Below are 57,671 nucleotides of genomic sequence, written 5' to 3' on the forward strand. Positions count from 1 at the left end.
TTAGAATTTGAGAGATCAAAAATCGTCTATAGACCATGGTGGTCAAGAGGTTAGCTAAAATCCCGTGAAACTTTAGAGCCTTTTGTTGATTAGCACCCATCATTACACGAATACCTTGGAAGATGGTGTTAAATTGTGCTGTATAAGCGCACTTAGCATAGTATTGGCAATCTTTGGCACATTGATCAGCAGGGATGGGGATTGCTGTTTTCTTATCAGCTACATTGTATTTTTGTTTTACGACGGGATTTTCGCAGAGTTCACTTCGTTCTTTAACATGAATCATTTTGCTTTTACTAAGGGCTGCTTCTTTGAATGTCGGTTGGTTTAATCGATCTGCTCGCACTGAATCAAAGGTTTTAGTGATTTCTGCTGCCAATTCGTGGGTTTTAACCAAATATAAAATTTTTGCGGTTGGATTCAGCACCTCTAATGATTTGATTAACGTATATGTTTTTCCTGCACCTGCTGAAAAATTGATAAAGCGCGAAACTTTGTCAGTGAAAAACTGTTGGACAATTTCTTTAAGTTTTGCTTCCGCTTCTACTGCTGAAAGTAAAGGCTCAAGCTGATGATCACTAGTTTGTGGCTTAAGTGATGAACGCTTTTTGCCTGTAACGTGTTTATAGCCATGCCTTTTAGCTTCATTGATTAGCGTACCGATATTGTTGTTAAAATTACCCTGTCCGACTCTTTTTAGTAAATCCCTTAAGTCCTTGCTTAATTTAACTCTATCTCCAGTTGCCCAATGCCCTTCTAACAAGGCTATGCCAGAATGATTCAATTCAGCTAACACAGCACCATTTATAGGTAAACGTTCATTATAATTTAGATGTTTAGGTATGTAAGCCAATAATTCAACGATATTAGCTTGATCCAATGTATTAGGTGTATAAGAGTTTTGCTTAACAGGTAAAGACACACATCGGGAATCAACAGCGAATTTCTTGCAGTTTGGGTTGAAATAAACGCGGGGATCACTGGACTGGAGACAACTGTACTTTAGATGCCCTACGCTGTTATCGAGTTTAAAGTCCATAGCAACAGAATCGACTACATAATTCGAGGTCAGTTGATAGGCTTGCTTGTAGCGGTCTTTTAGTGTTTGATTTTCCTCGTCTACCGCCCGCTTAAAATCAGTTAATAAGCCAAACTTCAAGCCTTCCGAAGGTGACGTGAAGGCATAAATCACTTCAGGTAGCTTTTCTATTTCCTGACGAAGCAGGGCAAAGTCCAAATCAAGGTTGTCTTTTTTGTCAATGTCAAATTGAACGATACCTGTTGGTTGGCTGTTGTTGTCAAGTGTATTTTTTTTAGTACCCAGTAATAGTGTTGGGAAAAATGCGGGAAAAAATTTTCTTTTATACTTTCTAATTTTTTCATCATCCTTAATTCCTCTAAGCTCTTGAACATTAGCAGATAATTTTTCCAGACGAATCATGTCAATAACCTTTTCAAGTGTTACTTGCTGCACCTCTTTACTGTAGACCTTTTTTAAAGAACTGAGATTAATGGGCGTTGGATTCATTTTAGTACACAGAGTGTTTGATGGCAGAGGATAGAGTTAATAATATTTCGTTTGATGCCTAAAGGGTTTTACGTCTCATCCTTATCTTTTATTGAAACAAGCATAGGATAATACTGATGATTTGACAGGATTTATTCTACCTATTCGAGTATTATCCATTTTGGCAGATGGCTAAAATCAAACACCAATAAAATGTAATCAAGGTGTAAATAAAAGCCAATGTTTAAGATTTAGCCCGTTTTAAAGTGGGGTCTCTCAGTATCTGTATAAGCTTGTGTTTGTTCCAAGGCCTTATTTTATTAAAATCAATGGCATAATTGAGCTTTTCAATCGCTTCTTTTTTTTGGGGAACAAGCTGGGTATGGGTATAAACTCTCTTGCCAATGGATGCACCTTGGGTTTTATGGCCTATAATGTCGTCAATTAAGCTTTCTTGAACAGAAGCATCCGTTAATGCAGTCCTTACCGTATGGCGAAATGAGTGAAAATCAAGTAGTTGATTTTCTGCTTTTATTACACCTAATTGCTCTTTCCATCTATTGAATCGCGTTGAATAGGCGTGAAACTTTCCATGGGCGTTTCTATCTTCTTCTGGAAATAAACGATTGCTATTTTTGCCTCGTTCATTGACATAATTTAAAAACTCCAATTTGATAAGCCACGAATGGATAGGGATTAACCGATGGCTAGACTCAGTTTTTACTTGTTTTTCATCATCTGTGTTTATGTCTATAACCCATATATTTTCATGTTGCCTGATGTCAGTGATGTGAAGCTGTAAAAGTTCACTCATTCTCGCGCCTGTAAACAAGGCTAAAAGTGGTGTCCAAAACTCAGCCCCCGTTTTAAATAAACCTTTTTGATAGGTTTCTGATTCAAACAACGTTTTTAATTGTCCCTCTGAGAATGGCTGCCTACAGTCTGTCTGCTCTTTGCGAGGTTTTTTAACTTGATTGAGGATCGTCTTAAGGCTTTTTGTTATTGGATAACCATCCGCTTCAATCCATGTTAAAAACTCACCGATCAAAGCAGCACTATCTTTAGCTGTCTTAGCACTAATAGGGGGCTTATTTGCGCGAATCCAATCGTTTATCGTAGCGTTATGAGGAAAGCTTTGTCGATACGCAGGTATCTTTAACAGAGTGTCCCGATAATGACGAATGCTGTCTGGATTAAGCTGTGATAGAGTTGGAACGTTTTCATGATTGTGCTCGGTTAGGATTTTTACAAACAAACCAATCTTTGATTTAGTTGATACTACCGTTCCAGGCTTATAAGATGCTTTTTTAGAATCAATAAATCGCTTTGCAAGCTCATCAAGGGTTAAATCTTCATTAGGATTAAGTTTGCTTGTTTGAGAACTAATGACAGTTCCGCCAGATGATTGTGCTTCAAGTAATTTTTGAAGCATTGCTAATGCGATTGCTAGTGGGTCATTGCTGTTTTGTTGGGTAATCGCCAGATTAGTATTCTGTTTAGGCGCGGGTAAGTTAAGGTTGCCAAGATCGTGTTGCTTTATAGCTTGCTCTAACAGCGCAGATTCATCTTCACCCAGTTCCATGAGGAACTGCTCAACTACATTCCAACTGAAATCTTCCATCTGTTGATAGCGTTTGAGCAAGCCCATCGTCCGACCATAACAACTAGGGTCATTCAAAAGCTTATAGGTGAGTTCATCCATAATTATCATCCAATGGCGTGATCGTTTTATAGCTTCCCGCTTACATCTAGTTTTAAGTGATCGCCTAAATAATAGCTGAATTTTTGGGTGATGATGCCTTACTTTTTTACAAAAGCGGTATTGAAAAACATAGATACCAAAATTATTTTTGGTTAAGTAAGAGGGGGTTCTGGAAGACACAATGTACGCCTAAAAGTAACGTAGCTGTGTTCCTTTCTGAATTTATGAAAATATAACCTATTGATTAATAGGCTATATTTAAAAATTTTGGTACCGAGAAGAGGACTTGAACCTCCACGAGCTTGCGCTCACTAGCACCTGAAGCTAGCGTGTCTACCAATTCCACCATCCCGGCATAGAAACTGTTGTTTAAGCGGCGCATTATAGCGTAAAACTTTCCTAAGTATCAATTAAACTGCTTTAAAAGTCATGCTGACATTGTTTTTGGTGCATTTATTTTCGAAAGCGTGTGTCCAAATCATGTAAATGCCTGAGCTTTTCGCTGATTTTTATTTCTAACCCCCGCTCTACCGGTTGATAATAATGGCTTCCGGTTAATTCTTCAGGAAAATAATTGACTCCAGCGGCATAAGCTTCGGGTTCATTATGCGCGTAACGGTATTCCGAACCATAATCCAGCGATTTCATAAGCTTGGTTGGTGCATTTCTTAAATGCAATGGCACACCCAAGCTACCAGTTTGTTTAACATGACTCATAGCAGCATTGTATGCCGTATAAACTGCATTACTTTTGGGCGCACAGGCTAAATAAAGTACTGCTTGCGCCAAGCTCAACTCGCCTTCAGGGCTACCTAAGCGTTCTTGAGATTCCCAGGCATTGATGGCAATTTGCAAAGCTCTCGGATCGGCATTGCCAATGTCTTCTGAAGCCATACGCACGATGCGCCGCGCTAAATAAGCCAAGTCACAACCGGCATCCATCATCCGGCATAGCCAGTACAATGCAGCATCAGGTGAACTGCCACGCACCGATTTATGCAGCGCTGAAATCTGGTTATAAAACTCTTCACCTTGATTATCAAAGCGCCGCATGCCGCCAGTAAGGACTTCTTTGGCACAAGCTTCATCTACATCCGTGCTGCCTTTAGCTGCCGCAAGTTCGACGGCAATCTCCAGTAAATTGAGCAACCTTCTGGCATCGCCATCGGCAGCTTGGGCAAATTTCTGTTTGACTGTTTCAGTCATGGCTATGTTTAACGTGCCTAAGCCACACTCATCATCACTTAAGGCTTTGTTTAACACGCTCAATAAATCATCTGTTGTTAAGGCATTAAGCACATACACTCTGGCCCGCGACAATAACGCATTGTTCAAGCTAAACGAGGGATTTTCGGTAGTTGCACCAATAAAATAAACAGTGCCATCTTCCACATGGGGTAAAAACGCATCTTGTTGCGATTTATTAAAACGATGCACTTCATCAACAAACAAAACGGCGCGTTTATGCTGCTCCTGCTGAAGCTTTTGCGCTTCTGCTACCGCTGCCCTGATTTCTTTAACACCCGATAAAACCGCTGAAATGGCCATAAACTCAGCATCGGAGTGCTGGGCAATCAGCCGTGCCAGTGTGGTTTTCCCTGTGCCTGGCGGCCCCCAAAAAATCATCGAGTGCAAGCGACCGGAATTAATCGCCTCATACAAGGGTTTACCGGGTTTTAAGATATGCGCCTGTCCTACGTAGCCACTTAATGATCTTGGCCGCATTCTATCTGCCAGCGGCTTGGCTAGCTCATCAAATAGCGGCACGTAAATTACCTTTAATCGCCAAAAACATCCACGCCTTTAGGTGCGACAAAATCAAATAATGTCGGTTTTAAAGGGGGATTGAGTAACACATTGGAAAAATAAATCCGTGTCAATTGGCCAAAGTTGTCGCTTAACTCCATGCCCGCCAGTGTCTGCTTATTAAAGCCAATCAATACATACTTAAAGCTGCTGTCCTGGCTTTTAGGGGTTAACCTTACCCATTCCATATCGCCATCAACACCTTGATCTTCCATAGTGTAGTTATCTTCCAGTGCTACATTGCCACTCAGTAATAAAGCAGGGGTTGAACCCAGCGATTCATCGACTTTTTTAACAGTCACCTGTTCCAGATCGGTATCGTAAAACCATACTTTTCCGGCATTAGAAACAATTTCCTGCTTAAAAGGTTTTAGATAATTCCAGCGAAACTTACCGGGCCGCTGTAAATAAAACACCCCAAAGCTGGTTTGCGTGGGGTGACCGGCTTCATTGATGGCAACTTGCTTGAAATCAGCCGTTAATGATTTTGAAGCCAACAAAAAGGCTTTCAGTTGTACCACCGGTTTAACGCCTGTGTTTGCGCGTGCAAACACAGCACCGGTAATGAATACCATTAAAGTCACTAACAATAAACGAGCTACATTGGTTTTTTTCATTAACATTCTCTAGTACTTAGTCAATTTTATTTTGACGTCTGTAAATTTTAAAAAACCGTTCGTGGTGAGCCTTGTCGAACCATGAACCACAAGTCCTTCGACAAACTCAGGACGAACGGAGTATTTTATAGTACTCAGCAACGTAAAAAATGACTAAGTACTAGTGTAAAAATTATTCTGTAAACAAGTCATCAAACCACTTTTTATCTTCCTTAATAACCGCAGCGCCACACACAGAATAAGCGCTAGGCGCTGAGCCGGTGATATAAGGGTATTCTTTAGCACCATGACACGCCTTGTTAGCCAATAAGCCATTGCGGGGGTCAATTAAGGTTAAAGTGACATTATCCGGAGGTGTTAACAATACCGGCTGAGTTGAAATTTGTTTCATTAACGATGTCCAAATCGGCAATGCGCCTGTAGAACCTGTTAAACCTATGGGCTTATCATCATCACGTCCTACCCAAACCACAGACAAATAATCGCCGGTATAGCCTGCAAACCAGCTGTCTTTGGCATCATTGGTCGTGCCGGTTTTACCGATTAGACCGTAATCTTTAGGAAATGCTTCGTAAGCCGAATGCCCGGTGCCTTCGTGCATAACACCTTGCATCATGGTATTAACGATGTAGGTGGCCGCCGGATCAACCACCTGCTTAACCACAAACGGATAACTTTGTAAGGGTTTGTTTTCTGCCGATACTACTGCACGTATACCTTTAATCGGCGTGAAGAAACCGTCACCCGCCAAGGTTTGGTACATTTGGGTGACTTCAATGGGTGTTAGCGAGGATGCGCCTAACAATAAGGAAGGATATAAATCCAGCTCGCGGCTAACGCCCATGTTTTTCATGGTTTTGGCTATTTTGGCAATGCCGACATCCATACCAACCCGCACCGTCGCCAAATTGTAAGACTTTGCTAAAGCCGTATGCAAGGGTACACGGCCATGTTCACGATGATCGTAATTTTGCGGAATCCAATCTTTGCCGGATTCATTTTTAACATGAATTTCAGCATCGCTGACGCGTGTGGTAATAGTGTATTTGTCCGGTTTTTCCAGTGCTGCTAAATAAATCGCCGGTTTTACCAATGAGCCTATAGGCCTGACCGCATCCAATGCGCGGTTAAAGCCTTGGCCAGAATCATCGCGCCCTCCTATTATGGCAACTATCTCGGCACTGTCACGCCGCGTTACCACAACCGCTGCTTCCAGGTTATTGGCATGTGGAAGTTTTTCCAGTTGTGCCAGTTTTTTAGTTACTGTGACTTCCAGGGTATCCTGAATTTGTGTGTCCAGGGTGGTAAAAATCCGCAAGCCTTCGGAGGTAATATCTTGTTCTTTATAATCTTGTTTTAATTGCCGTTTAATAAAATCAAGAAAAACCGGATAACGATTTGAAGCGCGACGGGTGCGCGTAATAACACTTAAAGGCTGTGCTTTAGCCGCTTGTGCTTGTTGAGGGGTTAGATATTTTTGCAGCACCATGGCATCCAATACCAGATTACGCCGCTGCAAAGCCCGCTCAGGGAAGTGTCTAGGATCATATTGCGAAGGCCCGCGCACCAAAGCAACCAAAGTGACCAATTTTTCTAAGGGTAAATCTTTTAATGGGGTTCCAAAATAAAATTCACTGGCAAGACCAAAACCATGCACGCCATTTGAGCCATCTTGCCCCAAATAGATTTCGTTTAAATAAGCCTCCAGAATTTCATCTTTGCTATAACGGAATTCCAAAATCAGCGCCATCAAGATTTCCCTGATCTTACGCCACAAGCGTCGTTCTGGGGTCAGGTAAAAATTCTTGACCAATTGCTGGGTAATGGTACTGCCGCCTTGCACTAAGCCACCTGCACGCACATCCGCCCAAATGGCCCGGATAATACCGCGCACTGAAATACCATGATGGGTGTAAAACTCACGATCTTCTGAAGCCAGTAGAGCCTTAACCAGAGCATCGGGCGCTTCAGCCAGCTTGATTAATACGCGATCTTCTTTAATGGTGGGGTAAAAACTGCCGATTTGCACCGGTTCCAACCTTACCAATGCCATCTCGGTAGACTTTTTTAAATCGGTAATCTTTTCAATACTGGTTTCGGTAAAATTCAGGCTCATGCGTACGCTGTTTTGCGCTTGATCCCAAAAATTGAAATCGCGGGTTTTTACACTGACATGTAGACCATCTCTAACATAGGTTCCCTCGGCACTCAGCAGATCATCCTGTCGATAATGCAGGCGTTTTAATAAGTTTTCAAACTCGCCTGCACTTAGCCGCTGTCCTGCATACAGCTCTATAGGATTGGCATAAACCCGCGCCGGAATCGCCCAGCGTTTGCCTTCAAACTGCGTACTCACGTTGTGATCCAAATAGCCCATATAGGCCACTAAACCCGCTCCACCGCCTAATAAAACAACAAGGGAGAGATTTCTAAGCCAGTGCGAACTTGGTTTAACCGATCTACTGACTCTCTTTTTCGCTTTATAGCGGACGCTGCTTTTTTTTGTGTTTTTTTCTGCCATACCCTTTACATCATTATTTGCGTTGATGCGATGTATTATACATAAACCCAGTGACTGAAATTAATCGCTAGTGTATCTCTAGGATATGAACTGCGGATGAACAATATTGCCGATGGTACATAGTCATGTAGGTTGGGATGACGTTAGCAACCCCAACGCTATGGCTCATCATCTGTTGGGGTTCCTAACGTCACCACCAACCCACAAAATCTAATGTTGGTTCTGGTAGGCAAAAATCATGCTCAAGCTATTTCTAAAACAATCTTGCCTTGGGTATGCCCTGCTTCTATAGACGCATGTGCCAAAGCTGCTTGCTCCAGTGGAAAGCGCTGACTAACATACACCTTTAATAATCCTTGCTCTATATAACTTCTACACGCATTCAATATTTCAACATGCTTGTCTCTGGCTTCATGTAAATCACGTAACATGGGCGTTAACATCAGCTCAAAACCTATCAGTAAGTTACGCATTCTGGCTTCAGTCAAATCCAGCGAGCCGGGATCAAGTATGGTTATTAAACGCCCAAAATGCGCGGTTATAGCAATACTCTCTTTAAAGACAGCCGCCCCTACGGTATCAAACACCACATCCGCCCCTTTGCCATGTGTGAGTTGATTGACCGCATCAGCAAAACCATTGGGCTTATACAACGCCACATCATCTGCCCCTAAAGATTTAACAAACGCGACTTTTTCTTCAGAGCTAACCGTTGTAATAACTCGCGCGCCCTTCAACTTGGCCAATTGTATAGCGACATGGCCCACACCACCGGCACCGGCATGAATGAGTACCGTTTGTCCGGCCTGCAATCCACCGCGATCAAACAAGGCTCCCCAGGCGGTAATTAACACCAACGGCAAAGCAGCGGCTTCGGCAAAAGACAAAGTGTCTGGCATTAAGCTGGCCCAGCGTTGATCCAATACGGTGACTTCGGCATAATTGCCTTGCTCCCGGCCTAAGCCGCCGTTACAAAACCACACCTTATCACCCAGCTTAAAACGGCCAGCAGCAGTGCCGATTTCAATCACCTCCCCTGCACCATCACAACCCAACACCGCAGGTAAGGACTGCGAGTAAAATACGCCATTGTGCCTGACTTTGGTATCAACGGGATTAACACCGGCAGCTTTCAGTTTTACTTTAATCTGGGTTGCGGCAGTAATTGTCGGCTCAGCAATATCGTGTACGGCTAAAACATCGGGGTTTCCGATGGCGGTCATGAGTATAGCTTTCATCGTTAATGTTACTCAGTAAGTTACGGCTACCAATTTAAGTGGGAGCAAAATATTGGACTGCGCGTTTTTCGCAATCTAGCATAGCCAAGTTGTGGTAAATTTGAGGTTAGCCAACATGAAGTTCAAAGAGGGGACTGAATGATGACGGTTATATTAGACGGGTTTTTTAGACCCGTCATAGAAAAAAGTATTTAGAAGGGTAGACAATTAATACTTCACTACACCACAGGCACTTCTGCCACCTGAATCTCCTGTTTTCAAGGTATCCGCATCTGGTGCTGGTGCGTACCTAACTGGAATATTTGCATAATTGTCGGGGTCAGCATGTACGATAACTGCGCTGCCGTCGGCATCAAAAAGATCCTTAACCATAAACCGATCTGTTCTAAATTCCGCCTTTGCTGTGCCATTTTTGTTTACTAGTAAAACAGGTAAATCACCGTTATGATCTTTATGGTTGCTAGCAGGATCAAGCTTAAAGTGTGCTCCAGCTGAAGCAAAAGGAAGCGTAGGGGGCGTGGTGGTTACAATAGTACATTGTCCGGTTGTGTGCACATGAAAGCCATGAAAGCCCGGGGGAAGATCGGTGACATTTACCTTAACCTCCACACCATTTTTGTGCTGAGAAAACACTACTTTTCCTATAACCTTACCCGCTTGATTATAAAGTCTAGCCTTTGCTTCATTGTGTTGTTCATACGCATGCGAGGGAACACACAAAAGACCTATTACCATCCCAAATATATATTTTTTCATGATATTGACCTCCAAGTAATTATGTTGATGGCTTAAGCGCATAAATCATAACCAAAGCATTAGAACATCCACACTTGCTGCACTAAAACCAATCTGTTTATTACATATTTTTGCAGGCTCTACAAGTAAATATTTCACACTTTTTTTAAGAGTTTCGGCTCGGTAGGTTGGGTTGATGCGATTCTAACCCCACAGTGGGTACGACAAATGTTGGGTTACGGAAAGCATGTAACCCAACCTATACGGCTGTTGCAAGGGTTTTGTGATAGTTATAAAAAAGGCCGACAAAGTCGGCCTTTCTGTACAGCTTGATACAGTAATTTTAATGCAACAAGCCTTGCAACAAGCCATTAAGCTTATGTACAAAAGCTGCCGGATCATCCAACTGGCCACCTTCGCTTAAAATAGCCTGATCAAACAAAATATGCGTCAAATCAGCAAAACGATTGTCATCTTGCTCGTTTTTCATACGGGCAACCAAAGGATGATCTGGGTTAATTTCGAAAATAGGTTTTTTGCCCATGCCCATACCGCCCATCATTTGTCCGGCTTCTTTCATGATGCGCTCCATGTTAAGGCTCATGCCGTAAACATCGGCCACCAAACACGCGGGAGATTCCGTCAAACGATGGCTTAACTTGACTTCACTGACCTTATCGCCCAACACGTCTTTAATTTGCTTAAGCACAGATTCAAAATCTTTATTCACTTCTTCCAGATTGGTTTTATCTTCTTCATCACCCAACGAACCTAAATCCAGATTGCCTTTGGCAACAGATTCTAAATGTTTGCCGTCGAACTCATCCAGATGCGACACCAGCCATTCATCAATACGATCCGACAGCAACAATACTTCAATGCTTTTTTTACGGAAAATTTCCAAATGCGGACTGTTTTTGGCAGCGGCAAAGGTTTCGCCGGTGACGTAATAAATTTTTTCCTGGCCTTCTTTCATACGACCAACGTAATCTTCTAAAGCTACGTCCTGCTTATCGGTATTGCTGTGGGTTGATGCAAAACGCAACAGTTTAGCAACTCGGTCTTTATTGCCATGATCTTCAATCGGGCCTTCTTTGATAACCGCACCAAATTGCGACCAGAAAGTAGCATATTTTTCAGAATCATTTTTTGCCAAAGCTTCCAGCATACCCAAGACTTTTTTAACCGCACCGGATTTAATGGTGCTGATTTGTTTGCTTTGCTGCAAAATTTCGCGCGACACATTCAGCGGCAAAGAGTTGGTATCAATAATTCCCTTGATAAAACGCAAATACCGCGGCATTAACTGCTCGGCATCGTCGGTAATAAACACTTTGCGTATGTACAGTTTTACGCCGTGTTTGGCATCTCTGTCCCACAGATCAAAAGGCGCGCGCGTGGGTACATACAGCAATAAGGTGTATTCGTTGGTGCCTTCCACTTTGCTGTGAATATGAGCCAATGGCTCCTGGTAATCGTGAGAAACATGTTTGTAAAACGAGGCATAATCCTCTTCGGAAATATCCTGACGGGCTTTTGTCCAAAGTGCAGAAGCACTGTTGATGGTTTCTTCTTCAATTTTTGGTTGGGGTTTGGCTTCTGCCTTTTCGGCTTTTTCGGTATCAGTGCCGTCTTCTTCCTCTTCGGGTTCGTCATCATAAGACGGCATGACTTCCTTATCCATAACAATGGGCAGGCCGATATGATCAGAGAATTTTCTGACAATAGAACGAATACGATAGCCGTCTAAAAATTCATCTTCACCGTCTTTAAGGTGCAGGACAATTTCAGTGCCGCGCTGGGCTTTGTCGACAGTTTCAATGGTGTAATCGCCCTCACCTGCTGATTCCCAGCGTACGCCTTCGCTTTTATCGCTGCCGGCTTTGCGGGTAGTTAAGGTCACTTTATCAGCAACGATAAATGCTGAATAAAAGCCGACACCAAACTGGCCGATTAACTCGCTGTCTTTGGCTTGTTCGCCGGTTAAGGCTTCAAAAAACTGTTTGGTGCCAGATTTGGCGATAGTACCGATATGTTCTTGCACTTCAGCGCGGGTCATGCCTATGCCGTTATCGGCAATGGTAATGGTGCGTTGGTCTTTATCAAAGGCAACACGAATTTTTAAATCGCTATCGCCATCGTATAAGGTATCGTTGGATAAGGCTTCAAAGCGTAGTTTGTCTACGGCATCGGAGCCGTTGGAAATCAGTTCGCGCAGGAAAATTTCTTTGTTGCTGTACAAAGAATGAATCATTAAGTGCAGCAGGTGTTTTACTTCGGTTTGAAAGCCCAGGGTTTCTTTTTTTACTTCAACAGTCATCTTTATCAATCCTCATTAATCAAAAACAGTAGAGGAAATTTGGGGGCGAATTGATTTTTTTCAAGACTGATTTTATTGATGAGGCTAATTTTTTTAGCTTTGCTGCACATTTTTTTGACAGAATGGATGACATAAGGGGGAGACCTTATGTCATCACATACAACCGCTAACTTATAACGATTTAATTAATTGAATGCCTTCTTTTAAAGCGGCAGTCCCTTTTTCAATTTCGCCAGTTTTATTAGCCACTTGGCCGCGTTGAATAATAGCGTCTGCTTGGTTTAAGGTGTTTGAATCACCCATTGTTTCTATACCTGAACGCGCAGCTCTGATAGATAAATTAGCGTTAGAAAAATCACTGTTGCCCATTAGAACAATCGCTTGTTCAAGATGTGCTATGAGTTCAGCACCTGTAGCTACTGGTTTAGGTGCAGCAGCTACGGCTGGCGCAGCTGCTGCTTCAGCAAAAGCGATAGTTGTGCTAGCCGCTAAAGACAAAGCAATAGATAAAGTCAACGCTGTTTTTTTAATGAAATTCATAAAGCTATAAAATCCTCGGTTATGATTACCAGATAAAGTCTGGAAATAAATCATCGAAAGGCTTGTGCCTTTCAAGCTTCATCATACAGGATAACGGGCATTAAATTTTTTTCATCTTCAGGTTTCTAGACTTCTCATCGTACAAGGGTAACTAAAAGCTAATTTTTAAAAAGCATATTAATGGTTGAATATTTTGCTTTTAATTTACCCGCGACAAACTGCTGGGCGGGTGGCGTCCAATGCGCATCATCAAAGCTAAGCAATGAATTTTTGCCAGGAATAATCACTACGCACTGCTTATGTGGGCACAAAATATCCAGCTTGCTTATAAATGGCACACCTAAAGACTTTGCCATATTCGATAGTATTTTTTCTTTCGTATAAATATCGAAGACCTGCAAGCTATTAACTTTGTTTTCCAAGCCAGCCATTCGACCATGATTCAGTGCAATTTTAGGGATATGTTCTTTGAATTTAATGGTTGGGCCAAATAATGTCACTGGAACATTTAGCTCTTCAATAGCTTTAATTGTCTTTTCAACCTCCACATCTATATCGGTGGCAAAGTGGCTGGAAAGAAGCACTCCTTTAACCTTAATTCTTGTCAAATGCTTTTTAATAAATTGATCCATACCCATAAAACAATTGGATCGCTCATAACGTGAGTACTCAAAAGGCAAGCAATAGGACTGATAAAGCATTTGTATATTTTCATTAGGGTACGCTAAGCGCAGAGCCTGCCAAGTATCACGCCCATGACTATCGCCGATAACAAGGTAACCTTCTTTTGTATTAAATTTCTGAGAAAGACAAGATGCCCACCAATCAATAGGTTTTATACCCTTATCAAGAGAACACGTTAATTGGGTTGCTTTTATTGATGCTTTCTTGGCTTTACGAGAATTATCTAACACATGTCTTAGCACGACAGGAACTCGCCACTCCCAGCCTTTATCGACAAAAGCATAAGCCGCTGGAACTGATAATGAAGTGATCAAAACTGCACACACTAAAGCAATGATTGAAGGTCTATTATTTTTTCCTGACTCTGATGACATTCGAAAGGGCTTTTCAATCAATTGATACAGTAAAACCGCACATACGACAGAAATCACCATAAGCAGAATTTTTTCAAAAAATGAAAGTCCGCCCAAATTATGGTATTTATAAAAAATAATAACTGGCCAGTGAACCAAATACAGCGAATAGGATATCAACCCTATACCCATCATAAATCTATTGTTGACGATATAGGAGAATCTTACTTTATCACCTGTGCAAATCATGAGTGCGGCTCCCATGCAAGGCAGAACTGCATTCAGCCCAGGAAACTTTGTTTCATGACTGAAGCTAACAGCACTAAACATGATGATAAAAAATCCAGTTAAATAAATAGTTGCAGCCAGGAAATGCGCCTTAGCAAAAAACTGCTCAAGGTATAGTCTTCTTGCCCAAATACAAAGAGCGCCCATTGAAAACTCAACTACTCGATAAGGCATCAGGAAAAATGCTGCGGATGCATCCTTGGCTAGGACATATTCAGTGAGAGCTAAAGAAAAGCCAGCAACTCCAATAAAAAAGACTAATTCCCTTACTTTATTTTTTATCAGTAAGACACCCGAAATGATTAAAGGCCAAACCAGATAAAATTGTTCCTCCACGGACAAAGACCACATGTGTAACAAGGGATTAAATTCCGATGAAGAATCGAAATAACCAGAACCCTTCCAGAACAAAATATTTGATGCAGATAATAATGAATAGATTACTGCCTCAGAAAGAGCCATAAGGTGTTCAGGTGAAAACCATAGCACTCCCAGCAGGAAAGTTATAAGAATAGTGAAGAATGCAGCAGGAAACAGCCTTCTGGCTCTGCGGGCATAAAATTTCTTGTAACTGAAGTTACCGCTAGACTTTTGAGCGATTAAGTTTTGCGTAATCAAATAACCTGATATCACAAAGAAAATATCAACGCCAACAAATCCGCCAGACAGCCAGTTTTCATCAACATGAAAAACCACCACAATAATGACGGCAATAGCCCGCATTACCTCGATATCTTGACGGTACTTGAACATTAAAAAATAACCTGAGAAGTATGAATTGGCTTTAGCTTTGCTAGCAGATCAGGAATACTGCCTTCAGTATTCATAAACCGACATGTCGCACCACAGCGCCATCAATCTTCTGCGCCTTAAATGTTGACATAACATTCCATAAATCAGGCGCCAAGGATTTAGCCATTTCCAAAGAAAGATGATCGTCATCACGATAAAGCACTTTTCCTTCATAAATATTCGCACAAAATTCATGGCCGCAAATTTTATCGAAGGGATCCCATACTTTAAATCCCACAAACTGTCTTTCCAGGCGATTCAGCTTAGCCATGAATTTTTGACGATACTGCAAGTTGAGTGCACGGCTTGTTTGACACTCGTTTTTCTGGGGATTAAATGCACAGCGATAGGTGGATACTTGCAGCTCAGGAAGTGGCGCCATATAGATGATCTTTACATGAGTAAAGCTTAAGCTCTTGAGGGTAGCCTCGAGAGAAATAAAGAAAGCATCCAGTGCCCTATCATTCCCTGCCGGAATAAGCTTGCCATTTTTTACCACACCGTCCACAGGATAATCTGACTCAGAAATCAACACAGGTGATAAATAGTACAGTGACCTAGTGGCTATCAAAACTAAACGATTACTATGAGACGTTTCCTTAAGCCACGCTAAAGTTTTCTTTAAAAACTTCTTGCAACGGTATTCAATTTTCCCTTGGCGCATATAAAAAATATCTTCGGAAAAAAAACAAGCCGAACCGGTTTTGTTTATAAATTTAACATTGTGTTCACGATTAATCTCCTCAAATGCAGGAAACAATTGTTGTGCATGGGAATCACCAAGCACAACAACCTCCCCTTTATCTCCTTCCAATACAGGTTTTATTTTAGGGTGAGCCAAACTGGCCGTTAAATGCCTTGTCATGCTGAACGATGGATTTATTTTATATTGCGCCACTAGCACCATCGCTACTGAAACTAAAAATAACGGAAATAGTACATGCTTTGTAGTCAGGGATGAATTAGCTGATAAAGATCGAGAGACAATAAAAGGCCGTTCAATAAAAATAAAATTAATACTGGCTAAAAAAAAAGTAATGGCCAAATATAAAGATAACGCACCGACATCATTAGCCTTGGTATCGAAATAATATTCGACTAATTTCAACACCGGAAAGTGAATGATATACAGTGAAAATGATATTCTACCGATGGTGCGTACAAGCCTATTTTCCAAAATATAAGAGCCAGGTACGCCGCAAGAATCACCCAACAGTAAAAGCAATGCCGCTGCGATGCAAACCCACAAAAAAGGAAAATAATTAGCGCTATTTTTTTCGGCAAAAAACAAAACACAAAGCAAACCGATTAACGCCAAAAAAAATATCGCGCTTCTTATAAAGAGTGATATTTGTTTAGCATACGGAAGCAGTAAAAATGCCAAAACACCGAACATAAACTCCCACATTCTGGCGAACAAATCAAAATAAGCGTAACCCGAAGTGTGTTGATTATAGTGACAAGAAACCAGAATCCAGAAAATAGCGAATACAAATAAGACAGATTTTACAGCGGCTTGATGGGGTAAAAGCTTTCTAAGCACAAAAAACATAAGCCCGTACAACACGTAAAACTGCAACTCTACCCCAATTGACCAAGAGTGTAAAAATGGATTTAAATTGGTATCTTGAGCAAAATAATCAACCTGTGTTTTAGCCAAATACACATTGCTTACGCCAAAAAAAGAGCTTAAAGCCGTCAAGAAAAATGCTTTATGAAGGCCGGGCACAAGAAAAAAAGAAAATACTAGCGAGAAAATAGCAAAAACAACTAAAAGGCCGGGGAATATACGCCGAAAACGTCGATATAAAAAAGCGGCAATATCTGGTAAACCCTGTGATTTATTTTCCAGTAAAATTTTTGTTATTAAAAACCCGGAAATCACGAAGAAAATATCTACGCCTAAAAAGCCGCCATGTAAAAAATGGGGATCAAAATGAAATAGCAAAACCGGTATGACAGCGAAAGCCCTAAGTCCTTCAATATCTTTTCGCCACTTAACACTGCCAATACGCATAAATTAAAATAATTCCAATTAAAACCTATTGAATTAAAATAATTTAATCCATATTCAGATTTAAAACGCCGACCAACACATAACCCAATTAGTCATCATTCAGCCCCCCACTTTGAAGAGAGGGGTAGGAGAGATTTTTTAAATAAATCCCCCTCAATCCCCCTTTTTCAAAGGGGGAGGTGAATACATAACCCAATTATTTCAAATTAGCTAATATCACCGGAGTATTGCATTCAACATTGCCAATGACTTGCTTGCCTATTACCTGGTCTAAATATTTAGGGGCTGCGCCATAGCCTGGCCGAACGCTTCTTACTGCATCTGGGGTAACCCTATCGCCGGCTTTTAAATTCTTTACAAAATACAAAGAACGCCTGAATTTCGCATTGCCTTGCTCACTCGATTTTCTGCCGTAATCAACCTTGCCCAAAGCCTCCCATGCCGTTTTGCTATCTCTACACAAGGCATCCAACTCCACAGGTTCCAGTGAGAAACTGTCATCAGGCCCGCCACCACGGCGATCAAGAGTAAAATGCTTTTCAATAATGGAAACGCCCAGAGCAACACTGGTAACCGCAGTGGTATTATCTAGCGTATGGTCAGATAGCCCGGTGACTAAACCGAACCGCTGAACCATATCGGGAATGATTCTTAAATTGTAGTCTGCCGCTGGTGCAGGATAACCGCTGACACAATGTAAAATGGCCAATTCTTTACAACCGCCTTCGTGCGCGGCATCAATGGCTTCCTGTATTTCTTCCGCATCTGCCATACCCGTAGAAATAATCATAGGCTTACCGGTACTGGCGGCATATTTGATAAGCGGCAAATCAACGGCTTCAAAGGATGCAATCTTGTATGCGGGAGTATTAAGGCTTTCCAGCAAATCGATAGCCGTCGTATCAAAAGGAGAACTGAAAATAGTAATTCCAAGACGACGGGCGTGCTCAAATAACTCAGTATGCCATTCCCAAGGCATATGCGCCTCTTCATAAAGCTTGTACAACGTCTTACCGTCCCACAAGCCGCCATGAATCTGAAAGTCTTCAGAATCACAATCCAGGGTAATGGTATCTGGCCGATAAGTTTGCAATTTAACGGCATCGGCACCGGCTTTTTTTGCCTCCGTGATAATCTTCAGTGCCGTTTCCAGCTTACCGTTATGGTTGGCAGACAGCTCGGCGATGATATAGGGTGGCTCATCAACAGCAATACGGCGGCCTGCAATGCAAATACTTGGATTTTTCGACATATTTCTTTCCCTCAATTTTTGGCTTGCCATTCATGAGCCAGAAGCCCAAAGCACACTATGGCGTGGTAGTTGTTGCCGTCAAAATGCTGATCTCTCAATACACCTTCCTGTTGAAAACCCAAAGCGTGATGAAAGCGTAGCGAGCGTTCGTTAAAGGCTAATGTCTGGCCGCAAACTTTGTGCAGCTTTAATGTCCCAAACGCATAGTCCAAGGTTGTGCGTCCAAGTTGCCTCCCGGTTCCCTTAGCGGCATCAGGCGCAATATAAAAACCCCAGTCCGCAACGTTACCAGCACTTATCTCATGAAGATTAATAAAACCCAGCGGGATAGATTCCAGCTCAAAAATCAATAAGTGGCGGCGGTTATCTTGAGCGGCGCGTTGAAACCAGTGTTGATGCTCTGCCAAGGTAATTTCATGTTGTGTATACATATAACGGCGCACATCTTCATGGTTCCGCCATTGGCGCACTAATGCCAGATCATCGTCTGTCATTGCGCGTACATGGCCTTGACCAGGATGGGAAGTATTCAATTAATTTCCAGATGGGCACTTACGCGTTCAACGCCAGCACCATCAACAATAACGCTAGCGGCATGGCTCATTGCAGCAAGCTGTGCCGAAGACATTGCTTGGTTCATTAACAGGGGTAATTTGTTTACGATGGCTGCCTGATCACCTATCAGGTAAGCCGCATTTGTACGCTCAAGAGCGTTGGCTATAATCTGCTGATTATCTGCCAAAACGACCATCAAGGTAGGCAATCCCAGGCAACAACGTTCCCAAGAGGTTGAACCTGCGGCGCCAATAGCAAGATCACTGTTGGCCATTATTTCAGCCATATTAGTCACATTAACTTTAATTTCGGTTGCATTAGGCATTTGGGCAGCCTGCTGTTTGACCTGTTCCAGCCACGGTGCAGCGCCGCCCATAACAACGGTAATCTTAAGATCGCTGGGTAAGGCGCAATCTTTTAGTACTGTCAATACCCGCCCCGTTACATTATCCGGATCAATACCGCCCATTGTAATCAGCAGATGTTTAAGCACAGGCTTAGCGCGTCGTTTCAAGCTAAAATCACGCCACCGAGTAAACTCCGGGCGTAATAACGCAAAATCCGTCCCTAATAATAACTTTGCATTTGCAGGCACTAACTCACGATAATCGGATATTTTTCGGCTTAAATTCTGATCCAGTAACACGTCGCACTCATGCTGGCGATCGGCCAAATCATCAATCACCATCAACTTTTTGTAATAAGGCTTTAATATACTTTGCCAGTTGCAATCAATCGCGTAATGATCAATCACCAGCCAATCGGGTTGAATCTCTTGCAATAGCGGCAGGCATTGCAAGGCATCTTGCTGTTGTGATGCCCCTAGCCAGTCGGCGTGTGCCAATGGATTTTCTGGTTGCGTCTCCGTTTGTTTTTCCATGCCAATCAACAGTGGCAGACTGTTTACAGCAAACTCTTTTTGCTTAATGAATTCGATCAAATTTCCAGAATGCGCACGCGTGATAAAGCTCACTTCACCACCTTTATCACGTAAGGCTTCTGCCAATGTCATACAGCGCATGACATGGCCTGTACCCATTTGCAGCGATGCGTCAGCTCGGAAAACAATTCTCAATTAATAATACCTTATTACAGAAAATTTCAGGTCAACTTCAAGCTATAGCTTTTCAAGCCTTCTTTTCCAGTAAAAACCAGGTGATATCATCTTGTGGAAAGGCAGCGTCACGATGGTAAGAAAAGCCATAGTCTATTAAAACCAGATCGGAGTATTTATCCAGCAATTCTCCAGCAAAATCGCGCTTGAACAAGCGATCCGTATGGCCTCGATAAGGGATAGCAACCGGCGACGGATTGTAGTATTCGGCCACCAGTAGGTAGCGGTTTGAAGCCTGATGGAGCTTTTCATACACAATATCAAGCTTGTCTGGGTTGATATGTATCAGCACACCCTTAATCAAGGCCAGATCAACTTTAGCAGTGCCCGGATAATCAAATATCGAGCCTTCATAGACATTGCCCTGGTCAACCAGCTCACGCAATTTTGCCGCCGCATCGGGGTTGATCTCTACTGCGTTCAGTTCAATATCAGGATACAGGAGCTGGATCGCCTTTAAGTTCATGCCGATATTAGCACCTAACTCCAGGCATGAAGAAAGCTTGCCAGCCTGCTTAAGTGCCTTGGTAAAGAAGTTTAAATTGGCGGCCAATAGTTGTTGGCTGGCGTTGCGGCCAATGTATTCGGTGCCGAACTGTCCCGCCCAAAATGCTTCCTGGGGCGTGGCATAATTTTCTTTCAGTGTGCTCATAGGTGGGTTTGCTCCAATAGTTTATGAATGACTTCAGCTCTGAGCCAATCGTCCTCGGTATCAATGTCTTGCACACGCCAGCGAGGTAGAATGACCGGTACAGAGTGCTGGTCAAATATCCGCTGGCCTTTAATCCAGGCCGAAGGCCGTCCCCAGTAAAATTGTCCGGCATCGTGTAAAGCCACTGGCAAATCTTGCGAACGCACGGAAAACTGTTCAGGGAAAAACATTTCAATGCTTCCATCAGGCCGTTGCTGGAATGCTCTAAAAATGGGCGAAGCGAAATCAGTGGCTGTGAACGCGTATGCCCAGTCGCCAGATTGCAGGCATTGCAGGCCTCGCTTAAGATCATCTATTTGTATAAATGGCGCTGTCGCGTATATACAGCAGACTGCCGAAACAGGCCAACCTTGATCTAGCGCCCACTGGCTGGCATGTGCAATCACTTCAGTGGTGCCGGAATAGTCATCGGCTATTTCAGCGGGACGCATAAAAGGCACTTCGGCTCCCAAGCTTCTTGCCACTCTAGCAATTTCAGCATCGTCGGTTGAAACCAAAACATAATCAAACAACCCAGACGCTTTCGCCACTTCAATGGACCAGGCGATAATGGGTTTACCGCAAAAATCCTTGATGTTCTTGCCAGGAATTCGCTTGCTGCCACCGCGGGCGGGAATAACACATATTTTCACAACAAGACCTGTGTTAACACTGAAACAACTTCATGTTGCCTGTCCGCTAAACCATAAAACATAGGAATACTAATGGCACGGCTGTAGTAGTTTTCAGCCTCGGGGAAATCTCCCGCCTTAAAGCCTAGTTGTTGATAATACGGCTGGGTATGCACAGGAATATAATGCACATTAACGCCCAAACCACCTTCACGCAACGCCTGAAATACTTCGGCATGGGTTTTGGAGATTTTATCCAGCACCAGCAAGATAGGGTAAAGATGTAATCCAGAGTAATTATCCGGATGTTGATAAGGCCTGACAACAGGCAATCCAGCCAGCAACGTGTCATAGTGCTGCGCTAATTGATGACGCTGGGCAACGAACTCATCCAGACGTTGCATTTGGCTGCTACCCAATGCCGCCTGCAATTCGGTCATGCGATAATTAAACCCCAGGTCAATCTGTTGGTAATACCAGCCGCCTTCGGATGGTTTGGTCATCTGCTGTGGATCGCGGGTAATACCGTGGCTACGTAATAACTGCATTTTTTCGGCAAGTTCTGCCTGGTTGGTCGTCGCCAAGCCGCCTTCAGCGGTGGTGATAATTTTGACTGGATGAAAACTGAATACCGTAATATCAGCATACTGACAACCCCCAATTGGCTGTTCCAGGTATTTTCCACCTATAGCATGGGACGCATCCTCAATAATCTTAAAGCCATATTGCTGACCAAGCTGATGAATGCGGCGCATATCGCAAGACTGCCCGGCAAAATGCACAGGCACCACAATTTTGGGGAGTTTGCCGTGTTTTTCGGCCAAAATCAGCTTTTGTTCAAGCTGGTCGGCACACAGGTTATAAGTTTTGGGATCAATATCGACAAAATCAACTTGCGCACCGCAATAAAGCCCGCAATTTGCTGAGGCTACAAAGGTGTTGGGCGTCGTCCACAACCAATCACCCTGCCCCAAACCCAAGGCAAGACAGGCGATATGCAAAGCACTGGTCGCACTGTTAACCGCCACACCAAACTGGGCACCGCAATAATCAATCACTGCTTTTTCAAAGGCGGGTACGGCCGGGCCTTGAGTCAGAAAGTCAGAATTAAGGACATCCACCACAGCCTGAATATCGGCTGGACTTATATCCTGACGGCCATAAGGAATCATATTACTCCCTGTCCCATTGGACAAAATAAGATTTTCAAATACGCGGACAACATCACCAAGGTTTAAAGCTCGCTTACATGCTCATTAATCAACTGTCGTAACTCATCTACGGTTAAAAAATCGACGTTGCTACCACTTTCATAGCAAAACCCTTGACTTACCGGTGCTGCGCCCATTTTTTCACAATAATCCTGCATGGTGTATTTGGCATTAACCGGCAAAATGGCATAGTAATTACCCATATCGACGGTATTAATGCTGTCGCTGGCGGTTATCATTTCTTCATGGATTTTTTCGCCTGGCCGAATCCCAACAATAGGGTATTCACAATCAGGGCCGATAGCCGCTGCGACATCCATAATTCTATAAGAAGGGATTTTAGGGACTAATATTTCCCCACCCCACGCATTTTCAAGCGACCACAGCACCATATCAACACCTTCTTGCAAGCTGATATTGAAGCGCGTCATGGTTGCATCGGTAATGGGTAGAACACCGCTGGCACGTTTTTCAAGGAAAAAAGGGATTACCGAGCCACGGCTGCCCATCACATTGCCATAACGCACTACGCTAAAGCGGATGTCCCGATGTCCTTTGATATTATTGGCGGCGACAAACAATTTGTCGGAACAAAGCTTGGTCGCACCATATAAGTTGATAGGCGCGGCTGCCTTATCGGTAGACAGCGCGACAACACGCTGCACATTGCTGTCCAAACAGGCTTCTATCAGGTTTTGAGCACCTAATACATTGGTTTTAATGCACTCAAAAGGATTGTACTCAGCGGCAGGCACCTGCTTGAGCGCCGCAGCATGCACGACAACATCAATGCCTTCAAGGGCGCGTTTTAACCGGGGTTCGTCCCTAATATCGCCGATAAAATACCTGAGGCCGGTATATTTTTTATCAGAAAAAGCCTGAGCCATCTCATATTGTTTGAGTTCATCCCTGGAAAAAACCACCAACCGTTTAATGTCAGGGTAGCGATCTAGTACTGTTTTTACGAAAGCCTTACCGAATGAACCTGTACCGCCGGTTATGAGAATAGATTTGTTTGTTAACATTGCTTTAAATATTGATTAAGTTTGGGGTGGCCCATGCCAATTTAAAAATATTTGGCGAGTTTTCGATGACTCAACAACTAGGCTTGTTAAGCTAAGATCCAATCATCTTCATTAAGAAAACAAAGACAATTAAAACTAGCTGATTTTTTAGTGGGCAAATGCCAAAAAGCTATCTGCTAAACTAATAAATCCTATTACAAGATGCAAATATCAATTTTCGGCATAATAACACAGATTAACGGCAGCATTGAAGGCAGTCGCCACATTGCCAGCAATTCTTATTATGAAAAACGTCTATTCAGAACGAAATTTTTTGTCACGGTATATCGTGGATAGGTAAGTCTGCCGTAGTAAAACACCCCAGTAGGTAGTGGTGCGAATCGCAATATGAGCGCTACACCTGATGGTTATGTCAGAAGCTAACCAATTACAGCAGCACAGTTGCAGAGATACATTGAGATTGAAAGCATGACACCCGCCGAAAGTTATCAGGAAGCCAAGGCACAGCTAGACGCGATGTATTAGCTATTGATGCCGTAGTCTCAGACTGTAAAAATATAAAGTTTATTTATTTTGTTCTGTTTGGGGCTGAATTGCTGCCATTCCTTCGCAAACTCCACCGCCTTGGCATGTAAGCGACTGGTCATATCCGGTCATCATCATAGCTAATGCGTATGCCCTGCTATTCTCGTTAAGGTCGCTCCCATTCTTCTCAATGTACTCAGCCGCTGACGATATAAACATGTTTCTACCAGCAACAAGCTGCTTGTCTTTTGCCACAATCTGCGCCTTAAGGCTTTCGACTTCTGTGGACGAATCATTGCTTACGCTAAAATAAACGGCGATTGACATACAGATTATGGCAAGTCCTATCAATCCGGCAATCATTTCTGATATTTTTGGTTGTTCGTTGCTCATACTTTTCTCACTTTTTTTATTAGTTGACAGTTATTTGGCAATTACCCGTAGTGTCTACGGTGATGCCTATGATGTCTGCGGTGTCTATGATGACCATGGCGTTTATGTCCTTTTTTGCCGCACATCCTCGAACCTTCCAAAAGACAATCGCAGGCACTTCCATCATGGTCGCGGTCTAATTTGTGAACCCATCGGTGAGCATTAAAATAATGTTGCGCTTGTGCATGTGAGGCAAAAGAAGAACAGCTTATTGCATGTGCATCAAAGCAAAAAGCCATGATTCCAAGAAAGATGGCGAGCGTTTTTGTCATACAATCATACCCGTAGTGAAGCGTTTGAGTTATTACTTTAAATTGAGTGAGGATTTAGGCATCCAGAAGTTTGATTGATTTTTCATGTCAGCGACTCATATCATGCTTTCATTTTCTCGGTTATTCATAACGACAAGGTGTCGTCCGTTTTTTCCATCTCGGCAAACGGTCATTGCTTGATCAAATGTTTTTACCCCAGCAGAATCGCGTAAATTATCCATCATTATTTTTGTGCTTCCCTCATATTCAGGATCCCCAGTGATTGGTGAAATATTTGGCATCCTATCACCGCCTGAGACATTAAGTGTCATAACCATAAGACCAATAGCAAAATTAGTATATTCAGCAAGTTCCTTTGTTGGACAAGCGACGTAAGGATCATTTTTTTTGAAATATGAAACAACATGAGTTCCTGCTGGACATGGGGCAAGGTCGCATCTGCTTGCCTCTTCTTTCGTTAACTTGGGTAACATATATTTTTCTGTCTGTTGTATTTCTGCCTGGCTGGATGTTTGTGGGGGGAGACTAGCTTGAGTGACTTCTATTTTTTTAGATTCTGGTTGTTTTGTTTCAGCCGCTACTGATTGTTGAACACTTGCTGGTGTTTGATCTATTTTATCTGGTTGAGGGAGAATCGATCCAGCGACCGCAAAAAATACAACAGATAGAAAAATATAGGTTACAAATATTTTAAATCTTGATGGTGGGTTTTCGGTCTTTGATACAAAAAATGTAAGTTTTCGAGGCACGAATATTCCAATAATACTCAAGGCAAAAAACAACAGCGCTATAACGATAAGGGTTCCACCGATAAATTCTTTCATTTTATGCCTGTACCTAATATGAACTTAAAGCCTATGAGATGGCGCTTATCTACAACGTGACTTGCGCTATTTATTGCCTTATTAAAGGCTTAAATTCATTAAAGCAAAAGCTACGCCAAATATAATAAACATATTAAATCAATATGTTATTCTCTCTACAGCCTATTGCAATCAAAATATTTTACGATATCGTAAAAAATTATGACGAACGACTAAGTTCAGGCCATTTTTATTAGAAAGACAAATCGATAAAACAACCCGGCGGAAAAAGCTATCTGTTGCTATACCGTGCCTGTACTGGATAATAAGAGAAGTTTTACAGGGGATAGCAAGCTAGTTTCTGTAAAGTAATGCGACAATGCAAACCAAAAGAAATGGATAGTCTACTTTATGGCTTTATTCTGGTTCGGAACTGATGGGATCAAATGGGCGGGGCAGAGAGCATAAAAAAGCCGGTTAAATACCAGCTTTTTTATGCCTGAGGAGTCGTCTCTATATAATAATTAGGTATTATTGCAATCAGTGCGGTGATTATTGCGGGTGTTTTTTAAGAAGTGCGCCAAAATTGCGCCATTGCTAATTTTAGACATAAAAAAAGCCCTGCATTTTCATGCGGGCTTTAATTTTTATTGGTGGCGATGGGTGGATTTGAACCACCGACCCCGGGGTTATGAATCCCGTGCTCTAACCAACTGAGCTACATCGCCATTAAGACTGGCTTAATTAAGAACCGGAATTATAAATAGCCACCCAAGCTTTGTCAAACATTGAATCTAAAGTGCATGACATCGCCATCCTTTACGACATACTCTTTGCCTTCCAATCGCCACTTACCGGCATCTTTAGCGCCTTGCTCACCTTTGTAGGTCAAAAAATCTTGATAAGCAATCACTTCAGCGCGAATAAAGCCACGTTCAAAATCGGTATGGATTACCCCGGCTGATTGCGGTGCGGTTGCCCCTATTGGAATCGTCCATGCCCTGACCTCTTTAACACCGGCGGTGAAATAAGTGGCCAGATTTAATAAAGAGTAGCCTGCCCGAACCACACGGTTCAGCCCCGGTTCTTCCAGGCCTAGATCATCCAGAAACTCCTTTTTTTCCTCGTCATCCAGCTGAGCAATTTCAGCTTCTATCGCTGCACAAATAGGCACTACCATCGCGCCTTCTTGCGCGGCATGGGCGTGTACTTTATCCAATAATGGATTATTTTCAAAGCCATCATCCTGCACATTAGCAATGTACATGACGGGCTTAATGGTCAATAAACACAAATCCCTGATCAACAATTTTTCTTCAGCGCTTAAATCCAATGCTCGCGCCGGCTGTCCTTTATCTAATTGGGTAAAAACACGCTCCAGCACATTCTTTTTTAACAGCTCATCTTTATTACCTGATTTAGATAACTTGGTTGCACGCAGCAAGGCCTTTTCAACCGAAGCCATATCAGCCAGCGCCAATTCAGTATTAATCACTTCTATATCAGAAATGGGATCAATTTTGCCAGCGACGTGGATGACATTATCATCGTCAAAGCAGCGCACCACATGAGCAATAGCATCGGTTTCACGAATATTAGCCAAAAACTGGTTACCCAAGCCCTCGCCTTTTGATGCGCCTGCAACCAATCCGGCAATATCTACAAATTCAATGGTGGTGGGCAAAATGCGTTCTGGCTTAACAATTTCAGATAATTTTTCCAGGCGTTCATCAGGCACCGGCACCACGCCCACATTAGGGTCAATAGTACAAAAAGGATAGTTTTCTGCCGCAATTTTCGCTTTAGTGAGTGCATTAAATAACGTTGATTTGCCAACATTCGGTAAACCAACAATTCCGCAATACAGTGCCATAGGGTTCTCTGGGTGAATTTCAGGATAAAAAGAAGGAGCAGCGCAATTCAGCTGATTAAGGCGGGGGATTATACAAGTTATAGGCACAATCTAAAATGTTCATTTCACTCTTGTTGTTTTCAACCGGACAATAAATTGCCGATAATCATCAGCTGCCAGCGCATCGCTCAAAATTATGATATTGCATCTTACCGTGTTTCGGTATTTAAAATGCAAGAAGACAACAACGCGGGTTATTACCGTTGAATCGAGAATCTGGATGGCTTCAAATTGACCGTTTATGAATGCTTCCCAACCGGCAGCATCGTTATGCGTAAGCACCCAATGCTCATTTTTTAAGCGTTGTTGGGTAAACCAAAAATGCACGCCAACAATCGCAGCCAATCCCATTTTAAAAATCGGCGTTAAGGCATTCGTCATACATGCTGTCAAAGCAAGTAAATGAATAATAACGATGAATTTCTTTAAACGGGCAGAAGGTTGCAGTACCAGTTGCAGCGGGGGTTGGAATTTTTTTAGCACATGTCTCACTTGTTTTATCGCGTATAACGTATATACGCTTACTAAATTTGGCTACTCACTTAAGACAGGACAGTTTAAAAAAGCCGTTCGTGGTGAGCTTGTCGAACCATGAACCACAAACCCTTCGACAAGCTCGAACGGATGTCCCGTCTTAAGTCGGTAGCCCTAAATTTCGTTGACTGAAAACTGTAGGTGCGAACTCATTCGTAGATGAATATATTTACCTCTTTTTTAACTACGACTTCCGTATGCGTTCACCTCCCCCTTTGAAAAAGGGGAGAGTTTACGAGGGGTGGAGGAGGATTTATTTTAAAAATCTCCCCTAACCCCTCTTTTTCAAAGAGGGGGACTGAACGGTTACCGACTTCACAGTAATCGTTCAATAGTCATAAACACCTCGGTAAACATGGTCTTGGTCAGTCGTTTAGTATTTATGTTGTAACGGCTGGTATGGTAAGAATCCACCAAAAACCGGTCATACTCTAAGGGGTGCTGTGCATTATGTGCAAATACTGCACTGGTTGCCTTAAGTTGATAGCCTTTTAATACCGCTTGATGCGCGACCGTGCCTAACGCCAATATGACCGATGATTTTGGTAACGTATTGAGTTCGGCCGCTAAAAAATGATTGCACTGATTAATTTCCGCACCGGTGGGTTTGTTTTGTGGCGGTAAACATTTAACAGTGTTGGTAATACGGCAGTTGTTTAACGTCAGGCCATCGTGTAAAGACTCTGAAAGTATCTGATTGCTGTAGCCAAATTCGTACAATGTTTCATATAACAATAAGCCTGCATAATCGCCGGTAAAAGGTCTGCCGGTCGCATTGGCACCGTGCATACCTGGCGCTAGCCCTACAATCAATAACTGAGCCTTCATATCGCCAAAGGGGGCAACGGGACGTGCGTGATAACGGGGGTATTGCGTTTTAACATCACACAGAAAGTCAGCCAGACGGGCACATTGCCTGCACTCTTGATCGAAAACATCTTTTGAAATAATGATTTCCTGAATAAAAGAACGGGGTGGGGTATTTTGTCGAATGCGTTTTGAAAGCGTACAATAAACCCTTTCCAAAACTTAAAGACAGGGACTTATTATGACAGATAAACCCAGCACACAGGATGAGCAATGGCGCGATAAACTCACGCCGGAACAATTTTCAATCTGCCGGATGAAAGGCACAGAAGCGCCGTTTACCGGTAAATATGCCGATTGCAAAAAAGACGGCATTTACCATTGCATTTGCTGTGGCAGTCCATTGTTCAGTTCTGAAACCAAATACGATTCCGGTTCTGGCTGGCCGAGTTTTTATGATGTAACAGCTGAAAACAATGTTGCCGAGCATGCCGATATCAGCCACGGTATGCGCCGCGTTGAAGTGATCTGCAAAAACTGTAACGCCCATTTAGGCCATGTGTTTGAAGATGGCCCAAAGCCCACTGGACTTCGTTACTGTATTAATTCGGCGGCTTTGGATTTACACGAAAAATGATGACAGTACACGCACAGGTTCAACAATTGCTGGATTTTATTGATGCCAGCCCCAGTCCTTGGCATGTGGTGGCTCGTATTGAAACCGAACTGGCGCAGCATCAGTTTAAAAAACTATACGAAACCGACACCTGGACATTGCAACCCGGTGGCCGTTATTACGTAGTACGTGATGATTCGTCGATTATTGTGTTTGTGCAAGGCCAACAACCTGTACAGGATAGCGGCTTTAAGATTATTGGCGCGCATACCGATTCACCTGGCTTTCGTATTAAACCTAACGCCGCCAATTGTATCGATGGTTTATTAAGATTGTCCGTAGAGATTTATGGCGGGCCCATTTTAGCGACCTTTACCGACCGGGATTTGAGCCTTGCCGGGCGCATCAGTTATAAAAATGCTCAGGGCGACGTTGATCGTGTTTTGGTTTGTTTTGATAAACCACTACTGCGGTTGCCTAATCTGGCCATCCACATGAACAGGGGGGTTAATGAAGACGGTTTAAAGTTGCACAAACAACTGGAATTACCTTTGCTGTTATCGACTTTAACGACAGAACAATTACCGCAAACCTATTTTGCCGAATTGTTACAGCAGCAATCCGGTATTGATGCTAAGCAAATGCTAGCCTTCGATCTAGCGGTTTACGATACCCAGAAAGGCAGTTTTTGGGGCGCTGAAAATGAGTTTTATGCCGATAGCCAGCTGGACAATTTGGCCTCTTGCCATGCAGCGTTGCAGGCTTTGCTGGATGAAACCGTGATGCAATCGGATGCCACTTTAGTGTGTGCGTTATTTGATCACGAAGAAATTGGCAGCGAAAGTACCAAAGGCGCAAACGGCAGCTTTTTACCGGATGTATTACAACGTATTGCACTGGCAACGGACACGCAAGGACAAGATTATCACCGGGCACTCGCGAAAAGCTTTATGGTGAGTGCGGATATGGCGCACGCTTATCAGCCTAATTTTCCCAATGCCTATGACCCAGACCATAAAGTCATGGTCAATAAAGGCCCCGTGATTAAGGTCAATGCCAATCATCGCTACAGCTCAGAAAGTATTTCCGAGGCCATGTTTGCCGATTGGTGCGGGCAAGTTGATGTGCCGTACCAGCGTTATTCACACCGCAGTGATTTGCCGTGCGGCAGCACCATTGGCCCGATAACATCGGCTAAGCTTGGGATTCGCACTGTAGATGTGGGTTGTCCAATGTGGGCGATGCACAGTATCAGGGAAAGCGCTGGCGTACTTGATCATGCGGCTATGATTAAAGTCATGCGGCAGTTTTTGCTCAGTGCAGTGTGACGCAGCAATTGTCGCTGTCGGCGTTTGATGAAAGTTGCCAAGATTTAAATCTGGCATCTTGTGATGGTGAGCTGAGGCTGGTTAAACAGTTTTACCAGCCTCAGCATGCGGATCAGTTATTTACTGTGCTTAAATCTGATATTGCCTGGCAACAGGAAGATATTCTAATTTATGGCAAATACTGTAAAGTGCCGCGCTTAATGGCGTGGTACGGCGATACGCATGCCACTTATCAATATTCGGGCGTCAAGCATCAGCCGCTACCGTGGACTGCGCAATTATTAGCTATTCGGGAAAAGGTCGAACAGCATTGTAGCCACGATTTTAACAGCGTGTTGCTTAATTTGTACCGCGATGGCCAGGATTCTATGGGCTGCCATTCCGATGATGAAAAAGAATTGGGTGAGAATCCATTGATTGCCTCTTTAAGTTTGGGTGATGAGCGGGGGTTTAAGTTGCATCATAAAACCCGTAAAATTACGCTGGATGTGATGCTGGGACATGGGGATTTATTGGTTATGGCGGGAGCTTTGCAGCGTTATTGGAAGCATTCTGTACCCAAAACCCAGCAGTTAAAAACACCCCGGATTAATTTGACGTTTCGTAAGATTTATCAGCACTGATGCAGCCATTATATGGGCTAAGCACATAACACGGACACCCCCCATAAGCCACAGCGCTGGCTCTTATCCAGAAACACCAATCTTACGGTCGAGTCACCTGTCAACTTAAAGCAGCCAGTGCGGCCTTTGGCCATAATGCTCAGCACAGTTTAGAGCATGATTGACTTTTGGTGGATTCTTACCACACCAGCCGTTACCACATGAACATTAAAACACTGACCAAGGCCATGCTTACCGAGGAGTTTATGGCTATTGACCGATTACTTAAATACGTCGCCGGATAAAGCATTTATTTTTCACAAACGAGTAAGTTTTATCCTACATTTTCTGCATTTGATGTGAAATAGTTCACAGACAGCGAGCTAATATCATTGTAAAGTAAAGCCACTCAATGTTCCGACTTTACTATTTTTTTCCAAAAAGCTTAACATTGCACCTGTCCTATTTTATTTCAGTATAGGGAGCATAAATTCATGAACATTTCACATGCTTATAACGTTTCACAGGCTTATAAGGAAGAAATCAGAACGGCCATAGAAGCGGATTGTTTATTACTTGAGAATGGCTGCAAAAATGCTTTTTTATCGGCGTATGCTTTGGATATATCCAGGCCTGATTTTGCTGAGGCTACCTTGCCACAAATGTGGTCGATGGAAATTTTTATCCTCAAAAGCCTTTCATGCGAGCAGCTGTCGCGGCGGATGTGGATAATCCGGGAAAAATTTCGTTTACAGGCAGGTGATGCCGTTTACGCCAGTTATGCAAAATGTTTACCCGAATCAATATCAGACGAAGCCCTTCAAAAAGGCATTGGCGCTGAAAATTACCCGCTTTTAAAAGAAGATGCCATTAATCTTATCAGGCAGATGCAACGCATGAATTACTACCGTGTACAACGAAATATTGAAATAAATACCAAAAAAAAGCTCCCTATCATTATCTTTTTTTTGTTGCTGGTAGCGGGTATCTTGCTTTTTTCGGTATTGAAACGAACAGATGAAGGCCAAAGTTGGCAGTTGATTTTGTTAACGGTTTACTTTGGCATGATTGGTGCCGTTGTAAGCCTGCTACAGCGTCTTGAGCAAGCCTCTAATACGCCTACCAATTTTACGGATTCTGCCATTAATTCCACTGATATCGGCCAGGGTATGTCAAATTTTTATATGGTTTCTTTAGTAGTCAGTGGCGCAGTGTTTTCCGTACTGGTGTATTTGCTTGCAAGATCCCAGCTTATTAATGTCCTTGATTTGTTACCCAAACCCAATCCGGACCTGTGTAAATTTGATCCTACACAAACGCAAAATACTATAGAAAAATTTCTATGTGACCCTTACGACTCCGCCCAGACAGCAAAATTGCTCATTTTGTGCTTTATATCGGGTTTTGCTGAGCGTTTTGTGCCGGATGTGCTCGATAGCTTAATTAGGCGGGCAAAAACTTAATAGTGACCTAATTTATAAATACTTTTAGGATAAAACACCATAAAAACTACAAATGTCCGCTTATTGTTTTTGCAATAACCCTGACATAAGCTTTATCAAAGAGGCATTCCCAATGAGATTTCAGGCGCGTGAAAATATTAAGCTGAGCCAAAATATATCGGATGCACCTATCCGCCATCTTATATTTTTGATTGATGGAACGGGGATGTCTGCAAGCTGCAAAAATGCAATTGATAGACAATCTAATGTTTACAAATTAAGCTTGTACCTTGATCCTCGTAGCGAGGCTGGTGAGTCACAAATTGTATTCTATTTGCCCGGCATAGGCTCCAAAACCAGCGGCCTTCCCATTATTAACAGTATATTTGCCAAACAATTGCCTTTGGATGTCGAAAAAGTCTACATTAATATTTGCACCAATTACATCTGGTCTGAAAATGAAAACGAGCGCGATAAAATTTATATTTTCGGATTTTCTCGCGGTGCCGTTGTCGCACGTTTGGTGACTGCGCTTATTGGAAAATATGGCGTATTGCGTTCCTCGCAAATAGAAATGTTTCCAAGAATTTGGAATGATTTTGTCAATTATAGAAAAATTAATGATTTAAACGGTTTCAAGGAGGACTATTGCCATTGCCTTGAAGAGATCAATATTGAATTTTTGGGGCTGTTTGATACGGTTTATGGCAATTACCAAGGCAAAAATTCAGCAGGTCTGAAGAAAATTTTTTTCGATGACCGCATACTGGGCACTCATGTAAAGGCCACCACACACCTTTTGGCGTTGCATGAAACACGCGCTCTTTTCCGGCCTGTACTGTTTCAGAAAAAACGCGATCCCAACCAAATTCTTGAGCAAATTTGGATGCCCGGTGTCCATACCGATATTGGTGGAGGTTACTCGGATGATTTTTTAAGCAATATTTCTTTAATTACCATGCTGGATAAGGTGCTAGAAAACACCTTTCTTGAAATTGATTTTAAAAAAAGTAGAAATCTTTTACGTTTAATTGCTGACCAGCTTAACCAAAATAGATTTACCATTAATAACGATTGTGATTTATGGTTATGGAAATCAGTAGCTTTGTTTTCTAAAGGCAATCGTATTCTGGATAATAAAGATGAGTGCCAGTTAATACACCCCATTTTTAAAATTCTTAATGGTCGCTCGTTTTTAAATAAAAAAACCAAGTCGCTAGATGATTTTAATAGCCCAAACTTTCCATTTTCTGAGGCAATCGTCACTTCGCTTAGAAACCTGGAAAATTAATCTTACAACTTGCTCGCCACAATAGCTAACCAGGGTTGTTCATGAATCGGTTTTCCGGCAGGCCGGTAATAATAATCAAGCACGGTAAATCCCGCTGTTTCCAAAAATAGCGTACTGACATCCAACTCCATGTAGTGCCCGTAACGCTGGCCTGACCAGCCTTCACCATTCCCGCGTGGATTGGATAAAAATAGAATGCCATTAGGTCTTAATGCGGCCTGTAACATTAAAAGAACGCCTGGCAATGTCTGACTGGGCACATGAAACAACGACGCATTGGCGAAGATGCCATCAAAAGCGTGTTGGGGTAACGCCATATTAACAAAGGTCTCATGCAGAATGTGGCAGCCGGTGTAGGTTCTGGCCATTTTGCAAAAAACCTCGCTGCCGTCCAGACCAACGGGTCGATGTCCCAGTGATTTAAAATAGCTGACATCTCTGCCTGGGCCACAACCCAAATCTAAAATATCCAATGGTTTATCTTTTGGAAATGGCGCCAAGAATGCTGCGTAGTTCTGGGTGACATCGTGGTCTTTGGTGCCCTGCCAAAATGAATCGGCATTCTGATTGTAATGGCTAATCGTTACCGTTTCTATCTCATTTAATTCTTCCACAGCTGATTTCATAAGCATTTACGGGTTAGGTGGATTATAATGTTACGGCTTTTTGGAATTATTGAGATCATTCATATCCTGGTATACAAGTGTCGGCGCAGACTTTAAAAACACACTCTCATCAAACTGGTTTAACCAAGCCGCGTTTAAAGTGACTTCTTCATACAGCCAATAATACAGCTCAGACTGGAAAATGCTATACCGGTAATTGTATTTGCATTGCAGCCATTGATTAGCGATACAGCCAATAATTCTGGGAGTTTTATTGGCATTGTTATCATAATAGGCAAGGCTTTGGCTGGCTAAATTTATAGTAAAGCGGTCAAAAATGACAGCTCCATCCCCTAGCTTTGCATGGTTGACTCGACTCCCTTGAATATCATCACCCTGCTGATCTATAACACAATGCTTATCTAAAGCATAAACCGCCGGTGGGAATTTTATGGGGTATCTATCGGGAATATTGGCGCGTTGCAACACATGCGCCGGTGTTCTTTGGCTTTTATCCCATTGTTTAATGATTATTTGTAGAATTAACACGCTCATTTTTAATGGCTTATATTATTGATTAGTAAAGGTGGGCACGCAGTTTTGTCCACCATTACTTCTATTCTGCGTGGTCACGAAGAGTATGCGCCCTGTAATGGTCAGGCAAATTATTAAAACATTACAATTAGCTGAGTGTTAGAAAGGGCGGAGATATATCAATCTGCTTTCGTTTGAAGGATATTTCCGGTTTTACTATCACACAAAACGAATACATCCACGCCATTTTTCTGCGTGATCCTTACTTGAAACAAAAAAGTCTCTTTTTGATGGAGGGATCGTAGACCCTTAATAATTCCTGGCTTCAAAAGTAAGGCCTTTTTTTGACAAACAGAAATATTTGCTTTGTTGGAAGGTATTTCATAGCGACGTTCATTGTTCGTGTCCGCGTTAGCGACCGTTAAGAAATTTACCGAGATTACTAATCCAAAACCCAATGTAAAAAGATGCCCAATTATCATTTTTTTCAATGCCATACCCCTTAATTTCCACCTATTAAAATTTATTAGAAAGCTGGCAGAATGGGAAAGCTTACAATAATCTCATTGCTTTCAAAATTTGACAATAAAATGTCAGGCACTCTGTAATTTTTGCGCGTTCCTAAAATAACTAGCCATAAAACACGCTGCGCTTTGGACGATTCCAAATTTGCGCAATACTTAACGCCGCCAGCGCTAAAAAAGCCGCCAATGTCAGCTCTGGAATACTAAAGCCCAATAAAGTCCAATCTATTTTAGCGCATTCACCCGTGCCGTTTAACATAAGCTTTATAGTATTCGACAACGGAAAGTTTTGGAAAATATATTCCAAACCAGGGCTGCACTCGGGTACTTTATCCGGTGGTAAGTGCTGCAACCAAATATGCCGCATGGAAACCCCAGCACCACACAGCGCCAAAACTGCGCCCAAAATCGCATAAATATTGGTGCTTTGTTGTTTGGGATTGTGTATTGCTGCACACAAAAAACACAGCCCCGTTGCAAAAATAGCTATCCGTTGGGAAATACACAGCGGACAGGGCTCCAATTTTTTTTCAAATTGTAAATAAGCACCGATAAGCAATAAGCTACAACAGATTAAAAACCCTATAAAAAAATAGGTTCGGGAATTAAAGTGCAATGGATTCAACATATTTTCCTCTGCGACTATAAAAAGCCGCATTTAGACAAACCAAAGGTTCAAATTATACCTCTAGCACACAACTAGGAACACAATGTCTAATGAAAATTTGTCAGGGATATTTTTTTTAGGCTAATGAGGAGTTTGTTTTAACGTTGAATCTAGAAATTGCTTTGTTGAAAGGCGCTTGCAACTGAATATCGGAACCCCTGCTAACCGGGGTTCCGATATGATATAAGCTTACTTTGCGGTCACACGTAGTTCAATGCGACGGTTTTGTTGACGACCTTCGGCCGTATCATTAGTCGCCACAGGATGATTGCTGCCATAACCTTCGGCATCTAACCGGCTTTTATCAATCCCTGCCTTAACCAGCGCAGCTTGAATGGTGCGGGCGCGATCTGATGATAATTTATGATTAGATTTTGCATTGCCGGTATTGTCGGTATAACCACCAATTTTTATTTTAACTTTTGGAAAAGCCTTAAGAATTTCAATAGTATTCGTTATTTGTGGGGTGGATTCAGCTTTTAAAGTGGCCTTGCCGGTATCAAATGTAGTGCCATCCATTGTAAACCATTTATCTTTATCAATTTTGGCATTGGCATCGTTAATAAACGCATACAACTTGCTTTCCATACTGGTTGCTGGCGCTTTTAAATCATATCCAGTCGATAATTTTTGTTCAAAAAATGCCATACCACTATTAGCAGCGGAGGCAGGTTCGGCGGTTATCGGAACTGATGGAGCTACTCTTGCAGGTGTTGTTGGCGTAGTGCTGGTTATCGGTGTAGAGGTGGTATCTGGGCCGCTAACTGAGACAGGTGCGGTATCCACAGACTTTTTAAGGTTTTTCCATATTCCCCAGCCTAATGCCAAAATAGAACCTAGAATAAGCCAGGGTAACAACTTGCCAAATAGACCCACATCATCATCCTCAACCGGCGCGGGTGGCGGTACTATTTTGCGTTCTCTTACTACGGGTGCTACGTAGGGCTCTTCTACCCTCTTCTCCTTAGCAAGGGAAGTAACGGGGATTTCTGTCTTATGTGCAAGGGCTTCATCAACAGCACGGACACTAGCCGCTGCGGGAATGCTTTGTGCACTACTGGCTGTTGCAGTGCTGGCTCCAAAAATACCTGCTAAACCTGCCGGAAGTAAATTTTTCAAAAAACCGGATTGCTCCTGTAATAGCCCCATTAAACCGGCTGGACTGGTTATTTGTTGAGATTTAAGGGTTTTACCTAACACCGCAAAAACAATTGGGGTGAGCAAACCCAATAAAGAGGTCGATGACTGCTTGCTAATACCGCTAGCATCAGCCACAACATTGGCTATGCCATCTGTTTTATTGCCGAAAATTGAGTTTAAAAGACTGCCCCCTGTGTTGGCCATTCTTGTTGTAACATCGCCACCCACTAATGAGGCGCCTAAATTACTGAGCAAGCCGCTGTCGTGATTTTGTGTTAATAAATTGAAAAGAATGCTGGCACCTTGGGTATCTGCGCTTTTGTGAATTAAACCCGAAAGCAGGGACGGAAGGGCACCGCCTAATGCTGAACCGGTATTCTTAGTTGACTCGCCAATAAAATTTGCTATCTTTGAGACTACATCCTCGGTTAAGTGGGCATTTAATAGTTCTAGTAAATTGTTGGACATGCAATATCTCCTCATTAGTCTTTTTGTGTGACACAACGTGGCTTTGTGTCGAGGGTAATTTAACAACATATTGCCGCTTCTTTAATGGACAAATGCTCCCTGTACAATTAGCGGTTGTGCTGGCAGCAAACTCGATTGTCAACTTTGAGTTAAAGAATGTCAACAAGAACCCGATGTAATCACATAATCAGTAAGGTAAAATTAGTTGCCCATTAATTTAACCTGAGGTATTTTTTACTGGAAAGTGAAGCAGATACGTAAGCGCCATCCTCCCCTAATGCCACTGGGGCACAAGCAATAAACAAATTTAAAAAACTAAAAAAAACACATAAGTGTAGATTGTATTTTGTTAACTTCAAGTTGATAACTTTATTTTTGGCTACTTAATCTTAAAGCGGGACAGTTTAAGTTAGGCCGTTCGTGGTGAGCTTGTCGAACCATGCTCGGCTTAGTCCCGTTTAGTGGGTAGCCTTATTTTTTTATGCAACTAAAAAATTAAGCTCGGTATACGCTATTTATAATTTAGTCTTAACCGTGTCGTAGGTTTCTTTAACGGCGGCTTCAGTGCCGTGCAGTATTTTTTCGAGTTCTGCCAATTTAGCATCGGCAAATGCTCTGTCTTTAAGACTGGCAGTGTTGATATAAACATTTAATGCCGCACTTTTTAAACCCGCATAAGCCGCCATAACTGCCACACCGGCATCGCTAATGACTGCAACACTGCCTTTTTCTGCGGCACAGTGGCTTAGTTTTATGGCCTCGGCGCAAGCACTGGCACATGCTAACGGCACATCGGTTGCATCTTTTAATACCCGCTGAATTGCGGCACTACGCGCCAGCTTGTCTTCATCGGTCTCTTTGGGTAAGCCATAAGCCACCATTAAACGATTAAACACATCAACATCAGCTTTAATCATACCAGCCAGCTTTTCGCGTAAGACTTCGGATTTTTCCAATAAGGCTTGCATATCAGTTTCAACTTCGGCATATTTAGGCTTACCAATAGTCAGGTTACACACCATGCTGACTAATGCCGCTGCCTGTGCACCCATTAAGGCAGCAACACTGCCACCACCTGGCGTTGCCGATTTGCTGGCCAATTCATCCAAAAAAACCTCTATGGATTTGTCCTTGATTTCAATGTCATTCATGTGTCGGTCTATTTTTTAAAGGTTATCGTTACATATTTTGGCTATCCGCGTAAGGCGGGACAGTATCAGGTTAAGCCGTTCGTGGTGAGCTTGTCGAACCATGATCGGCTTAACCATACATCCTTCGACGAACGGCTAAGCCTTACATATTGTCCCGCATTAAGTGAGTAGCCCATATTTTAAATGCAGTACTGCGTTTAGCGTGCTATTCACGTCGCCAGCTGGTTGTGCCATTTGGTGAGTCTTCTAAAATCACCCCCTGCCCTTTCAGTTCATCACGAATTTGGTCGGCCAGCGCCCAATTCTTGGTTTTTTTGGCATCTAATCGATCGTTAATTTTTCTTTCAACCATCTCATCAGGAGAGAAGACATTAATTGTTATAGATGCACTTAGTTGGAGGGGACTGACGGAACCTTTCAAAAAGCTATCCGGATCATCCTGTAATATGCCCAGTAAAGCGCTTAAACTTTTCAAGCTAGCCGCCAAAATACCGGCTTTTTCAGGTTCTGAGTCTTTAACTTTGTTCAGCTCCCTGGCTAGATCGAACAATACAGCCAAAGCAACTGGCGTATTAAAATCATCATCCATTGCTTGGTCAAAACGGCTTTTATAATCATCTTGCACCGGCGCATCAAGCACAGCAACATCACGTAACGCCGTGTACAAACGCGTTAATGCGGCCTTGGCATCATTGAGTGATTCATCCGAATAATTTAAAGGACTGCGGTAATGGCTGGACAGGATAAAAAACCGCACCACTTCAGGCTTGTATTGTTTCAAGACTTCACGCACGGTGAAAAAATTGCCCAAAGACTTGGACATCTTCTCGTTATCGACACGCACAAAACCGTTGTGCATCCAGTAGTTAACGAACTTTTCGCCGGTCGCACCTTCGGATTGGGCGATTTCGTTTTCATGATGCGGAAACTGTAAATCCATACCGCCGCCGTGTATGTCAAAATGATTGCCCAGACAGCAGGTGGACATCGCCGAACATTCAATATGCCAACCTGGACGCCCCAATCCCCAAGGTGATTCCCAGGCTGGCTCATTGCTTTTGGCCATTTTCCATAACACAAAATCCAACGGATTCTGCTTGGCCATATCGACATCGACCCGTTCGCCAGCCTGCAAATCATTCAGGTTTTTGCCGGATAACTGGCCATAATTTTCAAATTTGGCAACCGAATAGAAAACATCGCCATTGCCGCCCACATAAGCCAAATCTTGGTTAATCAAGCGTTCAATCATGGCAATAATGTCAGGAATGGATTGTGTGGCTTTGGGTTCAATATCCGGTGGCAATACCGACAGTGCGCGTTCATCTTCGTGCATGGCTTCAATAAAACGCTCGGTTAAGGCGGTAATGTCTTCGCCGTTCTCGTTAGCGCGCTGGATGATTTTATCGTCAATGTCGGTGATATTACGCACATAAGTCAATTCATAGCCGGTATGGCGAAAATACCGCGCAACGGTATCAAACACCACCATGACGCGGGCGTGGCCAATGTGACAGTAATCATAAACCGTCATGCCACAGACGTACATGCCAATGTTTCCAGGCACTCTGGGCTGGAACAGCTGCTTTTTTCGGGTCAGGGTATTGTATATTTTTAACATAAGCGATGGGGCAGTTAACCTAGCGGCGAGAGTTTACGTATGGGGTAAAACTAACCAATGTAACAAGCGGGTGCTTCCATTTCAATACAAAAACACATAAAATTCGGTATTAAATCGCTTATAGGGAAAACAAATGCGTATTTTAATGCTGTCCATGATACTTGCTTTAACCCCAACACTTTCTTTCGCAACGGAAAATAAAATGACTGAACCACAAACAAAAGTTAAACTAACCACCAATCTCGGCGCGATTACTATTGCACTTAATACTGAAAAAGCGCCTGTTTCTTCGGCTAACTTTCTGACTTATGTTAATGAAGGTTTTTATAATGGCACGATTTTTCATCGCATCATAAAAGACTTTATGGCACAAGGCGGTGGCTTTGATACCAGTTTTAATCAAAAAGCTGTGCATGCTTCTATTAAAAACGAAGCGGATAATGGCCTGAAAAATACCCGTGGCACCTTGGCAATGGCACGCACCAATGATCCTAACTCTGCTACCGCGCAGTTTTTTATCAACTACAAAGATAATGGTTTTTTAAATCACACCAGCCCGACTTCAAGTGGTTGGGGTTACGCGGTATTTGCTGAAGTTGTTGAAGGTATGGATGTGGTTGATGCTATGGCAAAACAGCCCACAGGTAATCGTGGTGGCCATGATGACGTACCTAAAACGGATATCGTGATTGAGAAGGCTGAAGTTGTAAAATAAGTTACTGACAAGGTGGATCGTCATCGCACTTTCCACCTTGCTGTTTATATCCACATCACAATTCATCAGATACCTCGCTTTGCAAAATCAAACTCTCTTCATCTCCGACCTACACCTTAGCCTTGAAAAACCACACATCACACGCCGATTTCTGGACTTTCTAAAAAATCGCGCCATCCATGCCGAAGCACTTTATATACTCGGCGACTTGTTCGACACCTGGGTTGGCGACGATGACTTTATGCCACCGACTAAGCAAATCCGTAAACAGCTCAAACAATTGACTGATTCGGGCGTAAAGGTGTATTTGCAGCAAGGCAATCGGGATTTTCTGTTAGGCCAGCGATTTTGCCAAGCCACCGGCGTAATCTTGCTAGATGATTATACGGTCATCGATTTATACGGCGTAGCCACGTTGCTTATGCACGGCGATTTATTGTGTACCGATGACTTGCCCTACCAAGCGTTCAGAATCAAGTCACACACGACTGAATGGCAGCAAAACGTGCTATCCAAACCTTTAGTGCTACGATTATTGGTCGCCCGCTGGTATCGGCTACGCAGCTATTTCCATAAGCGCGGCAAAACGCAGGACATCATGGATGTCAATCAAAACACCGTCATTGAAACGTTGCGCACTTACAACTGCGTGCGGCTTATACATGGCCATACCCATCGACCTCATGTTCATAGCTTTGAGATGGACGGAAAAACCGCCCAACGCTTTGTGCTTTCCGAATGGCACAACCATAAAACCGAAATTTTATGTTGGACAAATAACGGCTACTGCATAGAAGTGGGGGTAGCCAATTTATCTACTGAAATGAATGCTCTGCACTAAAGCAACTTGCTTAAACACTATTAACAGTTGACTTTTAGCGTAAAAAACTTAATCTACACACTTGGCGTGAAAAATTCCTGAAATGCAGGGGAAAATAACAATATCACCCAAAAACTAATATTAGTCATAAAAAATTCACAATCAGTATTTTGTCGTGTCACAAAATATCAGGAGAAATATATATGAACAAGCCTTTAAAAAGCTTGCTACTTGCGTCAAGCGTGGCAGCAATTTTAGCTGCACCAGCCATTTCAACTGCTAACAGCGACGTTGAAAAACTTACTCAAGACCCGGCTAACTGGGCGACCTGGGGTGGTAACTACGCAGGTACACGTTACAGTGAGCTGAAAGAAATCACTGCTGAAAACGTAAAAAATCTGCAACCTGCCTGGACTTTTTCTACTGGCGTATTGCGTGGTCATGAAGGCGGACCTTTAGCCATTGACGGTGTCATCTACATTCACACACCATTCCCTAATACTGTTTTCGCCATTGACCAAAAAACCCAAGCCATTTTATGGGAATTCACCCCTGTACAAGACGCTGACGTAACTATTCCTGTTATGTGCTGCGATACCGTTAACCGTGGTTTGGCGTACGGTGATGGCAAAATCTTCCTGCAACAATCTAATACAGTGTTGACTGCTTTGGATGCCAAAACCGGTAAACGCATCTGGAGCGTACAAAACGGCGACCCAAAATTGGGTATGACCAACACCAACGCGCCTTTAGTTGTTAAAGATAACGTATTAACCGGTATTTCCGGCGGTGAATTTGGTGTACGCGGCTTTATGGCGGCTTACAACATGAAAACCGGCAAGTTGGCCTGGAAAGGTTACAGTATGGGACCTGATTCAGACACCCTGATTGAGCCTAGCAAAACCACAACTTGGGAAGACGGTAAAGTTACCCCAGTTGGCGAAAATTCCAGCTTAAAAACATGGAAAGGCGACCAGTGGAAAATCGGTGGCGGCACAACTTGGGGCTGGTATTCTTACGATCCTAAATTAAACCTGGTCTATTACGGCTCAGGCAATCCATCTACCTGGAATCCAACCCAACGTCCTGGCGACAACAAGTGGTCTATGTCTTTGTGGGCGCGTGACGCTGACACCGGCGCTGTAAAGTGGGTCTATCAAATGACGCCACATGACGAATGGGACTTTGACGGTATCAACGAAGTGCCATTAATCGACCAAGAAGTGAATGGTAAAATGCACAAAACCATCGTGCATTTTGACCGTAACGGTTTTGGCTATACTTTAGATCGTGAGACAGGCGAATTGTTAATTGCCGAAAAATTCGACAAATCTGTCAACTGGGCTAGCCATGTTGATATGAAATCAGGTCGTCCACAAGTGGTTGCTAAATACAGTACTGAGCAAAATGGCGAAGATGTTAAGTCTGAAGACGTTTGTCCAGCTGCATTGGGTAGCAAAAACCAACAACCGGTTTCTTACTCACCACAAACAGGCTTAGTTTATATTTCTGGTAATCACCTGTGTATGAACTACGAACCGTTTGCTGTTGACTACACAGCAGGCCAACCTTACGTAGGTGCTACACTGGACATGATGCCAGCGGGTAAAGATGTATTGACTGGCGCACCAGACGGTACAACCAACTTGGGTCAGTTTACAGCTTGGGATTCTAAAACCGGCAAAATCGCCTGGTCTGTTAAAGAACCGTTCTCAGTATGGTCTGGTTCTGTTGCTACCGCAGGCGGCGTGGTTTTCTATGGTACTTTAGAAGGTTACCTGAAAGCGGTTGATGCTAAAACCGGTAAAGAACTGTACAAGTTTAAAACCCCATCCGGTATTATCGGCAACGTAAATACATGGAGCTTTGAAGGCAAGCAATACGTAGGCGTATTGTCAGGTATTGGTGGTTGGGCAGGCGCAGTTGTTGCAACTGACGGCGATAAAGTTATCGCTCAAATGCAAGAAAAAATTGCTGCTGAAACCGATCCAGCCAAGAAAACTGAACTTGAAAAAGCATTGTTGATGAAAACCCAAGAAGCTTTGGGCGCAGCGGGCGCGTATGCAAGTTTGGGTAAATTAACCAAAGCTGGCGGCGTATTCTCTGTCTTCGCTTTACCTGCCGCAAACTAAGAAATACTTTTAGTTTCTAGCAGTAACGATAAATAGAAAGCCCTGGTCGATTAATCGACCAGGGTTTTTTTTATGCCGAATATCAATGAGGGGTTTCACTCGTGATAAATTTTCATCAAGCAGAAACTTCATAAGGCTTTTATGGTTACAGATTGGCGTTTCCTATCCGCTGCATAGTGCAAACAAGCAGTAATGTCATCGTCTGTTAACTCAGGAAAGTCATCAACAATTTCGGCACGACTCATGCCATCCGCCAACCAAGAAAGTACGTTATAATCCGTAAGCCCCTAATACAGGGGGGTTTACCGCTACGTTTTTCAGGTTTGATAGTAATTATGTTGTGATAATCAATATTCATAATTTTGCACTCTTCTGGGTTAAGGCATATCAAATTATAACGTGTTGGCTATGGATTTTTTTGTGAATAAACGCATAGAGTGATTTAGCGTAGTAAACCGCCCTACGCTTCAGCATCGTGCAGTCGCTGTTTAAAATATAACCAAACACGCGGGGGTTAGCTGTGCGAAATGTAACACGGCTATTGTACGGCTTCACAGATGCAACCCACACTTTAGATTTACCAGAAGGCAATCGAACAACAGATACCCACATTAATCGACTATCTGAATTTAAAAAACGTGTGGTCATTACCAAAGATACGGATTATGTAAATTCATTTTTATATCACATCAACCGTATAAATTGCTTCTGGTTTCTACTGGAAATATTTCAAATAAGGAACTTAAAGCAATCTTTATCGAAAATTTACCAAAAATTATTTCGGCATTAGCAGATTTTGGCTATTTGGAACTTACCCGTACATCACTCATTAAACATAACTAATGTAACAACTAGGAAACTGTGCTGATACACCAATAAGAATACGCTTGCCAGATACCGCTCACACAACAAAATTCCTGTAGAATAACGCCATCCCAAAAGCAGCGCACAACAGGTTTAATTAAACAAACATGGCAAACTTCGAAAAATCACAAATAGAAAACCTCCTCAAATCCGTTATCGACCCCAACCACGGCTTGGATTTGGTAGCAGCAAAATCCGTTAAGGCCATTACCATTGATGGCGCAAACGTTAGCGTGCGCCTGGAACTGGGCTATCCCGCCAACAGCACGATTGAAGCCTTAACCGAAGCCGTTAAGCAACAACTGAAAACCTTGCCCGACATCGGCAGTGTGTTTGTCGATATTAACGTTAAGATTCTCTCCCACGCCGTACAGCAAGCCCTAAAACCGCAACCCAATGTGAAGAACATTATCGCCGTGGCCTCCGGCAAAGGCGGTGTCGGCAAATCCACTACAGCGGTGAATATTGCCTTGGCGTTGGTGGCAGAGGGCGCAACGGTCGGTATTTTGGATGCTGATATTTACGGCCCCAGTATTCCGACCATGTTAGGTATCAGCAATTACCCCACCAGTTTGGATAAAAAAACCATGATGCCCAATATGGCGCATGGTCTGCAAACCATGTCCATCGGTTATATGGTTCCCGCTGAACAGGCGATGATCTGGCGCGGCCCAATGGTCACCAATGCCTTGCTGCAATTGCTCAAGGAAACCAACTGGAATGATCTCGATTACCTGATTATCGACTTGCCACCCGGCACCGGTGACATCCAATTAACCTTGTCGCAACAAATTCCGGTCAGTGGCGCGATTATCGTCACCACCCCCCAAGATATTGCCTTGATTGACGCGCAGCGCGGATTGGCGATGTTCCAGAAAGTTAACGTGCCTGTGCTGGGTATCGTGGAAAACATGAGTCTGCATATATGCAGCAACTGCGGCCATGAAGAAGCTATTTTTGGTTCGGGCGGCGGCGCAGCAATGGCAGAGATTAATAAAGTTGAGCTGTTAGGTTCGTTGCCATTGGATAGGTCGATCCGTGAATATGCCGATTCTGGCGTGCCGACTGTAATCGCTGATCCTGATAGCCGTGCGGCGCAGATTTATAAGGAAATTGCCCGTAAGACGGCGGCTAAATTAGCGTTAAGGGCTAAGGATTTTACGACGCGCTTTCCTAATATTATCGTGCAAAATACCTAAATCAACCACTAGGAATAAAAAATGCGAACAGTTAGCATAAAAAGGTTATGGATTTTAATGATTCTACCGATACTTTTTTCCTGCAGTTCGTCTTGTCGTGTTCCCGCTGATTTAAGTCCATATAATTGTGATAAATGTAATATCTCTACATTTACTCCTTGCATAAAAAAGAATTTTCCAATCGGTTCTAGCTATCTTGAGTTAAACAATTACATGGCAAAAATAGGTCTCAAAAATACAAAAAATCCAGATGATCTCAAGAACGGTAGATTTTATTTTCATTGGTGGGCAAATAATTTAGCCAATGTAAAAATTGCCGTATTGGGTCACCATAACGAGAAACAAAAGATCACAGAAATTGATGTTATACCCCATGTACAGTAAACAACTAATAGTAATCAACATAATAAACTTAAACTTTTGAGGCAATCGGCAAATGAGTAAAATATTAATTGAAGGGACGCAAGTTGGCTCTGAAGGTATATTTTCGTGTAATTATTCAGACCCCTGTCAATTTTATACCCCTCATCCTAGCCTTCTCCCGAAGGAGAAGGAATTTTAAGCTGGGAGTCTCAATAATTACATTTTCGTTATCTGGACATCTGTATTTGGTATATCAAGATAATAACGGGGAGATTATTTTTAATAACCGTCATCCTACTCGGCATTATGATTGCTTCGGGATTTTGCTTAACAAAATTTCGATATATTCCAGATGATGAAAAAATTCAGATTGCCATTAACTATCTTCTGAAAGAAAACCGCGAAACCGTAGCTAACGATAAAGATCGGGCTGTTGTTTACCCCTTTCAAGATGCCAATGCGTTATTGGCCAGCAATCCCAGTATTTGTAATGTTTCCGGTAGCTTAAAAGGTGACATGGACTGGCTGGATAAAATCCAGGGCCATCTGGCATCCTACGTTACTTTAGAATTCATGGCGGTTTATAATGGCGAACCCAAGAAAGTACGTAGAACGGTTGCCATTACAAATTGTGGTGAGGCCTGGGTATCATGAGCTTAAAGTGGCTATGATCCAAAGCAATTCGATAAAAAACCATTACAACTAAAAAATAAAACATGAGCATTAAATCAGATAAATGGATACGCCGCATGGCGCAGCAAGGCATGATAGAACCGTTTGAAAGCGGCCAAGTACGTGATTCGGAAAAAGGACGGGTGATTTCCTACGGCACTTCCAGCTACGGCTATGATGTGCGCTGCTCCGATGAATTTAAAGTTTTCACCAACATTAACTCAGTTATCGTTGATCCTAAAAACTTCGATCTTAATAGCTTTGTCGATATAAAATCCGATGTCTGCATTATTCCACCCAATTCATTTGCCCTAGCCAGAACCGTGGAATTCTTTCGGATTCCGCGTGATGTGTTGACCATTTGCCTGGGAAAATCGACGTACGCACGCTGCGGTATTATTGTAAATGTAACGCCTTTAGAACCCGAATGGGAAGGTCACGTTACCTTAGAATTCTCCAATACCACCACCTTGCCCGCCAAAATCTACGCCAACGAAGGCGTGGCACAAATGCTGTTTTTCGGTAGCGATGAAGTCTGCGAAACCTCGTATAAAGATCGAGGCGGCAAGTACCAGGGACAAACTGGCGTAACTTTACCCAAAGCGTGATCAACTCACCCGTGCCTGACATTACCATAGACCAAATTGATGCCCTGCTACCGCAAACCCAATGCGGGCAATGCAGTTATAAGGGTTGTCGCCCGTATGCAGAAGCGATTGCCAGCGGCGAAGCGGATATTAACCAATGTCCACCGGGTGGTGATGAAGGCGTACTAGTCTTAGCCAACTTACTGGGTTTGCCGTCTAAAGCACTGAACACGCAATTTGGCGAACATAAGCCAAAAAGCGTGGCGTTTATTATTGAAGCGGATTGTATCGGCTGCGTTAAATGTATTGCCGCCTGCCCTGTTGATGCCATTTTGGGCGCAGCTAAATTTATGCACACTGTAATTACTGACGAATGTACCGGTTGCGAACTCTGCATTGCACCGTGCCCTATGGATTGCATTGTTATGTACCCCGCAGAACAAAAAGCCCCCAGAGCACTACACGCCAAACAACGTTATGAAGCGAGAAACTTGCGCAAAACAAACGAAGCCTTGGAAAAAACCGAACGTTTACGGAAAAAGAAAGCAGCTTTGCTTAACATAAATCCGTCATCGTTGTAATGAACGCAAAACAGCGGCTGGAAATATTTGAGCGTTTGGCAAAAGCCATCCCAGAACCGACCACAGAACTGGTCTACACTACGCCGTTCGAGTTATTAATTGCCGTTGTGCTGTCAGCTCAGGCGACTGATAAAGGTGTCAACAAAGCAACGGCAAAATTATTTCCAATCGCTAATACGCCGCAAGCACTTTTAAACTTGGGTTTGGATGGCCTGAAAAGCTATATTAAAACGATAGGTTTATATAACAGCAAAGCCAAACATATCATCACGCTGTGTCAGCAATTGCTGGATAATCATGCCGGACAAGTTCCGCATACCCGTGAAGCGCTGGAAAAATTGGCCGGTGTTGGGCGTAAAACTGCCAATGTTATACTTAACACTGCGTTTGGCGAGCACACGATTGCTGTCGATACCCACATCTTCCGTGTTTCCAATCGTATCGGCATTGCACCGGGCAAAAACGTACGCGAAGTCGAGCGCAAACTGGATAAATTCGTCCCTAAGCAGCATAAAAAAGATGCGCATCATTTACTAATATTACATGGGCGGTATACTTGCGTTGCTAGAAAACCTAAATGCCCAGATTGTATTATTGCAAATCTTTGTGAATTTAAAGAAAAAACAATAATCTAGCAAGTCTGGACACGCATATTTAGACCTTTTATACTACGGTTAGGGTATCGGAGTTAAGGAACATTAATGGCTGTTTGATACTCTAAGCATACGAATTTTATAATAAATCAAATAGGACCTCTCTATGAAAAAGTTAAACAAAACGCCGTTAGCTGCAACACTCGGCGTTGCTTTTATTGCCTCGTTTGCTGCCACTGCCGCAAATGCAGAAGCTAATCCATTTGGTATGACTGAGCTGTCTTCGGGATATATGCAAGTTGCAGAAGCTAAAGCCGCTGAAATGAAATGCGGCGCAAGCATGAACATGCCTGGAATGACCCCGTCCAAGATGCCAGAAGGCGCTTGTGCTGGCGCCGCAAAACCTAAAACTACCGTTAAAACCACTGAAGGGAGCTGTGGTGAAGCCAAATGTGGTGCCATGATGAAAGATGGCAAAATGAAAGCAGGCATGGAAAAAGTTTGCGGCGCGATGATGAAGGGCAAAGAAGGCGCCTGTGGGGCTGCTGGCTCAAAAATGCCTGACGGCAAATGTGGCGCACAATGCGGCGATGGCATGAAAGCGTGCCCTGACAAGAAAACCACAGAAGGTGCTTGTGGCGCAGCAATGAAAGGTTGCGGCGAAGGGATGGTAGGCTGTGTTGACATGATGAAAGGCGCAGATGGCGCTTGTGGTGCTAATATGAAAGCACCGGCTGCTGCCGCACCCGCTGTTCCAGCAACACCTGCTGTCCCAGCAACAAAATAAACGTTAATGTTAGACAGCAGCAAGTTTAACTTGGCTTTTAGTTAAAAAAGGAGGGTGTAACAGCCCTCCCCTTTAAAACAACATCAAGGTGTTCTAATGGACACAACCCACTATTCCCTTTGCGGCGCCGGTTTAGGTTTACGGCGTCCTCTCTTAAATCAGCTGGTCAATAATCCACCAGACGACATCGGCTTTTATGAAGTCGCACCGGAAAACTGGATAACTGTCGGCGGCAAACTTGGCAAACAATTTCGGTCTATGACCGAGCGTTTCGACTTTGTCTGTCACGGTTTATCGTTATCGCTAGGCAGCACCGATCCTTTGGATGAAGTTTTCGTATTGGCCGTGAAACAGTTTTTAGCCGAACACAACATCAAACTCTACAGCGAACATTTAAGCTATTGCAGCAAAGACGGCCATTTGTATGATCTAATGCCGATCCCTTTTACCTCAGAAGCGGTAACCCACGTTGCCCAGCGTATTAAACGTGTACAAGACATTCTGGAACAAAAAATAGCCATCGAAAATGTGTCGTACTATGCAGCTCCTGGCCAGGAAATGTCAGAAATCGACTTTTTTAATGCCGTTGTTAGCGAGGCCGACTGCAATGTATTGCTGGATCTGAATAATATTTACGTGAACAGCACTAACCACGGTTACAAGGCCGACGCGTTTTTAAAAGCCATCCCTGCGCAACGCATTGCTTATGCACATATTGCCGGGCATCATGTTGAAGCCAAAGATTTTTTGGTAGATACCCACGGCGCCAGCGTGGTTGATCCGGTCTGGAAACTCTTGAAAAAAGCCTATCAATTGTACGGTGTATTCCCCACACTGTTAGAGCGGGATTTTAACATTCCGGAAATGGGCGAATTATTACAGGAAGTGGGCACTATTAATGCACTACAAGAGGCTTGGACGAGACAATATGCGAAACAGCCGGCCTAAAGTCGATTTTAAAGCCAAGCAACTGGAATTTGCCGCTTATATCCGCGATCCAGACCGCAATCCCATGCCGTTAGGCATCAAAAAAAAACGTATGCAGATGTATCGGCAACTGTTTTTTAACAATGTCGAAGGTTTTTTAGCGGGCAATTTCCCTGTTATTAGACACCTGCTGAATGACCAGCAATGGCTAGCTTTAGCTCAGGATTTTTTTGCCCATCATCATTGCTCGTCCCCCTATTTTTCTGAGATTCCGGAAGAGTTTATCGATTACCTGCAAAACGAACGACAAAATCTCGACGATTTGCCATTTTTGCTGGAACTTGCACACTATGAATGGGTAGAAATGGCCTTATCGATAGCCAAAGATAATAGCTTGGAAAATGATGCTATTGACTGGGCTAATAGCTTACACAGCAACATCCAGGTCTCGCCGTTAGCGTGGCCTTTGGCATATAGCTTTCCGGTACACAAAATTTCACCGCAATTTGTACCTTTAACTGCGCCGATATCGCCTACCTTTTTGATTGTCTATCGTGATAAAAGCGATGATGTACATTTTCTGGAAATAACACCGACCACCTATCGCTTACTGGAAGTTATTCAAGAAAATGCAAACGCCACCGTGGAAAGCAGTTTGATGCAAGTTGCACAAGAAGCCCAGCACTCTAACCCTGAACTGATTATTAATACTGGCATTCAAATTCTTAAAGGCTTGGTCGACAAAAATATTGTGGTCATAACCCGCCCAAACTAATCTTAACACATTGCATTTTAATAATTTAATAGCTTATTGAGCACAATACAGCCTTTTTAAAGCTATTAAATTCAAGCACATACTTCCCCTGAACCTATCCTTTAACTTTAGAGTTTTAATTCATGTTACATTCAGTTTTACATCGTTAATATTAATCTAAATTAAACAACGAGGTGTAACGCATGAACACAATAAAAAGACTTCTTATCATAGCCACATTCGTGCCTTTATCCGCCTGTATGCATAATCGCGCTAATGATAATGGTTACGGCAATCAGGGTAGCTATGGCGGTTATGGCAACCCAGGTAATTATGGTGGCTATGGCAATCAGGGGGGCTATGGCAATCAAAGTGGTTATGGGAACTATGGCAACAACCCCGGTAACTATGGTAATCAAGGTGGTTATGGCGGTTACGGTGACCAAGACGATTCTGACCATTATGGTAATCAAAACGGTTATGGTGGCTACGGTAATCAGGGTAATTATGGCAATCAAGGCAATTATGAAAGTTACGGACCATCTCATCAGCCTTCACGTCATTCCAACCGGGTTGTTAGGCCTCCAGCACCCCATAATGACAGTTGGCTAACACCCAATCGCGGACAACCGCGCCAGGAACACACTAATCATCAAAACCAACAGCAAGAAATTCGAGTACGCCAAAGGCAAGAGCAACACGATTCACAACAACAGGAAGCTCAAAACCGTCAACGACAAGAGCAAGTCCAAAACCAACGGCAACAAGCTGTTGCTATACAACAGCAACGGCAAGAACTCCAAAATCGTCAGCGACAAGAACAAGAATTCCCAGTTCAGCAGCAACCACAAACCCAAGAGCGCCGAAGACAAGTTGCTGCACCGCAACCACCTGCACACGGCCACCGAAATAGACAAGAGTAGCCATCCAATAATTCCTCTTGCTAATTTTTAACATTAGCAAGAGTGACCCGCGTTAAGATAGTATCAATTTTAGCTGTCAAGATATTTTTCACTTTTAAATCATATCTATTATTTATGTGTGGGGTATAAGCCCACGCCATTTAACTTGCACAATAAGTTTATTTAAAAATTTATTGGCAATTTCATGTCACAAAATTTTACATTTGGCTAAAATAATCTGAGTTAAAAAGACACAAAACACATTAAAAACAGACTTGTTTTATGTTGGTGTAAAAATTGCTAACGTACTTATTGTGACTAAAAATAAATTCTGGGTAGGAATAGACTAATAATAAAAAATTCCGGCGTTATTTTGTTGTTTTATCAAGCCGCCATTTATCCTACCCTTCAGCATGCTATTGATTATTAATGGCATCTACCTAAAGAGGGGCATAATGCAAAAAATCTTTCAGCGCATCATCAACTATTTGCTAGAGCAGTACGCTGCGGTACTGGTACTGCTGGCTCTGGTTTCCATCGCAACTTATTTAGTACTGATTACCGATATTCGAGAACAGGAAGGTAACGCATTACTGGTAAAGATGAGTACCGAACAGGGTCAGCTTATCGAAGAAATCAATCTGTCTTTAACCCACAAAAGCTATCTGGCTGATGCTACCGAAATACGCAAGATAGACTCGAAAATTATTTCCAACATCATACAACTAGAAGAATCCCATGCTGCATTGCGCGAAGGCGTGCGCTTTATCCGCGAGGGTCAGCGCCTTATCCATATTCCAGGGCAATTGTCGACAGAATTAAGGCTACTGTATTTTGATGGCGCAAAACCCCTCGATGCCTTAATGAGAGACTACTTATCGCTCGCACGTAAGCTACAGCGTATTCCGGCCGGTGAAATCAATCTTGCCAACACTGATCTGAACCGCTTATTTTTTGTCTTCACGCCGGTCATACTAGACGGCATCAATCGAGGCTCGTTAATACAGCAGCGCCATAGTGAGTTTATGCTCAGTGGCACCATCAATAAGCAACATCTGTCGTTTGCTATCTCGCTGGCATCCTTAATCATGGTGGGGTTTTTACTTTTGCATCCTTTGGTGTCCAGTTTGCAGGAAAAAGCCTTAATCATGAAACAAGAGGCCGATAACGTCATCAACACCACACATTCACTAATCGTCGGGCTTAGTGCAGAAGGTGACGTTGTGCTGTTTAATCAACACGCTCAAGAAGACACCGGCTGGTCGGAAGAAGACATCAAAGGCAGCAATTTTTTTAATCGCTGCATTCCCGAAGACGACCAACACGGGTTACGTAAACTGTTTAATGGCATGATGTCCGGCGCAATAAAATTTGGTGAAGAAATCGAAACCAAAATGCGTATCAGCACCGGCGAACTTATCGATGTGGTGTGGAATTCAACGGTATTGAAAAGCTCGGTATCCAAACTGCCGATCATGTTTTTAGCCACCGGCCTTGATATCACCGCACGTAAAAATGCAGAACGCATAGCGCAACACGCCAACACAGAACTGGCTGAATTAGGCTTGCGTTTACAAGGTGAAATTAACCTGGCTGCTGCCCTACAACGTTCTATTTTACCGAGTCCGATTATTAATTTACCCGGCATGCAAGGACAGGCCAATTTATTAACCTCCAGCGAAGTGGGCGGCGATTACTACGACTATTACAACATTGGCGGCTTTCATAATATTTTATTAATTGGCGATGTAAGCGGCCATGGCGTTGCCGCCGGTACGTTGGTGAGCGCGGCCAAGGCGGGTGTTTATCCGCTGATTGCCAATGAAATCATCAGCCCTGCTGAAATTCTTGGCTCACTCAATAAAACCATTCGCGCCATTGCACAACAGTCTTTACTGATGACCATGGCGTGTTTAAGTCTTGATGCCAGAACTGGGAAATTGATTTTTGCCAATGCGGGCCATGTTTTACCTTATTTACTACGCTATCAAACCGGTGAGTGGGTGATGCTGGAAGCATCTGGCCTGCCTCTGGGTAAAAATATCGATACCGACTACCGCGCACACGCTACGGAATTAACCCTAAATGTCGGTGACAAATTATTTTTATACACCGACGGCCTGGTTGAAGAAGAATCGCCTAATGGTGAAGCATTTGGCTACGACCGGCTCGAAGCGATACTCAATAATAACACCACGGCTGATCCTGAAACACTGCGTATCAAACTGCTGGATGCGCTCAGACTGCATTGTCGTGGCACGGCGTATACCGATGATGTCACCATTGCCGTCGTTGTCCACAGTGACCGCGTTATACAGGCCAGCTCTACCAGTAACGAAGTCAGCGATATTATTCGCATCTCAGAGAACTTCTACCGCCAGGGCGAGCATCCTATTCCGCGTATCTCCAAAGAATACGTAGTCTTTTTGGCCGATCAGGGTTATTCCGATCTGTTAACCCGCTTCAGCCAGGACGGTATCTGCCGCATTCTGCCGCGCTATGATGATGTCTGTAAAAAACTGGGCTGGGAGCATCTGCTCAATCAACACCACGAATCGCCGGATGATGATTTATTCACCCTTATTCCTGGTACAGCGGAACACCGTCAATTTCAATTAACCCATACCGAAGATAAATTATTTATCATGGAAGAAATTCAATCTTGGCTGTCCGATCAAGGCCGTATCGATCAAGATCAACTCGAAGCCTTAATGGTTATTTTGGACGAAATGACCGAAAACAGCCTTTACGCAGCACCGCGTGATGGTAAAGGCGTGGCTTATTACAGCAAAGGTGAATCCAGGGAGCTGTCCGAACACGAAGAAGTCCGTATTGATATCGCGCTGACGCAAGACTTTTTAGGGCTGATGATTACCGACAACTGGGGAACATTAACCCCGGGCATATTTTTGAAAAACATTGCCCGTTCGATGGAAGAGGGTGTTGAAGCCGGCATTGGCGGCGTAGGGTTATATATGATGTGGCGGTTGGCAGATTATTTGCAAATACGGGTGCATCCGCAAAAACGCACCCAGGTCACCACGCTGTGGGATTTGCACCGCAGCGTTGATATGAACGTCGATTCAGGTGTGCAATTCCTCTACCACAGCGAACATGAAGCCGCATAAAAAGGAGATTAAACCGTGTTAATGTCAAATAGCTTTAGTATTCAAGAGATCTCCAAACAAGGCGAACTCTACCGTTACCTGTTCATTGGTTCAATTGATGCCCATGCCGCCAGCACCTTAGAATCATTATCTTCGCTACCTTCTGGTGCGCAGGTTTTGCTGGATTTTGGGCAAGTTGAGCGCGTCAATTCAATGGGCTTATCCTTGCTGTTAAAGCTCTTTGAGCAATGGGAACACAAAAAAATTCGCGTTGAAGTGCAAAAATTGAACAGAATGATCAACATGCTGTTTAAAATTACTGGCTTGGGTCGTTTTATTAGTTCAGCGAAAAGAGATATTGCTATCATTTCTGATGCACACACCGTCAACCCAGAGCCGCCACGTCACCCAGAACACAAGCCTGCCACGCCCCATATTCCCCATGATAAATTAAATTTTGTAGCCACTTTGCAATCAGGTCAGCAACTGACCGGCTGGTATTTGCTCAATACCTATTTACAACGCAAATTAAATAGAGCCATTCATTTTGAACAATCTGCCAATGTGCCTGATGGCAATATGACAGATTTGTTTTTTGCAAAACCGTTTGAAGCCTGCGAAATGATTAAAAACCATGGTTTTATTCCTATCTTAAAACCTATTTCTGAAGCCGATGAAGTGGTCATCCTAACGCGGATAGATGATACACGTAGCTTAAAAGATCTTGAAGGCCTCACCGTAAGCGTGGCTTCTGAAGGCAGTTTTGTCTATTTGTTAGGGCGTTTTTTATGTGATGAAAACGGCGTAAATTCTGCAAAATTTATTTTTGACATTGCCGGTAACGAAATCAAAGCCTTGCAATCGTTAATCCGTGGCAAATGTGACTTAACCTTCATGCTGAAAAAAACTTTTCAAGGGCTGTCATCGTTTAGCCGCAGTAATGTACAAAAACTGGATGAAAGCGAAACCGATTTTGCTTCCCATTTATTCTGCATTTCACCTCAATTGCAAGACCATGTCGATGAGCTCCTGACGGTATTAACCGCCATGACAGAAGATAATCAAGGCCAACAAATTTTAACGGACATTCAAATTGAGGGCTGGCATAAGCCAGAAGCCGGTGAATTGCAAATGTTACAAGCGGTATATAGTCGTTATACGTAGTAAACCTAAAGAGTGCTTAAAGCTAAGTCATGAAGTCTCTTAAAACGAAATGGTCAAGGCGGCGTATTGCTACCTGTTCGGTAAATATACGCCTCGCCCCAGTGCTAAAAATTTTTCTGTTATTTACCAAAAAATGTATTTAATAAAAGAAAATCAACAAGCCGACACTATAAATGGCTACGGGGAATTAATGCACGGGGTATGCCTGGCAACAGATGCAGACAATTATAAATCGTTGTCTGAAAGCATGAATCCAATGACTTTAAATGCACTGATGAACAAATACTACAGCACTATGTTCCCAGTGATAAAAGCCCATAATGGCTTGATAGCTAATCTAATGGACGATGCCCTGATTGCTTTATGGGCTAAACCTATTGCCGAGACACAACTTAGAAGTGATGCTTGTTATGCAGCACTTAAAATTAATAGCGCCCTACAGGAGTTTAACCATTTGCCATCCCCTCAATTACCCACCTACCTGGGTTTACATTACGGTGAAATGCGTTTAAGTAACCACAAGTTAATGGAGGATTACGGTGGCTTACCTGTTGGTAATATTATTACGACCTCCACACAAATTGAAGCTCTAAATAAAATTTTGGGTACGCGTATTTTGGTATCTGCTAC

Annotated in this window: 53 protein-coding genes, 2 tRNA genes and 1 pseudogene (1 of these 56 running past the window's edge); 22 read left to right on the forward strand and 34 right to left on the reverse strand. The window is 43.0% G+C overall.

Annotated elements, in window-relative coordinates; translation table 11 throughout:
• The 26 genes from ACHZC4_RS10110 to ACHZC4_RS10235 all read right to left on the reverse strand — a co-directional run.
• Positions 1-1,528 (reverse strand): BT4734/BF3469 family protein (locus tag ACHZC4_RS10110; RefSeq protein WP_394753722.1); only part of this gene is annotated, 1,528 nt, incomplete at its 3' end.
• 223 nt (positions 1,529-1,751) lie between these two features.
• Positions 1,752-3,209 (reverse strand): site-specific integrase, encoded by a 1,458-nt coding sequence (locus ACHZC4_RS10115; RefSeq protein WP_394753723.1) that lies wholly within the window; start codon positions 3,207-3,209, stop codon positions 1,752-1,754.
• Positions 3,210-3,477: 268 nt separating this feature from the next.
• A tRNA-Leu gene (locus tag ACHZC4_RS10120) sits at positions 3,478-3,564 on the reverse strand.
• Positions 3,565-3,662: 98 nt separating this feature from the next.
• Positions 3,663-4,934, reverse strand: coding sequence for a replication-associated recombination protein A (locus tag ACHZC4_RS10125; RefSeq protein WP_394753803.1), 1,272 nt, complete (start codon positions 4,932-4,934; stop codon positions 3,663-3,665).
• 53 nt (positions 4,935-4,987) lie between these two features.
• A complete protein-coding gene (gene lolA / locus ACHZC4_RS10130; protein ID WP_394753804.1) occupies positions 4,988-5,590 on the reverse strand; it encodes an outer membrane lipoprotein chaperone LolA in 603 nt (200 codons plus the stop codon).
• Between the two features lie 214 nt (positions 5,591-5,804).
• Positions 5,805-8,153, reverse strand: coding sequence for a penicillin-binding protein 1B (gene mrcB / locus ACHZC4_RS10135; protein ID WP_394753724.1), 2,349 nt, complete (start codon positions 8,151-8,153; stop codon positions 5,805-5,807).
• 242 nt (positions 8,154-8,395) lie between these two features.
• Entirely contained in the window at positions 8,396-9,391 is a 996-nt protein-coding gene (locus ACHZC4_RS10140; protein ID WP_394753725.1) for a zinc-dependent alcohol dehydrogenase family protein, read from the reverse strand.
• A gap of 207 nt (positions 9,392-9,598) precedes the next feature.
• Positions 9,599-10,147 carry a superoxide dismutase family protein gene (locus tag ACHZC4_RS10145; RefSeq protein WP_394753726.1) on the reverse strand — a complete coding sequence of 183 codons (549 nt, stop codon included), beginning with the start codon at positions 10,145-10,147 and terminating at the stop codon, positions 9,599-9,601.
• Between the two features lie 322 nt (positions 10,148-10,469).
• Entirely contained in the window at positions 10,470-12,446 is a 1,977-nt protein-coding gene (gene htpG, locus ACHZC4_RS10150) for a molecular chaperone HtpG (RefSeq protein WP_394753727.1), read from the reverse strand.
• 171 nt (positions 12,447-12,617) lie between these two features.
• On the reverse strand, positions 12,618-13,061 hold the full coding sequence (locus ACHZC4_RS10155) for a hypothetical protein (protein ID WP_394753728.1): 444 nt from the start codon (positions 13,059-13,061) through the stop codon (positions 12,618-12,620).
• Between the two features lie 83 nt (positions 13,062-13,144).
• Entirely contained in the window at positions 13,145-15,064 is a 1,920-nt protein-coding gene (locus ACHZC4_RS10160) for an acyltransferase family protein (protein ID WP_394753730.1), read from the reverse strand.
• Between the two features lie 70 nt (positions 15,065-15,134).
• Positions 15,135-17,120 carry an acyltransferase family protein gene (locus ACHZC4_RS10165; protein WP_394753731.1) on the reverse strand — a complete coding sequence of 662 codons (1,986 nt, stop codon included), beginning with the start codon at positions 17,118-17,120 and terminating at the stop codon, positions 15,135-15,137.
• A gap of 196 nt (positions 17,121-17,316) precedes the next feature.
• Positions 17,317-18,372, reverse strand: coding sequence for a pseudaminic acid synthase (gene pseI, locus ACHZC4_RS10170; RefSeq protein ID WP_394753732.1), 1,056 nt, complete (start codon positions 18,370-18,372; stop codon positions 17,317-17,319).
• A gap of 11 nt (positions 18,373-18,383) precedes the next feature.
• On the reverse strand, positions 18,384-18,905 hold the full coding sequence (pseH, locus tag ACHZC4_RS10175; RefSeq protein ID WP_394753733.1) for a UDP-4-amino-4,6-dideoxy-N-acetyl-beta-L-altrosamine N-acetyltransferase: 522 nt from the start codon (positions 18,903-18,905) through the stop codon (positions 18,384-18,386).
• On the reverse strand, positions 18,902-20,002 hold the full coding sequence (pseG, locus tag ACHZC4_RS10180; RefSeq protein WP_394753734.1) for a UDP-2,4-diacetamido-2,4,6-trideoxy-beta-L-altropyranose hydrolase: 1,101 nt from the start codon (positions 20,000-20,002) through the stop codon (positions 18,902-18,904). Before pseG ends, pseH begins: the two co-directional genes overlap by 4 nt.
• A gap of 52 nt (positions 20,003-20,054) precedes the next feature.
• Complete coding sequence (locus ACHZC4_RS10185) at positions 20,055-20,693, reverse strand: pseudaminic acid biosynthesis-associated methylase (protein WP_394753735.1); 639 nt, start codon at positions 20,691-20,693, stop codon at positions 20,055-20,057.
• Complete coding sequence (pseF, locus tag ACHZC4_RS10190) at positions 20,690-21,385, reverse strand: pseudaminic acid cytidylyltransferase (RefSeq protein ID WP_394753736.1); 696 nt, start codon at positions 21,383-21,385, stop codon at positions 20,690-20,692. The genes ACHZC4_RS10185 and pseF overlap by 4 nt, the downstream gene beginning before the upstream one ends.
• Positions 21,382-22,536 carry a UDP-4-amino-4,6-dideoxy-N-acetyl-beta-L-altrosamine transaminase gene (gene pseC / locus ACHZC4_RS10195; RefSeq protein ID WP_394753737.1) on the reverse strand — a complete coding sequence of 385 codons (1,155 nt, stop codon included), beginning with the start codon at positions 22,534-22,536 and terminating at the stop codon, positions 21,382-21,384. Before pseC ends, pseF begins: the two co-directional genes overlap by 4 nt.
• 62 nt (positions 22,537-22,598) lie before the next feature.
• Entirely contained in the window at positions 22,599-23,600 is a 1,002-nt protein-coding gene (gene pseB, locus ACHZC4_RS10200) for a UDP-N-acetylglucosamine 4,6-dehydratase (inverting) (RefSeq protein WP_394753738.1), read from the reverse strand.
• Between the two features lie 564 nt (positions 23,601-24,164).
• Positions 24,165-24,518: a hypothetical protein gene (locus ACHZC4_RS10205; protein WP_394753739.1), complete on the reverse strand. Its 354-nt coding sequence runs from the start codon at positions 24,516-24,518 to the stop codon at positions 24,165-24,167.
• A 41-nt stretch (positions 24,519-24,559) separates the two neighbouring features.
• On the reverse strand, positions 24,560-24,829 hold the full coding sequence (locus ACHZC4_RS10210; protein WP_394753740.1) for an excalibur calcium-binding domain-containing protein: 270 nt from the start codon (positions 24,827-24,829) through the stop codon (positions 24,560-24,562).
• Between the two features lie 95 nt (positions 24,830-24,924).
• Positions 24,925-25,653, reverse strand: a complete 729-nt coding sequence (locus ACHZC4_RS10215; RefSeq protein WP_394753741.1) for a hypothetical protein — start codon at positions 25,651-25,653, stop codon at positions 24,925-24,927.
• Positions 25,654-26,283: 630 nt separating this feature from the next.
• Positions 26,284-26,360 (reverse strand) — tRNA-Met (locus ACHZC4_RS10220).
• Between the two features lie 53 nt (positions 26,361-26,413).
• Positions 26,414-27,505 carry a redox-regulated ATPase YchF gene (gene ychF / locus ACHZC4_RS10225; RefSeq protein WP_394753742.1) on the reverse strand — a complete coding sequence of 364 codons (1,092 nt, stop codon included), beginning with the start codon at positions 27,503-27,505 and terminating at the stop codon, positions 26,414-26,416.
• A gap of 99 nt (positions 27,506-27,604) precedes the next feature.
• Positions 27,605-28,027, reverse strand: a complete 423-nt coding sequence (locus ACHZC4_RS10230) for a protein YgfX (protein WP_394753743.1) — start codon at positions 28,025-28,027, stop codon at positions 27,605-27,607.
• A gap of 366 nt (positions 28,028-28,393) precedes the next feature.
• Positions 28,394-29,104 carry a uracil-DNA glycosylase gene (locus ACHZC4_RS10235; RefSeq protein WP_394753744.1) on the reverse strand — a complete coding sequence of 237 codons (711 nt, stop codon included), beginning with the start codon at positions 29,102-29,104 and terminating at the stop codon, positions 28,394-28,396.
• A 22-nt stretch (positions 29,105-29,126) separates the two neighbouring features.
• Between ACHZC4_RS10235 and msrB the strand changes: the two genes are divergently transcribed.
• The 5 genes from msrB (at position 29,127) to ACHZC4_RS10260 (ending at position 34,164) form a co-directional block, all read left to right on the forward strand.
• Positions 29,127-29,522, forward strand: a complete 396-nt coding sequence (msrB, locus tag ACHZC4_RS10240; RefSeq protein ID WP_394753745.1) for a peptide-methionine (R)-S-oxide reductase MsrB — start codon at positions 29,127-29,129, stop codon at positions 29,520-29,522.
• A complete protein-coding gene (locus tag ACHZC4_RS10245) occupies positions 29,522-30,829 on the forward strand; it encodes a M18 family aminopeptidase (protein ID WP_394753805.1) in 1,308 nt (435 codons plus the stop codon). Before msrB ends, ACHZC4_RS10245 begins: the two co-directional genes overlap by 1 nt.
• The gene (locus ACHZC4_RS10250; RefSeq protein WP_394753746.1) at positions 30,826-31,452 is read left to right on the forward strand and encodes an alpha-ketoglutarate-dependent dioxygenase AlkB family protein; all 627 of its coding nucleotides are present in this window, start codon (positions 30,826-30,828) and stop codon (positions 31,450-31,452) included. The genes ACHZC4_RS10245 and ACHZC4_RS10250 overlap by 4 nt, the downstream gene beginning before the upstream one ends.
• A gap of 473 nt (positions 31,453-31,925) precedes the next feature.
• Positions 31,926-32,894, forward strand: a complete 969-nt coding sequence (locus ACHZC4_RS10255; protein WP_394753747.1) for a hypothetical protein — start codon at positions 31,926-31,928, stop codon at positions 32,892-32,894.
• A gap of 112 nt (positions 32,895-33,006) precedes the next feature.
• Positions 33,007-34,164 (forward strand): T6SS phospholipase effector Tle1-like catalytic domain-containing protein, encoded by a 1,158-nt coding sequence (locus ACHZC4_RS10260; protein WP_394753748.1) that lies wholly within the window; start codon positions 33,007-33,009, stop codon positions 34,162-34,164.
• 2 nt (positions 34,165-34,166) lie between these two features.
• Here the strand turns inward: ACHZC4_RS10260 and ACHZC4_RS10265 are convergent, their stop codons facing one another.
• The 7 genes from ACHZC4_RS10265 to cysS all read right to left on the reverse strand — a co-directional run bounded on the left by ACHZC4_RS10265 (position 34,167) and on the right by cysS (position 40,874).
• Positions 34,167-34,796: a class I SAM-dependent methyltransferase gene (locus ACHZC4_RS10265; RefSeq protein WP_394753749.1), complete on the reverse strand. Its 630-nt coding sequence runs from the start codon at positions 34,794-34,796 to the stop codon at positions 34,167-34,169.
• 24 nt (positions 34,797-34,820) lie between these two features.
• Positions 34,821-35,324, reverse strand: coding sequence for a hypothetical protein (locus ACHZC4_RS10270; RefSeq protein ID WP_394753750.1), 504 nt, complete (start codon positions 35,322-35,324; stop codon positions 34,821-34,823).
• A gap of 158 nt (positions 35,325-35,482) precedes the next feature.
• Positions 35,483-35,800: a hypothetical protein gene (locus ACHZC4_RS10275; protein WP_394753751.1), complete on the reverse strand. Its 318-nt coding sequence runs from the start codon at positions 35,798-35,800 to the stop codon at positions 35,483-35,485.
• Between the two features lie 133 nt (positions 35,801-35,933).
• The gene (locus ACHZC4_RS10280; RefSeq protein WP_394753752.1) at positions 35,934-36,485 is read right to left on the reverse strand and encodes a disulfide bond formation protein B; all 552 of its coding nucleotides are present in this window, start codon (positions 36,483-36,485) and stop codon (positions 35,934-35,936) included.
• 198 nt (positions 36,486-36,683) lie between these two features.
• Positions 36,684-38,102, reverse strand: a complete 1,419-nt coding sequence (locus tag ACHZC4_RS10285) for a DUF937 domain-containing protein (protein WP_394753753.1) — start codon at positions 38,100-38,102, stop codon at positions 36,684-36,686.
• Positions 38,103-38,617: 515 nt separating this feature from the next.
• Entirely contained in the window at positions 38,618-39,253 is a 636-nt protein-coding gene (gene fchA, locus ACHZC4_RS10290) for a methenyltetrahydrofolate cyclohydrolase (RefSeq protein ID WP_394753754.1), read from the reverse strand.
• 205 nt (positions 39,254-39,458) lie between these two features.
• Entirely contained in the window at positions 39,459-40,874 is a 1,416-nt protein-coding gene (gene cysS / locus ACHZC4_RS10295; protein WP_394753755.1) for a cysteine--tRNA ligase, read from the reverse strand.
• A 202-nt stretch (positions 40,875-41,076) separates the two neighbouring features.
• Here cysS and ACHZC4_RS10300 point away from each other — a divergent pair, with 202 nt between their 5' ends.
• The 3 genes from ACHZC4_RS10300 (at position 41,077) to ACHZC4_RS10310 (ending at position 44,541) form a co-directional block, all read left to right on the forward strand.
• Positions 41,077-41,589 (forward strand): peptidylprolyl isomerase, encoded by a 513-nt coding sequence (locus tag ACHZC4_RS10300; protein ID WP_394753756.1) that lies wholly within the window; start codon positions 41,077-41,079, stop codon positions 41,587-41,589.
• A gap of 79 nt (positions 41,590-41,668) precedes the next feature.
• Positions 41,669-42,430 carry a UDP-2,3-diacylglucosamine diphosphatase gene (gene lpxH / locus ACHZC4_RS10305; protein ID WP_394753757.1) on the forward strand — a complete coding sequence of 254 codons (762 nt, stop codon included), beginning with the start codon at positions 41,669-41,671 and terminating at the stop codon, positions 42,428-42,430.
• Positions 42,431-42,612: 182 nt separating this feature from the next.
• Positions 42,613-44,541 carry a methanol/ethanol family PQQ-dependent dehydrogenase gene (locus ACHZC4_RS10310; protein ID WP_394753758.1) on the forward strand — a complete coding sequence of 643 codons (1,929 nt, stop codon included), beginning with the start codon at positions 42,613-42,615 and terminating at the stop codon, positions 44,539-44,541.
• Between the two features lie 128 nt (positions 44,542-44,669).
• On the opposite strand, the pseudogene ACHZC4_RS10315 reads toward ACHZC4_RS10310, so the two are convergent.
• Positions 44,670-44,893: pseudogene (locus ACHZC4_RS10315) on the reverse strand (DUF433 domain-containing protein).
• A 168-nt stretch (positions 44,894-45,061) separates the two neighbouring features.
• Between ACHZC4_RS10315 and ACHZC4_RS10320 the strand changes: the two are divergent.
• The 14 genes from ACHZC4_RS10320 to ACHZC4_RS10385 form a co-directional block, all read left to right on the forward strand.
• Positions 45,062-45,331 (forward strand): DUF5615 family PIN-like protein, encoded by a 270-nt coding sequence (locus ACHZC4_RS10320; RefSeq protein ID WP_394753759.1) that lies wholly within the window; start codon positions 45,062-45,064, stop codon positions 45,329-45,331.
• Positions 45,332-45,512: 181 nt separating this feature from the next.
• On the forward strand, positions 45,513-46,604 hold the full coding sequence (gene apbC, locus ACHZC4_RS10325) for an iron-sulfur cluster carrier protein ApbC (RefSeq protein ID WP_394753760.1): 1,092 nt from the start codon (positions 45,513-45,515) through the stop codon (positions 46,602-46,604).
• 21 nt (positions 46,605-46,625) lie between these two features.
• Positions 46,626-46,988 (forward strand): hypothetical protein, encoded by a 363-nt coding sequence (locus ACHZC4_RS10330; RefSeq protein ID WP_394753761.1) that lies wholly within the window; start codon positions 46,626-46,628, stop codon positions 46,986-46,988.
• Between the two features lie 285 nt (positions 46,989-47,273).
• Positions 47,274-47,621 (forward strand): hypothetical protein, encoded by a 348-nt coding sequence (locus tag ACHZC4_RS10335; RefSeq protein WP_394753762.1) that lies wholly within the window; start codon positions 47,274-47,276, stop codon positions 47,619-47,621.
• Positions 47,622-47,683: 62 nt separating this feature from the next.
• Complete coding sequence (gene dcd, locus ACHZC4_RS10340; RefSeq protein ID WP_394753763.1) at positions 47,684-48,247, forward strand: dCTP deaminase; 564 nt, start codon at positions 47,684-47,686, stop codon at positions 48,245-48,247.
• Positions 48,244-48,807 (forward strand): electron transport complex subunit RsxB, encoded by a 564-nt coding sequence (rsxB, locus tag ACHZC4_RS10345; protein ID WP_394753764.1) that lies wholly within the window; start codon positions 48,244-48,246, stop codon positions 48,805-48,807. The genes dcd and rsxB overlap by 4 nt, the downstream gene beginning before the upstream one ends.
• Positions 48,807-49,442: an endonuclease III gene (gene nth, locus ACHZC4_RS10350; protein ID WP_394753765.1), complete on the forward strand. Its 636-nt coding sequence runs from the start codon at positions 48,807-48,809 to the stop codon at positions 49,440-49,442. Before rsxB ends, nth begins: the two co-directional genes overlap by 1 nt.
• Before the next feature lie 124 nt (positions 49,443-49,566).
• Positions 49,567-50,187 carry a hypothetical protein gene (locus ACHZC4_RS10355; RefSeq protein ID WP_394753766.1) on the forward strand — a complete coding sequence of 207 codons (621 nt, stop codon included), beginning with the start codon at positions 49,567-49,569 and terminating at the stop codon, positions 50,185-50,187.
• Positions 50,188-50,283: 96 nt separating this feature from the next.
• Positions 50,284-51,135 (forward strand): DUF692 domain-containing protein, encoded by an 852-nt coding sequence (locus ACHZC4_RS10360; RefSeq protein ID WP_394753767.1) that lies wholly within the window; start codon positions 50,284-50,286, stop codon positions 51,133-51,135.
• Positions 51,116-51,889, forward strand: coding sequence for a DUF2063 domain-containing protein (locus ACHZC4_RS10365; protein WP_394753768.1), 774 nt, complete (start codon positions 51,116-51,118; stop codon positions 51,887-51,889). Before ACHZC4_RS10360 ends, ACHZC4_RS10365 begins: the two co-directional genes overlap by 20 nt.
• Positions 51,890-52,071: 182 nt before the next feature.
• Positions 52,072-52,791 carry a hypothetical protein gene (locus tag ACHZC4_RS10370; protein ID WP_394753769.1) on the forward strand — a complete coding sequence of 240 codons (720 nt, stop codon included), beginning with the start codon at positions 52,072-52,074 and terminating at the stop codon, positions 52,789-52,791.
• A 434-nt stretch (positions 52,792-53,225) separates the two neighbouring features.
• On the forward strand, positions 53,226-55,898 hold the full coding sequence (locus tag ACHZC4_RS10375; protein WP_394753770.1) for a SpoIIE family protein phosphatase: 2,673 nt from the start codon (positions 53,226-53,228) through the stop codon (positions 55,896-55,898).
• A 21-nt stretch (positions 55,899-55,919) separates the two neighbouring features.
• Positions 55,920-57,041, forward strand: coding sequence for a PhnD/SsuA/transferrin family substrate-binding protein (locus ACHZC4_RS10380; RefSeq protein WP_394753806.1), 1,122 nt, complete (start codon positions 55,920-55,922; stop codon positions 57,039-57,041).
• 133 nt (positions 57,042-57,174) lie between these two features.
• On the forward strand, positions 57,175-57,671 hold the 5' portion of the coding sequence (locus tag ACHZC4_RS10385; protein ID WP_394753771.1) for an adenylate/guanylate cyclase domain-containing protein. Its footprint extends 373 nt past the window's final position; the window shows 497 of its 870 coding nt (coding positions 1-497); its start codon is at positions 57,175-57,177; the stop codon falls past the right edge of the window.

This window comes from Crenothrix sp. (genome assembly GCF_043729335.1).
In the GTDB taxonomy this organism is placed as follows: domain Bacteria; phylum Pseudomonadota; class Gammaproteobacteria; order Methylococcales; family Methylomonadaceae; genus Crenothrix.

Coding starts and splice junctions, on each gene's coding strand:
- ACHZC4_RS10115 (WP_394753723.1), bottom strand. CDS start 3,209: ATGGATGAACTCACCTATAAGCTTTTGAATGACCCTAGTTGTTATGGT.
- ACHZC4_RS10125 (WP_394753803.1), bottom strand. CDS start 4,934: ATGCGGCCAAGATCATTAAGTGGCTACGTAGGACAGGCGCATATCTTA.
- lolA (WP_394753804.1), bottom strand. CDS start 5,590: ATGGTATTCATTACCGGTGCTGTGTTTGCACGCGCAAACACAGGCGTT.
- mrcB (WP_394753724.1), bottom strand. CDS start 8,153: ATGGCAGAAAAAAACACAAAAAAAAGCAGCGTCCGCTATAAAGCGAAA.
- ACHZC4_RS10140 (WP_394753725.1), bottom strand. CDS start 9,391: ATGAAAGCTATACTCATGACCGCCATCGGAAACCCCGATGTTTTAGCC.
- ACHZC4_RS10145 (WP_394753726.1), bottom strand. CDS start 10,147: ATGAAAAAATATATATTTGGGATGGTAATAGGTCTTTTGTGTGTTCCC.
- htpG (WP_394753727.1), bottom strand. CDS start 12,446: ATGACTGTTGAAGTAAAAAAAGAAACCCTGGGCTTTCAAACCGAAGTA.
- ACHZC4_RS10160 (WP_394753730.1), bottom strand. CDS start 15,064: ATGTTCAAGTACCGTCAAGATATCGAGGTAATGCGGGCTATTGCCGTC.
- ACHZC4_RS10165 (WP_394753731.1), bottom strand. CDS start 17,120: ATGCGTATTGGCAGTGTTAAGTGGCGAAAAGATATTGAAGGACTTAGG.
- pseI (WP_394753732.1), bottom strand. CDS start 18,372: ATGTCGAAAAATCCAAGTATTTGCATTGCAGGCCGCCGTATTGCTGTT.
- ACHZC4_RS10185 (WP_394753735.1), bottom strand. CDS start 20,693: ATGAGCACACTGAAAGAAAATTATGCCACGCCCCAGGAAGCATTTTGG.
- pseC (WP_394753737.1), bottom strand. CDS start 22,536: ATGATTCCTTATGGCCGTCAGGATATAAGTCCAGCCGATATTCAGGCT.
- pseB (WP_394753738.1), bottom strand. CDS start 23,600: ATGTTAACAAACAAATCTATTCTCATAACCGGCGGTACAGGTTCATTC.
- ACHZC4_RS10205 (WP_394753739.1), bottom strand. CDS start 24,518: ATGAGCAACGAACAACCAAAAATATCAGAAATGATTGCCGGATTGATA.
- ACHZC4_RS10210 (WP_394753740.1), bottom strand. CDS start 24,829: ATGACAAAAACGCTCGCCATCTTTCTTGGAATCATGGCTTTTTGCTTT.
- ACHZC4_RS10215 (WP_394753741.1), bottom strand. CDS start 25,653: ATGAAAGAATTTATCGGTGGAACCCTTATCGTTATAGCGCTGTTGTTT.
- ychF (WP_394753742.1), bottom strand. CDS start 27,505: ATGGCACTGTATTGCGGAATTGTTGGTTTACCGAATGTTGGCAAATCA.
- msrB (WP_394753745.1), top strand. CDS start 29,127: ATGACAGATAAACCCAGCACACAGGATGAGCAATGGCGCGATAAACTC.
- ACHZC4_RS10245 (WP_394753805.1), top strand. CDS start 29,522: ATGACAGTACACGCACAGGTTCAACAATTGCTGGATTTTATTGATGCC.
- ACHZC4_RS10255 (WP_394753747.1), top strand. CDS start 31,926: ATGAACATTTCACATGCTTATAACGTTTCACAGGCTTATAAGGAAGAA.
- ACHZC4_RS10260 (WP_394753748.1), top strand. CDS start 33,007: ATGAGATTTCAGGCGCGTGAAAATATTAAGCTGAGCCAAAATATATCG.
- ACHZC4_RS10265 (WP_394753749.1), bottom strand. CDS start 34,796: ATGCTTATGAAATCAGCTGTGGAAGAATTAAATGAGATAGAAACGGTA.
- ACHZC4_RS10270 (WP_394753750.1), bottom strand. CDS start 35,324: ATGAGCGTGTTAATTCTACAAATAATCATTAAACAATGGGATAAAAGC.
- ACHZC4_RS10275 (WP_394753751.1), bottom strand. CDS start 35,800: ATGGCATTGAAAAAAATGATAATTGGGCATCTTTTTACATTGGGTTTT.
- ACHZC4_RS10280 (WP_394753752.1), bottom strand. CDS start 36,485: ATGCGGCTTTTTATAGTCGCAGAGGAAAATATGTTGAATCCATTGCAC.
- ACHZC4_RS10285 (WP_394753753.1), bottom strand. CDS start 38,102: ATGTCCAACAATTTACTAGAACTATTAAATGCCCACTTAACCGAGGAT.
- fchA (WP_394753754.1), bottom strand. CDS start 39,253: ATGAATGACATTGAAATCAAGGACAAATCCATAGAGGTTTTTTTGGAT.
- cysS (WP_394753755.1), bottom strand. CDS start 40,874: ATGTTAAAAATATACAATACCCTGACCCGAAAAAAGCAGCTGTTCCAG.
- ACHZC4_RS10300 (WP_394753756.1), top strand. CDS start 41,077: ATGACTGAACCACAAACAAAAGTTAAACTAACCACCAATCTCGGCGCG.
- ACHZC4_RS10310 (WP_394753758.1), top strand. CDS start 42,613: ATGAACAAGCCTTTAAAAAGCTTGCTACTTGCGTCAAGCGTGGCAGCA.
- apbC (WP_394753760.1), top strand. CDS start 45,513: ATGGCAAACTTCGAAAAATCACAAATAGAAAACCTCCTCAAATCCGTT.
- ACHZC4_RS10330 (WP_394753761.1), top strand. CDS start 46,626: ATGCGAACAGTTAGCATAAAAAGGTTATGGATTTTAATGATTCTACCG.
- ACHZC4_RS10335 (WP_394753762.1), top strand. CDS start 47,274: ATGATTGCTTCGGGATTTTGCTTAACAAAATTTCGATATATTCCAGAT.
- dcd (WP_394753763.1), top strand. CDS start 47,684: ATGAGCATTAAATCAGATAAATGGATACGCCGCATGGCGCAGCAAGGC.
- nth (WP_394753765.1), top strand. CDS start 48,807: ATGAACGCAAAACAGCGGCTGGAAATATTTGAGCGTTTGGCAAAAGCC.
- ACHZC4_RS10355 (WP_394753766.1), top strand. CDS start 49,567: ATGAAAAAGTTAAACAAAACGCCGTTAGCTGCAACACTCGGCGTTGCT.
- ACHZC4_RS10360 (WP_394753767.1), top strand. CDS start 50,284: ATGGACACAACCCACTATTCCCTTTGCGGCGCCGGTTTAGGTTTACGG.
- ACHZC4_RS10365 (WP_394753768.1), top strand. CDS start 51,116: ATGCGAAACAGCCGGCCTAAAGTCGATTTTAAAGCCAAGCAACTGGAA.
- ACHZC4_RS10370 (WP_394753769.1), top strand. CDS start 52,072: ATGAACACAATAAAAAGACTTCTTATCATAGCCACATTCGTGCCTTTA.
- ACHZC4_RS10375 (WP_394753770.1), top strand. CDS start 53,226: ATGCAAAAAATCTTTCAGCGCATCATCAACTATTTGCTAGAGCAGTAC.
- ACHZC4_RS10380 (WP_394753806.1), top strand. CDS start 55,920: ATGTCAAATAGCTTTAGTATTCAAGAGATCTCCAAACAAGGCGAACTC.